Here is a 45035-nt window from a genome sequence, read left to right on the forward strand (position 1 = left end):
GTACGCCCCCGGGCGGGGCGGGCCGCGGCCGCCGTGCTGCTGGCCTGCGTGGCCGTCTCCGGCGCCGCCGCGCTCGACGCGACGAGCGATCTGCACAGCAGTATCGAGGCGGCCCAGATCAGCCACCGCTGAGCCGGGTCCGGCCTTCGTCCGCCGGACCCGGCCCGGCCCCGCCACCCCGGCACTCCCGGGTTCAGGACCGGGCCGGACGGTCCGCCAGATGCTCCCGCAGCCGGTCGAGGAAGACCCGCTGCCCGGCCACGAGCAGTCCGGCCGCCTCCTCGGGCGTGCACCAGGCGAACCGGTCGACCTCCGGGAACTCCCGCAACATCCCCGACCCCCTCGGCCACTCCATGGTGAACGTCCCCGGGACCGCCGAGGCGGCGTCGACGTCCGCCTCCAGCGCCCACACCGTCACGGTCTTGCCACCGGACTGACGGTTCTCGCCCAGCGCGATCCACGGTCCCTTCGGCGCCGGGTGCCCGAACTCCTCCCCGAACTCCCGGCGCGCGGCCGCCGCGGGCTCCTCGTCGGGGCCGTACTCCCCCTTGGGGACCGACCACGCCGCGTGTTCCCGGCGGGCCCAGAACGGGCCGCCCATGTGGCCGATCAGTACCTCGAATCCGGTCCCGCCCGTGCGGCGGAACAGCAGCAGGCCCGCGCTGCGTCCGGTGCGCTCCGGTGATGGCATGCCGTCAAGTCTGCGCCCCGGCAGCGGCGTACCGGCGCCGACGACACCCCCGAGACGTTGATCATTTCCGTCATCGGTCCGACGTCGCCTGTTCGCCGTGAGGTTCCCGACGCCCCCTGGTGCACCGCCCCGGGCCCGGCCATGCTGTCCGCCGGACATGCCCGCCGCCCGCACCGGGCCGCGCAACCATCGGGATCCCAGGAGGACTTGTGGGCCTTGGCACAGTCGGTACAGCGACCGGACCGCGCGGGAGGGCGGCGAGACGGCCCCGGCCGGCCGCCCGCCCGCTGGTCCTCCTCGCGACGGCGTCCGCCCTGACGCTCGGCATGATCACGCCCGCGCTCGCGGACCCGGGCACCGACCCGCGTCCCGCCACCACCGCCGAGATCCTGCGGCCCGTCGCCCCGCCACCGGCGAGCAACGCTGCGGACGCGACGCCCACGGCCGTCGCGGACGGCGACGGCATCGAGACCGCCCGGGCCTCCCGCCCCATCGCCCCCGGCGTCCGGCTCGACTCGTACGACCGGCTCGAATCCGACAAATGGCTGCGGGTCGACCACCTCTCGGTCGACCTCGCCGGCAGCGGCGTACGCGCCGACTACCTCTCCTCCGGCAAGGTCTCCGAACGGCACACCGTCTCCGAACTCGCCTCCCGCCACGACGCCGGTCCCGGCCGCCGGACCATCGCCGCGATCAACGCCGACTTCTTCGACATCAACCAGACCGGAGCCCCGGAAGGGATCGGCGTCAAGGACGGCGTCCCCGTCCAGTCGCCCGCGCCCGGGGTCAACCGTGCCGTCGGCATCGGCCCGGACAGCGCGGGCCGCATCCTCGACCTGTACTTCGAGGGAACGCTCACCCTGCCCTCCGGGCCGCGGCCGCTCGCCGCGTACAACGCCGCCAATGTGCCCTCCGGCTCCATCGGTGCGTACACCCCGGCCTGGGGGAGCGCCGACCGTGCCCTCACCGTGGACGCCGCGAAGCCGGTCGCCGAAGCGGTGGTACGGGACGGCAAGGTCGTCTCCGTGACGGACACGCCCGGATCGGGCGCCGTCCCCGACGGCACCACCGTCCTGGTCGGCCGGGAGGCCGGAGCCGTCGCGCTCAAGGCCCTCGAACCGGGCGACGCGGTGTCCCTGGCCTACCGGGCCCGCACCGACTCCGGGGCCGTACCGCGCACCGCCGTCGGCGGCCGGGAACTCCTGGTCGCCGACGGCGTCGCACAGAACCACGACGGCGAGGGCAACAACACCGCGGCGCCCCGGACCGCCGTCGGCTTCTCCAGGGACGGCCGGACGATGCAGATCCTCACCGTCGACGGGCGGCAGGCCGACAGCGGCGGCGTCACCCTCACCGAACTCGGCCTGATGATGCGCGAGGCCGGTTCCTACAGCGCGCTCAACCTGGACGGCGGCGGCTCCTCGACCCTGGTCGCCCGCGCCCCCGGCAGCGACGCGCTCCAGGTGGAGAACAGCCCCTCCGACGGCAGCGAGCGCACCGTCCCCAACGGCCTCGCCCTCACCGCCCCCGACGGCAGCGGACGCCTCAAGGGCTACTGGGTCCAGCCCCGCACCCCCGCCGCCACCGCCCCGGGCACCGACCCCGTCAAGGGCGGCCACCCCGACCGGGTCTTCCCCGGCCTCACCCGGCGCCTCACCGCGACCGGCCACGACGAGACGTACGGCCCCGCCCAGGGCGTCCCGCGCTGGAACACCACGCGCGGCTCCGTCGGCACGGTCGACGGTACCGGGCTCTTCACCGCACGCGGCAGCGGCACCACCGAGGTGCGCGCCCAGCACGGACCGGCGCGCGGCACCACCACGCTGACCGTCCTCGACAAGCTGGCCCGCCTCCGGCCCACCACCCAGCGGGTGGGCCTCGCCGACGCCGGGGCCACCGGCACCTTCGGCATCGTCGGGCTCGACGCCCACGGAACCAGCGCCCCCGTCGAGCCGCGCGACCTCACGCTCGACTACGACCACGCGCTCTTCGACATCCGCGACGACGGACAGGGCTCGTTCACCGTCGCCTCGCGCACCGGCTCCGGCGCCGGACTGATCAGGGCGACCGTCGCCGGGGCCACCACCACCCTCGCCGTCAGCGTCGGCCTCACCGAGCAGGCCGTCTCCTCCTTCGACGACGCCGGGTCCTGGAAGTTCAGCCAGGCACGGGCCGACGGCTCGCTGACCGCCACCCCCGACGGCCGCACCGGCACCGGACTGAAGCTCGACTACGACTTCACCCTCTCCACCGCCACCCGCGCCGCCTACGCCGCCCCGCCCCGGCCGGTCACCGTGCCCGGCCAGCCCCAGTCGTTCAAGCTGTGGATCAAGGGCGACGGCAACGGTGCCTGGCCGACCCTGCACCTCAAGGACGCGGCCGGCTCCGACCAGCTGCTGCGCGGCCCGTACGTGACCTGGACCGGCTGGCGGCAGGTCACCTTCGACGTGCCGCCGGGCGCCGCCATGCCCCTGTCCGTCTCCCGCTTCTATCTCGCGGAGACCGCGGCCACCAAGCAGTACACGGGCGGGATCGTGATCGACGAACTCACCGCCCAGGTGCCGCCCACCGTCGAACTGCCCGAACAGGCCGCTCCCGCCGACCCGCTGATCGACCCGGCGGCCGTGACCGGGCGCCGGGACTGGCGGTTCGCGGTGATGTCCGACGCCCAGTTCGTCGCCCGCGAACCGGACAGCGCCATCGTCGCCCAGGCCCGGCGCACCCTGCGCGAGATCAAGGCGGCCGCCCCGGACTTCCTGGTGATCGCCGGGGACCTCGTCGACGAAGGCTCGCCCGCCGACCTGGCCTTCGCCCGCCGCGTCCTCACCGAGGAACTCGGCGACGCGCTGCCCTGGTACTACGTACCGGGCAACCACGAGGTGATGGGCGGCCGGATCGACAACTTCGTCGAGGAGTTCGGGCCCGCCCAGCGGACCTTCGACCACAAGGGCACCCGTTTCGTCACGCTAGACACCTCCAGCCTCAGCCTGCGCGGCGGCGGCTTCGCCCAGATCCGGCAGCTGCGCGCCCAGCTGGACGCGGCAGCCGAGGACCGCGGCATCGACTCGCTGATGCTGATCGAGCACGTCCCGCCGCGAGACCCGACCGTGCAGAAGGGCAGCCAGCTCGGCGACCGCAAGGAGGCGGCCCTGGTCGAGCGGTGGCTCGCCGACTTCCGCCGCACGACGGGCAAGGGCGCCGCCTTCATCGGCGGCCACGTGGGCGTCTTCGACGCCTCGCACGTCGACTCGGTGCCCTACCTGATCAACGGGAACTCCGGCAAGGCCCCGGCCGGGCCCGCCGCCGACGGCGGATTCACCGGCTGGTCGATGGTGGGTGTCGACCGCGTCGGACCGGGCGAGCAGGCCGCCGCGCGGCAGCGGCCGTGGCAGGGCGGACCCGACTGGGTCTCCGTCCAGACCCGCGCACACACCGACGCGGTCCGGATCGACGCGCCGCCGGTGCTCCGCGCCGGGGGCCGTACGAAGGTCACCGCGACCGTCACCCAGGGCACCCGCGAGGTCCCGGTCGGCTTCCCGCTGTCCGCGGACTGGACCGGCTCCCCGAACGTCCTCATCGGTGACGCGAACGGGCCGGGGCGCCACCGCACCGCGGTCCTCGACCCGGCCACCGGCACCCTCACCGCCCTGCGCCCGGGCACCGTCACCCTCGCCGTGACGGTCAACGGCACGACCGAGCGGGTACGGATCAGGATCGTCGCGGCCGCCGCCGCGAACGCCGCCTGACGTCACGGACCGGCCGCCCGCACCACGGTGCGGGCGGCCTTTGTCCTACAGCTTGCGGTACGCGTACGCCTCCGACGCGGCGGCCGCCACCGCCTCGATGTCGCCGCCCGCCGAAGCGGTGACCACGGCGGCCACGGCGCCCTCCAGGAACGGTGCGTCCACCAGCCGGGAGCCGTCCGGCAGCTCGTCGCCCTCGGCCAGCATCGACTTCACCGTGAGCACCGCACTGCCCAGATCGACCAGCAGCGCCACACCCGCGCCGGAGTCGACCGAACGGGCCGCCGCGGCGATCAGCTCCGCACTCGTCCCCAGCCCGCCGCCGGGCAGCCCGCCCGCGGCGGCCACCGGGGCCGTGGCACCGCCCGCCGCCAGCCCCCCGGCCAGCTCCGCCACGGCCTCGGCCACCGGGCCGCTGTGCGAGACCAGCACGATCCCGACCACGCCACCGGCGCTCATGCCGCATCCCCGTCCGTGCCCCGGGCCGTCTCGGCCAGTGCGGTGACCAGCAGCGCCGCCGACGTCGCCCCGGGGTCCTGGTGCCCGATGCTGCGCTCACCCAGATAGCTCGCCCGCCCCTTGCGGGCCAGCATCGGAACCGTGGCCAGCGCCCCCGCGTCGGCCGCTTCCCGGGCCGCCCCGAACGACTTGCCGAGCGCCTCGGCGGCGGGCAGCAGCGCGTCGAGCATCGTCTTGTCCCCGGCCTGCGCCCCGCCGAGCTGCGCCACCGCCGCGACCCCCTCGCCCAGCGCCCGGGCCAGCTCCTGTTCCGTCACGGCAGGGGCATCGCCCAGGGCCTTGCCGGTACGCCGCAGCAGCGTCCCGTACAGCGGGCCGGAGGCGCCGCCGACGGTCGAGATCAGCTGCCGCCCGGCCAGCGCCAGTACCTCCCCGGGGGATTCCGGCGGCGCCTCGCCCAGCGCCTTGGCCACCGCGGTGAAGCCGCGCCGCATGTTGCTGCCGTGATCGGCGTCCCCGATCGCGGCGTCGAGATCGGTGAGACGGTCCGCCTCACGGTCCACCAGGGCCGCGGACGTGGTCATCCAACGGCGGAAGAAGTCGGCGTCGAGCACGTGATCTCCTTGTCGCTCCAGCAGAACGGGCAGAACGGGCGCGTACGGCGCATCAGCGGCCCCAGCGCAGCGCGGGTGTCTCCACCGGCGCGTCCCACAGCCGCAGCAGCTCCTCGTCCACCTGGCAGAGCGTCACCGAACAGCCCGCCATGTCGAGCGAGGTCACATAGTTCCCCACGAGCCTACGAGCCACCGCCACACCGCGCTCGGACAGCACCCGGTCCACCTCCGCGCCGAACCCGTACAGCTCCAGCAGCGGTGTCGCGCCCATGCCGTTGACCAGGACGAGCACCGGCCCGGTCGGCCGCAGGTCGTCCAGCACCGCGCCGACCGCGGCGTCCGCGATCTCCCGCGAGGCCATCATCGGCCGCCGCTCCCGCCCCGGCTCGCCGTGGATGCCGATGCCGAGCTCCAGTTCGTCCGGCGGCAGATCGAAGGTGGGGGAGCCCTTGGCCGGGGTGGTGACCGCGCCCAGTGCCACCCCGAAGCTCCGCGACGACTCGTTGACCTTCCGGGCCACGGCCGCCACTCGCTCCAGCGGGGCGCCCTCCTCGGCAGCCGCCCCGGCGATCTTCTCGACGAAGAGGGTGGCGCCGGTACCCCGCCGCCCCGCCGTGAAGAGGCTGTCCGTCACCGCCACGTCGTCATTGACCAGCACCTGCTCGACCCGTACGCCGTCCTCCCCGGCCAGCTCCGCGGCCATCTCGAAGTTCAGCACGTCGCCGGTGTAGTTCTTGACGACGAACAGCACCCCCGCGCCGCCGTCCACCATGGCGGCGGCCCGCACCATCTGGCCCGGAACGGGCGACGTGAAAACCTCCCCGGCGCAAGCGGCGGAGAGCATTCCGGGCCCGACGAACCCGGCGTGCAGGGGCTCGTGCCCGGAGCCGCCGCCGGAGACCAGCGCCACCTTCCCGGCCACGGGCGCGTCGCCGCGCACCACCACGCGGTTCTCGACGTCCACGGTCAGCTCGGGGTGGGCGGCCGCCATTCCGCGCAGCGCGTCCGCGACCACGGTTTCGGGGGTGTTGATCAGCATCTTCAACGCAATCTCCTGGGGGTGTCGGGCCGACCGGGCCGGCCGGTACGGCTTCGCGGACGGTGCTCAGACCCCGGCCGCGCGCGCCGCCCCGTACACCTCGGCGGCCACGTCGATCAGCTCGGAGGCGTCACGCGTGGTGCCCTGGAGGTCCAGCAGGATCTCCCCGACGCCCGTGGCGGCATGGGCCACCAGATCCTCCACGATCTGTGCCGCGCTGCCGTGGAACGGCGCGCGGTCCGCCCCCGTCACCGGCTCGGCGCGGTACCGGGCGTTGGCCCGCAGGCAGGCGCCGAGCGGCCGCTCCCGGCCGCGTTCGGCCGCCACCTCCTGGATCCGCTTCCACTGCTCGGCCAGCTGGGTGGCGCCCGTGGACACCGGCAGCCAGCCGTCCGCCCGGTCGACCAGGCGGCGGGTGGCCCGGGGGCTGTTCGCCGGCAGATAGACGGGGATGGGCCGCACCGGCTTGGGGCCGACCACGGACGGGGCGATGGTGGTCAGCTCGCCGGTGTACGAGACCGGGTCGGGTCCCCAGACCGCCGCACACACGTCGAGCAGCTCGTCCAGGACCGCGCCGCGCTTCTCGAAGGGGGCGACCGAGGCGGCCGCGTACTCGTCCAGCGACCAGCCCGTGCCGAGGCCCGCGACCACCCGGCCGCCGCTCGCGGCGTCGAGCGAGGCGAGCGAACGGGCCAGCTGGAAGGGCACGTGCAGCGGCGCGACCAGGACGCTGGTGCCGAGCCGGGCCCGGCCCGTCGCCCCGGCGGCCAGCGCCAGCGTGATCAGCGGGTCGGCGACACCGCGGTACTGGTCGGGCCAGGGCAACCCCGGAACGTTGTACAGACCCTGCGTGGCGGGCTCGGGGAAGAGGATCCGCTCGAAGACCCAGAGGCTCTCGTACCCGATGTCCTCCGCGGCGCGGGCCACGGCAGCCACGTCACTGCCGAGGTCGTACTGCTTCATCTGCGGAAGACCGAGGCCCAGCGAGACCGGCATGTGCGCACTCCTTCTGAAGGCAGTCGTGCAACCACCGTATGCCACTTGCCTGTTGACCGCCGTGCGGCCGGTCCGCAGCACCGCCGGGCGGTTTCGTCCACCCGGGCGGCGGCGCGCGGTGGGGCAGGAGCGGCGCGGTTCGCCGCGGGCGAAAGCAGGGCCCTGTCGAGACCGGGGCGCTCACGAGATATCTTGATGTCAAGCAATGTTGCAGACGTGGAGCGGAGCACAGGGTGACTGACTCGACCATCATCTATACACACACCGACGAGGCCCCGGCCCTGGCGACGTATTCGTTCCTGCCGGTCATCCAGGCCTACGCCTCGACGGCGGGGGTAAACGTCGAGAGCCGTGACATCTCGCTGGCCGGGCGCATCATCGCGGGCTTCCCGGAGCGGCTGGAGGAGGGCCAGCGTGTCGACGACGCGCTCGCCGAGCTCGGTGAGCTGGCCAAGCGCCCCGAGGCCAACATCATCAAGCTGCCCAACATCTCGGCCTCGATCCCGCAGCTGAAGGCGGCCATCGCCGAGCTCCAGGCCCAGGGCTACGCGCTCCCGGACTACCCGGACGACCCGCAGACCGACGAGGACAAGGACGTCCGCGCGCGCTACGACAAGGTCAAGGGCAGCGCGGTCAACCCCGTACTGCGCGAGGGCAACTCCGACCGCCGCGCCCCCGCCTCGGTCAAGAACTACGCCAAGGCGCACCCGCACCGCATGGGCAAGTGGTCCGCCGACTCGAAGACGAACGTCGCCACCATGGGCGTCGACGACTTCCGCTCCACCGAGAAGTCCGCCGTCATCGGTGAGGCCGGTTCGCTGCGCATCGAGCTCGCGGGCGACGACGGCAGCACCACCGTGCTGCGCGAGTCGGTCCCGGTGCTGGCGGGCGAGGTCGTCGACGCCGCGGTCCTGCGTGTCGCCGCGCTGCGCGAGTTCCTCACCGCGCAGGTCGCCCGCGCCAAGGCCGAGGGCGTGCTGTTCTCCGTCCACCTCAAGGCCACCATGATGAAGGTCTCCGACCCGATCATCTTCGGCCACGTGGTCCGCGCCTTCTTCCCGAACACCTTCGCGAAGTACGGAGACGTGCTCGTCGCGGCCGGTCTCTCCCCGAACGACGGCCTCGGCGCCATCCTCAAGGGCCTGGACGCGGTGCCGCACATCGGTGCCGAGATCAAGGCGGCCTTCGAGGCCGAGCTGGCCGAGGGCCCCGCGCTCGCCATGGTCGACTCGGACAAGGGCATCACCAACCTGCACGTCCCGAGCGACGTCATCGTCGACGCCTCCATGCCGGCCATGATCCGCACCTCCGGCCACATGTGGGGCCCGGACGGCCAGGAGGCCGACACTCTCGCGGTGCTGCCGGACAGCAGCTACGCGGGCGTCTACCAGGTCGTCCTCGACGACTGCCGCGCCCACGGCGCCTTCGACCCGTCGACCATGGGCTCGGTCCCGAACGTCGGCCTGATGGCGCAGAAGGCCGAGGAGTACGGCAGCCACGACAAGACCTTCGAGATCCCCGCCACCGGTACGGTGCGGGTCCTCGACGGCAACGGCGACGTCGTGCTGGAGCAGGCCGTGGGCGCCGGTGACATCTTCCGGATGTGCCAGGCCAAGGACCTGCCGATCCAGGACTGGGTCAAGCTCGCCGTCACCCGCGCCCGCGCCACCGGCGCCCCGGCCGTGTTCTGGCTCGACGAGGACCGCGCCCACGACGCGCAGCTGATCGCCAAGGTCAGGACGTACCTCGCCGACCACGACACCGACGGTCTGCAGATCGAGATCATGTCGCCGGAGAAGGCGACCGCCTTCTCGCTGGAGCGCATCCGCCGCGGCGAGGACACCATCTCGGTCACCGGCAACGTGCTCCGTGACTACCTGACCGACCTGTTCCCGATCCTGGAGCTGGGCACCAGCGCGAAGATGCTCTCGGTCGTCCCGCTCATGAACGGCGGCGGTCTGTTCGAGACGGGCGCCGGCGGCTCCGCGCCCAAGCACGTGCAGCAGCTGGTCAAGGAGAACTACCTGCGCTGGGACAGCCTGGGCGAGTTCTTCGCGCTCGCGGCCAGCTTCGAGCACCTCGCGACGACCACGGGCAACGCGCGTGCCAAGGTCCTCGCCGACACGCTCGACCGCGCGACCGGCACCTTCCTCAATGAGGACAAGTCGCCGAGCCGCAAGCTGGGCGGGATCGACAACCGCGGCAGCCACTTCTACCTGGCCCTGTACTGGGCCCAGGAGCTGGCGGCGCAGACCGAGGACCCGCAGCTCGCGGAGTCGTTCGCCGGGCTCGCCAAGACGCTGGGCGAGCAGGAGCAGACGATCATCGACGAGCTGATCGCGGTACAGGGCTCGCCCGCCGACATCGGCGGCTACTACCAGCCCGACCCGGCGAAGGCCGCCGCCGTCATGCGCCCGTCGGAGACCTTCGTCCGCGCCATCGCCTCCATCGGCTGACGGAACACGCGACAGCACACCCCGGAGCGGGGGCACGTCCAGGTGCCCCCGCCCCCACCGCCCCGGCCGGCATCGCGCCCGGCCGGGGCGGTTCCGTGTGCGCGGGCGGTACCGGTCCGTGTCACGCCCGTTCACGGCCCCGCACCACCCCCTGTCGGGTGAATGTCGCGCGGCGGCGGGCCGGAGGGACCCGCTCGACGGGGCCCCGGCTGATTTGCTGCACCTGCAATCCGGCGTGACGCGCGGGAGGAGCCCGCCTTCCGCCGCGGCGGCCGGCGCAAGCGCCCCACGGGTCACCCGCGAGCGACAACCGAAGGAGCGGCCCCGGTGACGACGACGGGCACAGCAGGTGCGGCCGAGGGAGAAGCGGAGTACGCCAACGAGCTGCCGGTCCGCGCCAAGGAACCCGGAAACGCCGTCGTCACCTGGCTGACCACCACCGACCACAAGACCATCGGCAGCCTCTACCTCGTCACCTCCTTCGCGTTCTTCCTCGTCGGAGGGGTACTGGCCCTGGTCATGCGGGCCGAGCTGGCCCGCCCGGGCCTGCAGTTCCTGTCGGCCGAACAGTTCAACCAGGCGTTCACGATCCACGGCACGATCATGCTGCTGATGTTCGCGACGCCGCTGTTCGCCGGATTCACCAACTGGATCATGCCGATCCAGCTCGGGGCCCCCGACGTGGCGTTCCCTCGGCTGAACGCCTTCGCGTACTGGCTCTACCTCTTCGGCTCGCTCATCGTCGTCGCGGGCTTCCTCACCCCGCAGGGCGCGGCCGACTTCGGCTGGTTCGCCTACTCCCCGCTCACCGACGCGGTCCGCTCGCCCGGCATCGGCAGCGACATGTGGATCATGGGGCTGGCCTTCTCCGGCTTCGGCACGATCCTCGGCTCGGTCAACTTCATCACCACGATCATCTGCCTGCGCGCCCCGGGCATGACGATGTTCCGCATGCCGATCTTCGTCTGGAACGTGCTGCTCACCGCGGTGCTGGTCCTGCTGGCCTTCCCGGTCCTCGCGGCGGCCCTGCTGGTGCTGGAGGCGGACCGCAAGTTCGGGGCGCACGTCTTCGACCCCGCCAACGGCGGAGCACTGCTGTGGCAGCACCTCTTCTGGTTCTTCGGCCATCCGGAGGTGTACATCATCGCCCTGCCGTTCTTCGGCATCGTCAGCGAGATCATCCCGGTCTTCAGCCGCAAACCGGTCTTCGGCTACATCGGCCTGGTCAGCGCGACGATCGCCATCGCCGGCCTCTCCGCGACCGTCTGGGCCCACCACATGTTCGTCACCGGAGCGGTACTCCTGCCGTTCTTCTCGTTCATGACCTTCCTCATCGCGGTGCCGACCGGGGTGAAGTTCTTCAACTGGATCGGCACGATGTGGGGCGGCTCGCTCTCCTTCGAGACCCCGATGCTCTGGTCGATCGGCTTCATGGTCACCTTCCTCTTCGGCGGCCTGACCGGCGTCATCCTGGCCTCGCCGCCGATGGACTTCCACGTCTCGGACTCGTACTTCGTCGTCGCCCACTTCCACTACGTCGTCTTCGGCACCGTGGTGTTCGCGATGTTCGCCGGATTCCACTTCTGGTGGCCGAAGTTCACCGGCAAGCTGCTCGACGAGCGGCTCGGGAAGATCACGTTCTGGACGCTGTTCACGGGCTTCCACGGCACCTTCCTGGTGCAGCACTGGCTCGGTGCCGAGGGCATGCCGCGTCGCTACGCCGACTACCTCGCCGCCGACGGCTTCACCGCGCTGAACACGGTCTCCACGATCTCCTCGTTCCTGCTCGGCCTGTCGGTCCTGCCGTTCCTCTACAACGTGTGGAAGACCGCCAGGTACGGCGAGAAGGTCGGGACCGACGACCCGTGGGGCTACGGCCGCTCCCTGGAATGGGCGACCTCCTGCCCGCCGCCCCGCCACAACTTCACCGCCCTGCCCCGCATCCGTTCCGAATCCCCGGCCTTCGACCTGCACCACCCCTCGATCCGCGCACTCGGCGAATCCCGCAACCGCGAGCACCCCGTAATCCCCGGCGTCACGGAGGACGGGCAGGCCTGAGCCGCCGGGCGCCGTCGTCCGTCCGCCGTCCCCAGCAGGCGAAGTCCGCCCCGCGTCGTCAGGATGGGTGACGACGGGCGCGTGCGACGGGAGGGGCAGGCGAACGGACGACCGTACAGGCCCGAGAAGGGACGAACACCGTGGCACGACCCAGGATCCTCGTTGTCGGCGCCGGATTCGCCGGAGTGGAATGCGTACGCCGCCTGGAGCGCGGGCTCGCCCCGGGCGAGGCGGACATCGCCCTCGTCGCCCCGTTCTCGTACCAGCTCTACCTGCCGCTGCTGCCGCAGGTCGCGGCGGGCGTGCTCACCCCGCAGTCGGTCGCCATCTCGCTGCGCCGAAGCCGCAAGCACCGCACCCGGATCATTCCCGGCGGGGCCATCGGAGTGGACCCCGCGGCGAAGGTCTGCATCATCCGCAAGATCACCGACGAGGTCGTCTACGAGCGCTACGACTACATCGTGCTCAGCGCCGGAAGCGTCACCCGCACCTTCGACATCCCCGGCCTGCTGGACCACGCACGAGGCATGAAGACCCTGGCCGAGGCCGCCTACGTACGCGACCACGTGATCTCCCAGCTCGACCTCGCGGACGCCAGCGACGACGAGGACGAACGGGCCTCCCGGCTCCAGTTCGTGGTGGTCGGCGGCGGCTACGCGGGCACCGAGACGGCCGCCTGCCTGCAACGGCTCACCACCAACGCGCTCCAGCAGTACCCCCGGCTCGACCCGAGGCTCATCAAGTGGCACCTCATCGACATCGCCCCGAAGCTGATGCCCGAACTCGGCGACAAGCTGGGACGGAGCGCCATGGAGATGCTGCGCGCCCGGGGCATCGAGATCTCGCTCGGTGTCTCGATCGCCGAGGCTGGGCCGGAACAGGTGACCTTCACCGACGGCCGGGTACTGCCCTGCCGCACCCTGATCTGGACGGCGGGCGTCGCCGCGAGCCCCCTGGTCAGCACGTTCGACGCGGAGACGGTACGCGGCCGGCTGGCCGTCACGTCCGAGATGAGCCTGCCCGGCTTCGACGGGGTCTTCGCCCTCGGCGACTGCGCGGCCGTCCCGGACCTGAGCAAGGGCGACGGAGCGGTCTGCCCGCCCACCGCGCAGCACGCCATGCGCCAGGGCCGCAGGCTCGCCGACAACCTCATCGCCACCCTGCGTCACCAGCCGATGAAGCCCTACGTCCACAAGGACCTCGGGCTCGTCGTCGACCTCGGCGGCAAGGACGCGGTCTCCAAGCCGCTCGGCGTCGAGATGCACGGCATCGTCGCCCAGGCCGTCGCGCGCGGCTACCACTGGTCGGCGCTGCGCACCAACGTCGCCAAGGCGCGGGTCATGACCAACTGGGTACTCAACGCGGTCGCGGGCGACGACTTCGTCCGCACCGGCTTCCAGTCCCGCAAGCCGGCCACGCTGCGCGACTTCGAGTACACCGACGCCTATCTCACCCCCGCGCAGGTCCGCGAGCACACCGCCGCACTGCACACCCGCGCCTGACCCGCGACGCCGTGCCCGTGCCCCATGCCCCGCGTCCCGTGGCGCGCGGGGCACGGCGCGTTCCGGATCAGCCCGTGTGCGCCGGGTCCCGCTCGACCACCGGGTCCAGGGCGGCGTCGATCTCCTTCAGCAGATCCGCGTCGAGCCTCACACCGGCCGCACCGACGTTCTCCTCCACCTGCTCGGGCCGGGAGGCGCCGATGATCGCGGCCGATACGTTCGGGTTCTGCAGCACCCAGGCGACCGCGAGCTGCGCCATGCCGAGCCCGGCGGCATCGGCGAGCGGCCGCAGCCGCTGCACCCGCTCCAGCACCTCGTCGCGCAGCCAGTCGGCCACCATGTCCGCGCCGCCCTTGTCGTCCGTGGCCCGCGTACCGGCGGGAAGCGGCGCACCTGGACGGTACTTGCCCGTCAGCACACCCTGGGCGATCGGTGACCACACGATCTGACCGATGCCCAGCTCCTCGGAGGCGGGCACCACCTCGCTCTCGATCACCCGCCACAGCGCCGAGTACTGCGGCTGGTTGGAGATCAGCGGCACCCGCAGCTCACGGGCCAGCGCGTGCCCGGCGCGGAGCTGGTCGGCGTTCCACTCCGACACCCCGATGTACAGCGCCTTGCCGGACCGGACGACATCGGCGAACGCCTCCATCGTCTCCTCCAGCGGCGTCGAGTGGTCGTAGCGGTGCGCCTGGTACAGGTCCACGTAGTCGGTCTGCAGCCGGCGCAGCGAGTTGTCGATGGACTCCATGATGTGCTTGCGGCCCAGCCCCCGGTCGTTGTGCCCGGTGCCGGTCGGGAAGTAGACCTTGGTGAACACCTCGAGACCTTCTCGGCGTTCACCCTTCAGCGCCCGCCCGAGTACGGCCTCGGCGCGGGTCCCGGCGTACACGTCCGCGGTGTCGAAGGTGGTGATCCCGGCGTCCAGCGCGGCCCGGATGCAGGCGGCGGCCGTCTCCTCCTCGACCTGGGAACCGTGCGTGAGCCAGTTCCCGTAGGCGATCTCGCTGATGGTCAGGCCGCTGCGCCCGAGTCGACGGAACTCCATGTGCTGATCTCCCTGTACGCGTGAGGTGCGGGTGATGCGATGGCCCGGCCATGCTATGGCGCCGGGGCTCTTCACGCCCCGGGGACGGTCCGGTGGACGGCGCGCAGGAAGGCCGCGTTGTCGGGGGTGTGGCGGAGCCGGTCCAGCAGGGTCTCCAGAGCGCCCTGCGGATCCCTGCCGTGGAGAGCGCGCCGCAGCGCCCGGACGGCCCGCAGTTCGCCCTCCTGGACGAGCAGTTCGTCGCGCCGGGTGCCGGACGCCGGGATGTTCACGGCCGGGTGGACGCGCCGGGCCGCGAGCTGTCGGTCGAGCCGCAGCTCCATGTTCCCGGTGCCCTTCAGTTCCTCGAAGAAGTAGTCGTCGGCGCGGGAGCCGGTCTCCACCAGAGCGGTGGCCAGCATGGTGAGGGAACCGCCCTGCTCGGTCAGCCGCGCTGCGCCGAAGAGCCGCTTGGGACCGAGCAGCGCGGACGCGTCGACGCCGCCGCTCAGGGTGCGGCCGCCCGCCGCGCAGGCGGTGTTGTGGGCGCGGCACAGCCGGGTGAGGGAGTCGAGCAGGACGACGACGTCCCGGCCCTGCTCGACCAGCCGCTCGGCGCGGGCCAACGCGAGTTCGGCGAGCGCGATGTGTTCCTGCGCGGGCCGGTCGAACGTCGAGGCGAACACCTCGCCCCGTACCGACCGGCGCATGTCGGTGACCTCCTCGGGGCGTTCGTCGACCAGTACCACCATCAGGTGGCACTCGGGGTGATTGGCGGCGACGGCGGCCGCGATCTGCTGGAGCAGCACCGTCTTGCCGGTCCTGGGCGGTGCGACGACGAGCCCGCGCTGCCCCTTGCCGATCGGCGCGACCAGATCGACCAGGCGCATCGCCGCGCCGCCGGACGGATTCTCCAGCCGCAGCCGCCGGTCCGGGTGCAGCGGGGTCAGGTCGCGGAAGTGCGGCCGGCCGCAAAGGGACTGCGGGGAAAGGCCGTTGACCCGCTCCACGGCCGACAGGGTGCGCGGCTGATCGCAGTGTCCCGTGACGGCGTCGCCCCGGCGCAGCCCGTGACGGTGGATCAGAGCCGCGGGCACGACCACGTCGCCGGGGGAGGGGAGGGCGTTTCGGACGCGCAGCGCGCCGTTGCCCCGGGAAGTGAGGTCGAGGAGGCCGGTGACCTCCTGGGGCGTCGGCTCGGGTGCCAGGAGGGGGAGTTCGAGAGTGCTGGTCATGGTGGGTGGTCCTTTCGCGGACAGGGCGAACGAGGAGGCCGGACGGCGTGGGCGGAAGGGATCACGCCCCGCGCGACGGGCGGGAGAAGCCCGGACGGGAAAACCGGTCCGAACTGTGAGAGGTGGTGCGGAGAGCCGGATCACCGGCCGGAAGAGAGCGGCGTGGCGGCCTCGGAGAAACACATCGCACCGGCGCCTTCGAAAGAGGCGTACACAGGTGCTGTTGGCACCGTACCACGGACCTTGGGCATCGGGAGCGGGAGCGGCCTGCGGTATCCGGTCCCCGCGGTGTCCGGCGGGTGATGGGGTCCTCCGGGTCACCCGCCCGCGCCCTGGCCGTGCCACCCGCGCAGGGGAGTCGCCTCGTCGCTACGCGTCACCGCGCTGACCGGCCCGGACCGGTCCCCGGGGGAGCCGCCGCCCGGCCTGGCTCGCCGCCGATTCCTCCGGAGTCCCGCTCGGCTCGGCGTTCCAGCGCGTCTTCACCCGCGAAGGTCAGGACCATCTCGCCGAGTTGGAGATCCGGGTCCACCCGGCGGAACGCCGCGCGGGCATCGGCGCACGGCTCTTCGGCGCCGCCGTCGCCGCCGCCCGCGAGGCGGGACGGCGCAGCGTCCTCGCGCAGGTCCGCGCCGGGTCCCCGGGCGACCGCTTCCTGCGGGCCGAGGGGATGCGCATGCTGCTGTACGTGCGGCCGGCGCCGAGAAGCTGCGCCGGGCCGTCGGGCAGCCGCACCCCGGCTGCCGGCTCATCTCCTGGGACGGCACCGTCCCCGACGAGCTCGCGGAGGCCTTCGCCCGCTCCCGCCGGGCCATGGACGACATGCCCGTGGACGACAGCGACCTCGGCACGGTCGTCCGGGACGTGGACTGGGTCCGCTCGGCCGTCGCGGCCCGCGGCGACCTGCTCCACACGGTCGCGGGCGGCCGACGAAGCGGACGGCACGATCGTGGGCTTCACGGAACCGGCCGTGCCGGGCGACGGAACGGGCGACGCCCGGCACTACGGCACCGGGGTCCTCCCCGGGCTCCGGGGGTGCGGCCCCGAAACGTGGATGAAGGCCCGCTCCATCCTCCGGGCCCGGGAGAACCACCCCGCCCTCGAAGGACTGCTGGCGGACACCGCCGAGAGCGACGCCCCCATGCGGCGCATCAACGAAGCGCTCGGCTACGAGCCGACCCACCCGGTCGTTCGAGTACCAGCTGGACCTCTGAGGTCCCCCCGTAGGCCCCGGCGGGCGCACAGCGAAGGCCACGGCGCCCCGCCGCGCTCCCGGGACGTCCGGATACGCCCAGTACCCGGACGTCCCTCCGCCCCGCGATGCGCCGCATCACACGCCGTGCGCCGATCCACCAGGGATTTCGGGACAGCCTCGGTGCCTGGGGCTTCGAACCACCGAACCGGTTCGGCCTTTCGGTACATCGTTCGACGGGTGGGCACCGACGGAACTGTTGGCCGATCGATTCGCGCGCGGGCCACCGTGCCCACGAGGGGGCGACGGCCGGTCGCGTGGCGATTTCGCGCTGCCCGGCGGCGGCCGCCGGGCAGTGGCTCACGGCGCGGCAACACCCTCCGCGCCCCGCCGACCCGCTTTCCTGGCCGGCGCGACCCCCAACACCTTTGCCGGTCTCCGTACCCGATCCGGCCAACCTGGAAGTTGACCCGATCGCTCTCGAACAAATTTCAGAGTTGACAGCAAATCGGACCGTGAATCAATCTTGCGGCGGAAGATCGGAAATTCTGACAGGGGAGTGGAGAATGGCGGACGAGAACAGGAATTCCAGCAACGCGCCCTACGTGATTCGCGGCCGAGGCAAGGACAAGGCCCCCGCAGGCGCCTTTGCGCTTTTTGTCGACATCAACTACAACGAGGACGGGCCGCGGGACAAGATTCTCGTTATTCCGGCCAAGGGGACAGCGAACAACTTCAGTGATTACGGATTCGATCAGAGCGACGACGGAGTGAGCTCCGTCGTCAACAACACCGAAGACGACAACGTCCTCTTCACGCGTACCGATCAGGGCGGCGGTCAGCTGCCCGTCAAGGCCGGTACGTCGATCGACGACATGACGGGGATCGCGCTGGCGAACAGCCCGACCCGGACGTGGAACGACCAGGCGCAGTCCGCCCTCGCCTTCGCCCGGCCGGTGCCGCTCCCAGTCTTCACCGCCCCTGCGGCCGACGCCCAGACCCAGAACCGCCGCCGGCCCGTCCAGGGTTCGGCCGCCCCCGACGTCCAGCAGGTGCTGCTCTACGACGAGGACGCCAAGCACCTGGGCACCCTCCCGGTCAAGGACGGCGCATGGGAGTACGTCCCGGACGCCGACTGGCCGCTCGGGCAGCACGACCTCGCCGCGGTGGCCGTGCGCGACGACGTGACCTCGGGCAAGGCCTACCTGCATTTCTACGTCACGCTCCCGAGCCCCGTCGTGGACATCAGGTCGCCCCGCAGCGGTGTGGAGATCGACACCGATGCCGCGGTCGACGGCGTCGCGTTCAACGCCGAGTCGGTGAGCTTCACCGAGGGCGGCACCAAGCTCGGCAGTGCCAGGATCAACGGTCGGAACTGGTCATTCCGCCGAGCGGGCGGATGGAGCCCGGGCAGTCACACGGTGACGGTGAAGGCCGTACGGGGCGGCGAGGAATCGGCCCCGGAAACGGTCGCTTTCACCGCGGTGAAGAACAATCTCACCGTCGATCAAAAATTCAACTCCAGCTGGCAGGACTGGGAGTCCCAGAAGTTTGTCCACTCCTATGACGTCACCCTGTATGCCGGTGAAACCGACGTCACGCACTGGAATGTCGGATTCGGTCAGCTTCCGGCCGGGGCGATTCTCCACAAGGAATTCACCAACACGTTCTGGGGAATGATCGTCGAAGACGGCTCCAATGGAAGGATCGTCCTCGGGTCGCCCCCCGAAGGAATCCACGTCGTCCCGAAGGGCGGAAAGCTGGAAATCCGCGTCCTCGTTCTCTACCCGAATCAGGAAGAGGCGAACAAACACCTCTACTCCCTCTTCGCCAAGTCCCTGTCCCAGTAACGGCAGCCGCCGCACGGCCCGGCGACGTCCTGCGGACGCCGCCAGGCCCCGGGCCGTCCCTCCATGCCGTCCACCGGTGGCCGGGGAAACGCCCCGGCCACCGGTACGGCTCATGGATCAGGCGATGCCCCGGAACGCGGCCAGGATGTGATCCGCCGCCGCCGTCGGCGTCAACTCCCCGTCACGCACCCGCTGTTCGAGCCCAGGGGTGAGGGAGCGTACCTGGGGGTGGGCGCGCAGGCTCTCCAGCAGCTCGTCGCGCACCATCGTCCAGGTCCAGTCGACCTGCTGGTCCCGGCGCTTCGCGGCGAGCCGCCCGCTCGCGTCCAGCTGCGCGCGGTGCTGCTCGAGCCGCTCCCACAGGGTGTCCAGGCCGGTCGACTCGCGGGCGCTGCACGTGAGGACCGGCGGGCTCCACGCCGCGTCCACCGGGTGCATCAGCCGCAGGGCGCCCGCCAGTTCACGCGCGGCGGCGCGGGCGTCGCGCTCGTGCGGTCCGTCCGCCTTGTTCACCGCGATCGCGTCCGCCAGCTCCAGGACGCCCTTCTTGATGCCCTGGAGCTGATCGCCGGTCCGCGCCAGCGTCAGCAGCAGAAACGTGTCGACCATGTTGGCCACCGCCGTCTCCGACTGCCCGACACCGACCGTCTCCACCAGCACCACGTCGTACCCCGCGGCCTCCATCACCACGATGGACTCCCGGGTCGCCTTCGCCACCCCGCCGAGCGTTCCGGCGGTCGGGGACGGGCGGACGAACGCCGCCGGGTCCACCGCGAGCCGCTCCATCCTGGTCTTGTCGCCCAGGATGGAGCCGCCGGTACGGCTGGAGGACGGGTCGACGGCCAGCACCGCGACCCGGTGCCCGAGACCGGTGAGCATCGTGCCCAGCGCGTCGATGAAGGTGGACTTCCCCACCCCCGGCACCCCGCTGATCCCGATCCGCCGGGCCTTGCCGGAGTGCGGCAGCAGCTCGCGCAGCAGCCGCTGGGCCAGCTCCCGGTGATCGGGGCGGAGGGACTCGACGAGCGTGATGGCGCGCGCGATGTACGCCCGCTTCCCGCCGAGCACCCCTTTCGCGTAGCTGTCGATGTCGATCTTCACTGGCATCCGATCAGCCGCTCACAACTCGTGGCCGAGCTCGGTACCGAGCCGCGTCACCAGGTCGTACGCGGCATCCGGGATGACCGTGCCCGGCGGGAACACGGCCGTCGCACCCGCCTCGTGCAGCGCCTCGACGTCCTGCGGCGGGATCACCCCGCCCACCACGATCATGATGTCCTCGCGCCCCTCGGCCGCCAGTTCCTCACGGAGTGCCGGGACCAGCGTGAGGTGTCCGGCGGCCAGCGAGGAGACGCCCACGATGTGCACGTCCGCCTCCACCGCCTGCCGCGCCACCTCGGCCGGGGTCTGGAACAGCGGGCCGACGTCGACGTCGAAGCCCAGGTCGGCGAAGGCGGTCGAGATCACCTTCTGGCCGCGGTCGTGGCCGTCCTGGCCCATCTTGGCGACCAGGATGCGCGGACGGCGCCCCTCGGCCTCCTCGAACCTGTCCACCAGCGCCCGGGTCCGGTCCACGGAAGGGGATTCACCTGCCTCGTTGCGGTACACACCGGAGATCGTACGGATCTGGCCGGCGTGCCGTCCGTACACCTTCTCCAGGGCGTCGGAGATCTCGCCCACGGTCGCCTTCGCGCGTGCCGCGTCGACCGCGAGCGCCAGCAGGTTGCCCTCCAGGCCCTGTCCCGGCCCCCGCTCCGCCGCCGCGGTGAGCGCCCCGAGCGCGGCCCGGCAGGCCTGCTCGTCGCGCTCCGCGCGCAGTCGGCGCAGCTTCTCGATCTGCTGGGCGCGCACCGAGGAGTTGTCGACCTTGAGCACCTCGATCTGCTCGTCGCTCTCCACCCGGTACTTGTTCACCCCGATCACCGGCTGGCGCCCGGAGTCGATCCGCGCCTGGGTCCGGGCCGCGGCCTCCTCCACCCGGAGCTTCGGAATGCCCGCGTCGATGGCCTGCGCCATGCCGCCGGCCGCCTCGACCTCCTCGATGTGCTGCCAGGCCCGGCGCGCCAGGTCGTACGTCAGCTTCTCCACGTATGCGCTGCCGCCCCACGGGTCGATCGTCCGGCAGGTGCCCGACTCCTGCTGGATGAGCAGCTGGGTGTTGCGGGCGATCCGGGCGGAGAAGTCGGTCGGCAGGGCGAGCGCCTCGTCCAGCGCGTTGGTGTGCAGCGACTGGGTGTGCCCCTGGGTGGCGGCCATCGCCTCCACACAGGTCCGGGTGACGTTGTTGAACACGTCCTGCGCCGTCAGCGACCAGCCCGAGGTCTGCGAATGGGTGCGCAGCGAGAGCGACTTGGCGTTCTTCGGCCCGAACTCCTTGACCAGCTTGGCCCAGAGCAGCCGGGCCGCCCGCAGCTTCGCGATCTCCATGAAGAAGTTCATGCCGATCGCCCAGAAGAACGACAGCCGGGGCGCGAAGGCGTCCACGTCGAGCCCCGCGTCCCGCCCGGCCCGCAGATACTCCACCCCGTCGGCCAGGGTGTACGCCAGCTCCAGATCGGCCGTCGCACCGGCCTCCTGGATGTGATAGCCGGAGATGGAGATCGAGTTGTAGCGCGGCATCTTCTGCGAGGTGAACGCGAAGATGTCCGAGATGATCCGCATCGACGGCTTCGGCGGATAGATGTAGGTGTTGCGGACCATGAACTCCTTCAGAATGTCGTTCTGAATGGTCCCGGCCAGCTTCTCGGGCCCGACGCCCTGCTCCTCCGCCGCCACGATGTACAGCGCCAGTACGGGAAGGACCGCGCCGTTCATCGTCATCGACACCGACATCCGGTCCAGCGGGATGCCGTCGAAGAGCTGCCGCATGTCGTAGATCGAGTCGATCGCCACGCCCGCCATGCCGACGTCGCCGGTCACCCGCGGGTGGTCGCTGTCGTAGCCGCGGTGGGTGGGCAGGTCGAAGGCGACGGAGAGACCCTTCTGACCGGCCGCCAAATTGCGACGGTAGAAGGCGTTGGACTCCTCGGCCGTGGAGAACCCGGCGTACTGCCGGATCGTCCAGGGCTGGTTGACGTACATCGTCGGGTACGGGCCCCGCAGGTACGGGGCGATGCCCGGGTACGTGCCGAGGAAGTCGAGCCCTTCCAGATCGCGCCCGGTGTACAGCGGCTTGACCGCGATGCCCTCCGGGGTCTCCCACAGCAGATCGCTGTCGGAACCACCGGTGGACTCCTTCACCGAAGTGCGCCACCGGTCCTCGGAGACCTCGGCGGCGGCGCCCGGGCCGAGCTCGATGCCGGAGAAGTCGGGGATACGCATTACGCCACATCCATACGGTCGAGAAGGGAGGAGAGCACGGTCACCACATCGGAGCCCGCGAAGACGTACTCGTCGACACCGGCGTACTCGCCGGGTCTGCCGGCCAGGAACACCCGGCGGGCGCCCGCAGCGCCCAGCGCTCCGGCGACCTCCGCGGCCTGCTCGGCGTAGAGCGTGTCACTGGAGCAGAGGCACGCCACCGTGGCCCCGCTGGCCCGGAAGGCGTCGGCGGCCGTCGCCGCGTCGACCGTGACCGGGTCGTGCACCGGCTCGATGCCGCCCGCCTGGAAGAGGTTGGCGGCGAAGGAGGCCCGCGCGGTGTGCGCCGCGGCGGGGCCCAGCGCGGCGAGGAACACCTTCGGGCGCTGTCCGGTCGCCGCGAGATGTGCGTCCGACCGGGCGCGCAGCGCCTCGAACGCCTCGTCCCGCCGGACCCGGGGCAGGCCGCCCGGCCCGTCCGTCTCCAGGGGCGCGGGCTCGCGCTCCACCGGGCGCTCCGCCAGCTGCGGGAACTCACTGACCCCGGTGACCGGTTCCTTGCGGCGCGCCAGATCCCTGCTGCGGGCCGCCCAGGTCGCCGCGAGACGTTCCTCGATCATCCCGGAGCGCAGGGCCGCTGCCTGGCCGCCGGACCGCTCGATCTCCTGGAAGAACGCCCACGCGGCCCCGGCCAGTTCGGCGGTCAGCCGTTCCACGTACCAGGAACCGCCCGCCGGGTCGATGACCCGGGCCAGCTGCGACTCCTCCAGCAGGATCGTCGAGGTGTTGCGGGCGATGCGGCGGGCGAACGCGTCCGGCAGGCCCAGGGCGTGATCGAACGGCAGCACGGTCACGGAGTCGGCGCCGCCGACCCCCGCGCCGAGGCAGGCCAGCGTCGTACGCAGCATGTTCACCCAGGGATCGCGCCGCGTCATCATCACCGACGACGTCACCGCGTGCTGGCGCTGGGCACCGGCCCCCGGCGCCCCGCAGACCTCCGCCACCCGCGACCAGAGCCGCCGGGCGGCCCGCAGCTTCGCGATGGTCAGGAACTGGTCGGCGGTCGCCGCGTACCGGAACTCCAGCTGCCCGCAGGCATCCTCGACCGGCATCCCGGCGTCCGTCAGCGTCCGCAGCAGCGCCACACCGCTCGCCAGTGAGGCACCCAGCTCCTCGGCGGCCGATCCGCCCGCCTCGTGGTACGGCAGCGCGTCGACGGCCAGCGCGCGCAGACCGGGGAACTCCCGCGCGCACCGCCGCGCCCAGTGGACCGCGGCCGTGTGGTCGGGCTCGGCGCCGGTGCGGGCGGCCCGCCCCAGCGGGTCGGCGCCCAGATTGCCGCGCACGTCAGGTGCGCCGACACCGCGCTCCGCGCAGATCCGCAGCAGCTCCGTGGCCGCCGCGTCGGTCTCGGCACCGGCGTCGAGCACCACGGGCGCCAGATCGAGGTACACGCCGTCCAGTGCCGTCGCCAGCGCGGACACCGGGACGCCGGTACGGCCGCCGACGGTGAGCCACAGCGAGGTGGCGCCGTTCTCCAGATCGGCGAGGACCGCCTCGTTGAGGCGGGCGGCATCCGTGAGTGCGTGCCGTTGCCGTACGTCCCAGCCGCCCGTCGCGTTGCCCGCGGCCTTGCTGCCTCGGGTGAAGGGGGCGAAGCCTGGGTATCCGGCATCGGGCGCGCTGTCGCGCGAGGTGTAGAGCGGGCGGGTGATGAGCCCGTCCTCCACTGTGGTGGACAGCGCTTCCTCGGCGGCCGGACCCTCGGCTTCCTTGCCCGATTTACGCAGTACGCCTTCGACGAGGCGTTGCCAGTGCTCATGGGCGGGAGCAGGGAATTCGGCGGCCAACGAAAGCCCGTCGGCAGGCAGGACCGTCATGCCCAGATGCTAGGTCAGGGCGCTCCGGGGCAGCTCGCGTTCCTCTTGTGACTTTGCCCTCTCCGGAGTGCGCTTGATCCTTCACCCACCGTGGCATACGGGCGCCGAGCTCGACGGAGGACGGGGTGCGGGTCACCGCCCGGACCGGCGAGGGGCGGCGCGGTGCCCGGGGCGGCCGGCGGCGGTGGCGCGAATCCCCGGAGCGGGAATTCGCCGAGTCCCGCTCATGGTCCGCCCACCGGGGGTGATTCCCTTCCTGATGAATTGCGGAAAACACACCGCTATTGGCGTGGTAACCCAACCGACCGGCGTGCGAACTCCCGTGAGTGTCACTGCTTTTCTCGTTGCTCCGCCTTTCGTATGTGCTCCCGATGGGCGCAGACCGGCGTTTTACTTTGTCGATCCTCCGGCCACGTGCGACGTTTGTGAAGATCGGGCCGAATGAATTCGGGAACCCGTCGGGAATCAAAAGGGGAAGTGCAACGTGCAGACCGCCAGGGCCGTCCCGGCATCCACTGTCCTCAATCTGCGTGACCTGGGCGGCATCGCCCTCGGTGCGGACCTCCGGTTCCGGGCGGGTGCCGTCCTGCGGTCCGGCCAGCTCAGCGGGCTCGACGCGGAGCAGGACTCGGAGGTGGCCGCGCTGGGCATCCGCACCGTCGTAGACCTGCGGACCGCCGACGAGCGGGCGGCGGCCCCCGACCGGCTGCCGCCCGGGGCGAGACTCTTCGTCGCCGATGTGCTCGGGGGAAATCCGGGCGTGCCGCCCGCCCGGCTGCGCGCGCTGCTCGCCGACCCGGTGGAGGCCGAGCAACTGCTGGGCGGCGGACGGGCGGAAGGGATGTTCGCCGACACCTACCGGCAGATGGTGCTGTCGCCCGGGGCGTCCGCCGCGTACCGGGCCTTCATCGAGACGGTCGCCGACGAACATGCCCGCCCGGTGCTGTTCCACTGCACGGCGGGCAAGGACCGCACCGGCTGGGGGGCCGCCGTACTGCTGATGATGCTCGGCGCGTCCCGCGAGGTGGTGCGGGCGGAATTCCTCGCGGTCAATCCGGTGGTGCGCGACGTTTTCGCGGACCGGGTCCGCCGCTTCCTCGACGCCGGCGGCGACCCGCGGATCGCGTCCGCCATCACCGAGGTGCGGCCCCGCTACCTGGACACGGCGCTGGATGCGGTGGACGAGCGCTGGGGCGGTTTCGACGGGTACGTACGCGACGGCCTGCGCATCCCGGACGCCGTGCTGGAACGGCTGCGGGACGCCCTGGTGGTGCCGGACCGGGCACCCGCACCGAGTGCCCCGATCGAGAGGGGGGAGGAGACCCCGGGGTTGACTTGATACCCCCAGGGGGTATCTTGTGGTGCGTCGGGAAGCGCCGCCTCCCGGTCCACCGCTGGAGGGAACCGTCATGAACAACGCACTGAGGATCACCGCCTTCGCCGCAGCGCTCGCCGCGACCTTCGGAACCGCTTACGGCGTGGGCCGGGGAGTCGACCCGCTGGTCGGCGCCGAGGACCGCCCCGCGGGGCAGCACGGCGGCCACGGCGGGGGAGAGGGCGGCGGTGCGAAGCAGGTGGCGGACGAGCTGCCGGGCGGGCTCCAGGTTTCCGAGGGCGGCTACACCCTTGCCCTGGAGACGCCGACGGTCGAGGCCGGGGAGAAGGGTGAGATCCGCTTCGCGGTCAAGGACGACAGCGGGCGCAAGGTCACCGCGTACAAGCGCGAGCACGGCAAGGAACTGCACTTCATCCTCGCCTCGACCGACCTCACCCAGTACCGCCACCTGCACCCCGTCCGCGCGGCCGACGGCACCTGGTCGACCCCTGTCGACCTGCCCAGGGCCGGCGGCTACCGGGTGTTCGCGGACTTCACCCCGGCGGGGGCGGGTGCCGAGAACCTCACGCTGGGAGCCGACCTCGCCGTCTCCGGCGCCTACCGCCCGGGCGCCCTTCCGGCCCCCCGGGCGGTCGCCGAGGTCGACGGATACCGGGTCACGCTCGACGGCGAGCTCCGCGCCGGGCGGCCGGGTGAACTGAAGCCCTCGATCAGCCGTGACGGCCGCCCCGTCACCGACCTGGAGCCCTATCTCGGCGCGTACGGGCATCTGGTCGCGCTGCGCTCGGGCGACCTCGCCTACCTGCACGTCCACCCGAACGAGGGCGGTCCCGGCCCGGTGGTCTCCTTCACCGCCACGGCGCCGACCGCGGGCGCGTACCGGCTCTTCCTCGACTTCAAGCACGAGGGCAAGGTGCGCACGGCGGCCTTCACCGTCCGGGTGGCGGACGCTTCCCGGGGCGGTGCGGAGCGCGAGGGGAGCGGTGCCGGGGCGCCCGCGGAGCACGCCCACTGACCCGGCCCCGGGCGGCCCGTGGGTAGGGTGAAAGGGTCGGGTCCGATCTCCGAGAGGGGTGCATCTTGACCGAGCGCAAACCTGCGGGCATGAGCTTCGAATCGTGGGTGGACAAACAGGTGCGGGAGTCCGAACAGCGTGGCGAATTCGCCAAGTTGGAGGGGTTCGGCAAGCCGCTCCCCAGTCTTGAGGCCCCCTACGACGAGAATTGGTGGATCAAGCAGAAGCTCCAGCGCGAGGGGGTGTCGGTGCTGCCGCCGACCCTGGCCCTGCGCAAGGAGGCGGAGGACCTCGTCGCGGCGCTGCCCGGGGTGCGGACGGAGCGCGAGGTGCGGAGTCTGCTGGCCGACGTCAACGAGAGGATCCGGGCGAACCTCCAAACACCGCCGCCCGGGCCACCGCTCAACCGGAAGCCGTTCGACGTGGAGGCCGTGGTCGCCGAGTGGCGCGAGGCCCGCACATCGGAGTAGACGCCGGTCGCGCCGCCCCGCCGAGCCGCCCGACGTTCGGGTGCGTAATACTCACCTCATGAAATCGGGCGTTACTCGACGGGGCGGCGGAGTGCGAGCGGAGACCGTGCGCATCAGGCGGGCCACCGCACGTGACGCGAAAGCGCTCACCCGGCTGGTCAGGTCGTCGCGCGCCTACGAAGGCCGGTACGCCGCCATGGTCGCCGGATACCGGATGGGCCCCGACTACATCGAGGCGCACCGGGTCTTCGTGGCCGAGCAGCCCGGTACCGCCAGGTTGCTCGGCTTCTACGCTCTGGTGCTGGCTCCGCCGGAGCTCGACCTGATGTTCGTCGCCAACGATGCGCAGGGACTCGGCATCGGGCGGCTGCTCATCGGCCATCTGCGCGACGAGGCCGGGCGCGCGGGCCTCACCGGTGTCCGGGTCGTCTCGCACCCGCCCGCCGAGGGCTTCTACCGGAGCGTGGGGGCCCGGCGGACCGGGACCCTGCGGGCCGACCCGCCCGCGGTGATGTGGGACCGGCCCGAACTGCTGCTGCCGGTCGGCCGGCCCCGCGCGGAGAACACCGGGAACGCCGATGACACGGAACGGGGCGGGCCGGAACCCTCGTGAGTCCCGGCCCGCCCCGTTCAGCGGATGGTGTCCGGGTCAGGCGGGAAAGCCCCCGTACGGACGCGTGATGATCTCCATGGCGTGCCCGGCGGGATCGAGGAAGTACACGCCCCGGCCGCCGTCGTTGTGGTTGATCTCGCCCGGATGCTTTTGGTGCGGATCCGCGTAGTACGTGATCCCGAGCTCCTTGATCCTGGCGTACGCCGTGTCGAACTCGTCCTCCGAGACGAGGAAGGCGTAGTGCTGCATGACGATCGAGGACTCGGGGATGCTCGCGAAGTCCAGAGTGACGCCGTTCGCGGTATCGACGGGGACGAAGGGGCCCCATTCCTCGCCGACTTCCAGGCCCAGAATGCTTGCCAGGAACTCGGCGGACTCCCGGTTGTCCCGGGCATGAATGATGGTGTGATTCAACGAAACTGACACGGTGGAATGCCTCCATCAGGCACTCACGGGCACCTCCACGCCTCACCCAGCCGGTGACCGACGCGCGATGCCGTACTCAGAACCCTAGATCAATTCGAACTTACCGTCGAGAACGTCCGAAAGGATCCAGTCAGTCGGAATCACTCGCTCCGGACCCTTGGGCGTCGATGACCGTGAAGAGGCCGCCGTCCGGATCGAGAAGCGTCGCCTCGCCGTCCCGCGCCGTCGCGGGCCGTTCCGCGAGCCTGCCGCCGTTGGCCTGCGCCGACGCCACCGTGGCCGCCACGTTGCCGACGGGGAAATGCACCTGCCAGTGCGGGCGGACCAGCGGATCGGGTGCGGCCTCCACGGCGCCGGAGCTGATCCGGGCGAGACGGTGGCCGTCGCAGTCGACGACGACCTCGTCCTTCTCGTAGGACACCTCGCAGCAACCCGGACGGCCGCTCTCCCAGCCGAGCACCTCGCCGTAGAAGATCGCCGCGTCGAAGGCGTTGCGGGTGTGCAGCCGCAGCCGGGCGTGCGAGTGGTCGTCCGGCGCGGGCGGCGACGTGGTGGGCCCGGGCCGCTGCCAGATGCCGAACATCGCGCCGTCCCGGTCCGCCACCAGCGCCCCGCGTCCCCTGCCGAGCGCCATCGGCCCCACGGCGACGGTGCCGCTGCGCTCGCGGATGCGGGCGGCCGTCGCATCCGCGTCGGCCACCGCGAAATAGGGCGTCCATGCCACCGCCACCCGGTACGCGGCCGCCATCGCGCCGATCCCCGCGACCGGCACACCTCCCCGGAGCGCGATCGCGAACCCCGGCCCCAGCCCGCCCCGGCGGAAGGTCCACCCCAGCACCCTGCCATAGAAGGCCTGTGCCGAGTCGAGGTCGAGGGTCGTGAGGTTGACCCAGCAGGGCGCGGCGGATCCGGTCAGCGGCGCCGGTGCGGGCGCCTTGCCCGAGGGGCTTGCGGTCATGGTGCTACTGCCTTCGTCGGTCGTGGGCCGGCCTGATCCGGACGACAGCCGTCAGTCGCGCCGCTCGTCGGGCTCGCGGGGAATGGGCTCGTTGCCGTGGTCGCCGAGTTCGTAGGGGGACAGGCCCCGGCCGTTGGGCGGGAAGTGGTCGTCTCCGTGCACGTCGCGTTCCTCCACGTGGGTGCGGTGGTCCGGCCGCAGCGGCTGCTCGTCGGGTCTGGGAGGCGGCAGCTCCTGGGCGCGGCGCCGCCGCCCCAGCCAGACCGCGCCGATGAGCACGGCGACCAGCACCACGCCGACGATGCCCATCACCGACCCGGTCGCGCCGCGGTCGTCGGCGAGCACGAAGGCCAGCGAACTCAGGTCCGCGTTCGAAATGTCCATATGTGCCGGATACCCCGAGCTGACGCTCGCACTCAAAAATTCACATGAATTCATGTTTTAAGTTGATATGTCCTGTGGCGTGTTTCGTTCGGTGAAGGGCGCGCGTGCCGGTATCCGGAGCCGTGGCCGTGGCCTCCTGTCGCCGTCGCCCGGCCCAGGGGTGAGGCTGGAGGCATCCCCGAATCGCCGCGGGCGGCGGCGCAGTGAGCGGAAGGAACCGCCGTGAACACCATCAGGGAACAGGAAGCGGCGCGCAGCGGGTACGGCCAGGAGGTGTCCGTCGTCGTCAGCGGCTGCGGGACGGCCGACGCGCGGATGGTCTTCGACGTGCTGCGGGCGGCGTTCACCACCGACCGGGCCTCGGTGGACGTGCCCCAGGATCTCGAGGGGCGGCGCCCGACCGCGTGGGTGGTGACCGTGGACGTCACCGAGGAGCGGGTGGTCTCCGGGTCCGTCGTGCTCGGCGCGCCGGTGAGCGTCGACGTGCAGGGCGGCTACTGGGCGGTGGAGCGGCTGCGCCGGAGCCTGGCGCACGCCTTCGACGTGACGGTCGTCGGCACGGTCTCCGGCGACCAGGAGGAAGAGGTGCGGCTCCGCCTGGCGAACCGCGCGGCCGGGGCCTGAGCGACGGCCCGGGGCCCTGAAGGGCCGGTAGTGGGGGCCGGTACGGGCCGACCCGTGCGAGCGGTCACCGCCCGGCGGCGGAGCAATGACGGGGAGGAGAGCGGGCCGTCTGGTAGAAAACGGGCAAAAGGCTGCCTCTGGAAGGTGTGAGCGCGTGGACCCCTCTTGCGGACGGCACGACGGCGCGCGACAGCCGGGAGCGACGGATGACGGCCCGGGGCGGACCGGCGCGGGCCCCGGTACGCCCGCCGCCACGACCGGGGGCGTGACGCGGTGAAGCCCTTCGCCTATCTCCGCGCCCGCTCCGCCGAGGAGGCCGTCCGGGAGAGTGCCGCCCGCCCCGGCGCGGTCTTCCTCGGCGGCGGCACCAATCTCGTCGACCTCATGAAGCTCGGGGTCGCCTCCCCCGAACTGCTCATCGACATCACCCGGCTGCCGCTGGACCACGTGGCCGACACCCCGGACGGCGGCCTGCGGATCGGCGCGACCGTACGCAACAGCGACCTGGCCGCCCACCCCGCCGTGCGCACCCGCTACCCCGCCCTGTCCCGGGCGCTGCTGGCCGGAGCGGGGGGCCAGCTCCGCAACACCGCCACCACCGGCGGCAACCTGCTCCAGCGCACCCGCTGCCCGTACTTCCAGGACGCCTCCAAGCCGTGCAACAAACGGGAGCCCGGCAGCGGCTGCCCCGCCCGCGACAGCACGCTGCGCGACCTCGCCGTACTCGGTCACTCCGCGCACTGCGTCGCCACCCACCCCTCCGACCTGGCCGTGGCGCTCTGCGCCCTCGACGCCACCGTCCACCTGAGCGGACCGGACGGGGACCGGGCCGTGCCCGTCACCGGATTCCACCGGCTGCCCGGTGACACCCCGGACCGGGACACCGGGATCCGGCCCGGCGAGCTGATCACCGAGGTGGTGCTCGGGCCGCCCCCCGGCGGCGCCGCCTCCCTCTACCGCAAGGCCCGCGACCGCGCCGCCTTCGCCTTCGCCCTCGCGTCCGTCGCCGCCGTGCTGAGCGTCCGCGACGGCCGGATCGAGCACGCCGCCCTCGCCTTCGGCGGGCTCGCCCACCGGCCCTGGCGGGCGCACACCGCGGAGAACCTGCTCCGCGGCGCACCCGCCACCGCCGGGACCTTCGCCCGCGCCGTGGACGCCGAGCTCGCCGCGGCCCGGCCACTGCGGGGCAACGCGTTCAAAGTGACCCTCGCCCACAACCTGGCCGTCGACGCGCTCACCGAACTCGCCGCCGCCCGCTGACCGCCACGCCGCCGACCCCGCCGTGAGGACCCCGTCATGAGCCAGGCCACGTCACCCCTGGGCACCCCCGCAGTCCGCCGCGAGGGCCGGGACAAGGTCACCGGCACCGCCCGCTACGCAGCCGAGCACACCCCGCCGGGCTGCCTCCACGGCAGCCTCGTCCCCGCCACCGTCGCCCGCGGCCGGGTCCTGGCCGTCGACACGGACGACGCCCTGGCGCTGCCCGGCGTGCGCGCCGTCCTCACCCACCACGACGCGCCCCGGCTGAAGGAACCCGACGACCCGATCCTCGCCGTCCTCCAGGACGACCTGGTCCCGCACCGGGGCTGGCCCGTCGCGCTGGTGGTGGCCGACACCCCGGAGGCCGCCGAAGCCGGGGCCGCGGCGCTGCGGATCGCGTACGGGACCGAGCGGCACGACGTCCGGCTGACCGCGGACCACCCCGGCCTGTACACCCCCGACACGGTCAACGGCGGCTACCCCGCCGTCCGCGAACGCGGTGACACCGCCCGCGCCCTCGCCGTCGCCCCCGTACAGATCGACTCCACCTACACCCTCGGCGCCCTGCACAACCACCCCATGGAGCCGCACGCCACCACGGCGTGGTGGGACGGCGACGGACACCTCACCGTCCACGACTCCAGCCAGGGTGCCACCCAGGTCCGCGACAGTCTGGCCACGGCGCTCGGCATCCCGCCCGAGCGCATCACCGTCCGCTCCGAGCACGTCGGCGGCGGCTTCGGCTGCAAGGGCACCACGCGCCCGCAGTGCGTCCTCGCCGTCATGGCCGCCCGGCACACCGGGTGCCCCGTCAAGGTCGTGCTGCCCCGCCGCCGGATGGCCGGCCTGATCGGCCACCGCGCCCCCACCGTCCAGCGCGTCCGGCTCGGGGCCGAACTCGACGGCACGCTCACCGCCGTCGACCACGAGATCGTCACCCACACCTCCACTGTGAAGGAGTTCGTGGAACAGGCGGCCGTCCCCGCCCGGATCATGTACGGCTCCGCCGCCGCCCGCACCGCCCACCGGGTCGTCGCCCTGGACGTACCCAGCCCCTCCTGGATGCGCGCACCGGGCGAGACCCCCGGCATGTACGCCCTCGAATCCGCCATGGACGAACTCGCCTCGGCCCTCGGCCTGGACCCGGTCGAACTGCGCATCCGCAACGAGCCGGCACACGAACCGGACTCGGGCCGCCCGTTCAGCAGCCGCGGCCTGACCGCCTGCCTGGAGACGGGCGCGGCCCGCTTCGGCTGGTACGGCCGCGACCCGAGCCCCGCGGCCCGCGAGGAGGGGGAGTGGCTCACGGGCACCGGTGTCGCCGCCGCCACCTACCCCGTCTACATCACCGCCTCCGGCGCCTTCGCCCACGCGGCCCCCGACGGCTCGTACCGTGTCGCGGTCAACGCCACCGACATCGGCACCGGCGCCCGCACCGTGCTCGCGCAGATCGCCGCCGACGCCCTGGCCACCGCCCTGGACCGGGTCGGGATCGAGATCGGCAGCAGCGAACTGCCCGACGCCCCGGTGGCGGGCGGCTCGACCGGCACCGCCTCCTGGGGCTGGGCCGTGCACAAGGCCTGCGTACTGCTGCGCCGACGACTGCGCGAGCACACCGGCCCACTCCCCGCCGAGGGCCTCTCCGTCACCACCGACACCCGGGCGGAGACCGGACGGGAATCCCCGTACGCACGCCACGCGTTCGGCGCGCACTTCGCCGAAGTCGCCGTGCACGGCCGCACCGGAGAGGTGCGGCTGCGCCGGATGCTCGGAGTCTTCGCCGCCGGACGCATCCTCAACTCCCGTACCGCACGCTCCCAGTTCATCGGCGGCATGACCATGGGCGTCGGCATGGCACTGACCGAGGCGAGCACCATGGACCCCGTCTTCGGTGACTTCACCGAACGCGACCTCGCCGCCTACCACCTGCCGACCTTCGCCGATGTGCCCCGGATCGAGGCGCACTGGATCGAGGAGGAGGACCCGCACCTCAATCCGATGGGTAGCAAGGGCATCGGGGAGATCGGCATCGTCGGCGCCGCGGCGGCGGTCGGCAACGCCGTGCGGCACGCCACCGGCGTACGGGTGCGCGCCCTGCCGATCACACCGGACACCCTGCTGCCGTACCTGCTCTGACCCGGGCGGCGGCCCCCTGTTGCGGGACCCGGTGCGCCGGGCCACGCTGTGAAGTGACCCAGAAGAGACATCTGCTCACTCTTCGTGTTCGGGGGGTCGTTGTTCAACGGGGCGAAAGCCAGTGGGCCTCGATGTGAGGAGCCTCGACGATGACCGTTCCACTCGACCGGCACTTCCTGGTCGAACTCCAGATCTCGGCGGAGCGTGTGTCCCAGCTGCAGCGGATAGTCGCCGCACACCTCCGCCACTGGAATCTTGAACTCCACGTCCGGCCGGTGTGCCGGGGCGTGGCAGAACTGCTGACCAACGTCCACCGCCACGTCGGCGACGGCAACAAGTGCACCGTCGAGCTCCGCTGGTCCGGGCGGCACCTCACGGTCTCCGTCGCCGACGAGGGGGAAGGGATGCCGCGCCTGCTGGGCACCGGCGGCGGCGGCCTCAGCCGGGTGATGGCGCTCAGCGACAGCTGGGGCACCTGCCGCACCGACGAGGGGAAGGTCGTCTGGTTCACCCGGTACGCCGAGGAGCCGCTCAGCCTCGACCGGGTGCCGCTGCGTCCGCTGCCCGACGGACGCGAGTTCCGTCACTCGCCCGCGGCTGCCCCCGCCCCCGCCGAACCCGCGGCGGCGTTCGACCCCGCTCTCGTCTGATCCGGGACGGGCCGACGGGACCGCCGGCCGGGTGTCCGCCCGGCGGACCCGCGTGCGCGGCACGGCGCACGGCGGCACGGGGCCGAAGAACCGAGTCAAGGAGGACACGGCCATGCCCATCGCGACGGTCAACCCCGCGAACGGCGAAACCCTCAGGACGTTCGAGCCGCTGGACGCGGCGGGCATCGAGCAACGGCTCGCCACCGCCCGCACCGCGTTCGGCGCGTACCGGACCACCGGCTTCGCCGAACGGGCCCGTCTGCTGAACCAGGCCGCCGTGCTGCTCGACGAGGACCAGCGGGACATCGCCCGCACCATGACCACCGAGATGGGCAAACCCGTCAAGGCGGCCCGCGCGGAGGCCGCCAAGTGTGCCAAGGCCATGCGCTGGTACGCGGCCCACGCGGAGGAACTCCTCGCCGACGAGCAGCCGTCCGCCGAGGACGTACGGGACTCCGGCGCCTCCCGGGCCCACGTCCACTACCGGCCGCTCGGCCCCGTGCTCGCCGTGATGCCGTGGAACTTCCCGCTCTGGCAGGTCGTACGCTTCGCCGCCCCCGCGCTCATGGCCGGCAACGTCGGCCTGCTCAAACACGCCTCCAACGTGCCGCAGACCGCGATGTACCTGGAGGGGCTGTTCCGCCGGGCGGGCTACCCGGCCGGCTGCTTCCAGTCCCTGCTGGTCGGTTCGGGGGCGGTCGAGGCGATCCTGCGCGACCCCAGGATCGCCGCGGCCACCCTCACCGGCAGCGAACCGGCCGGCCGCTCGGTCGCGTCGATCGCCGGTGACGAGGTGAAGCCCACCGTCCTGGAGCTGGGCGGCAGCGACCCGTACCTCGTCATGCCCTCGGCGGACGTCGCCAGGGCCGCCCGTACCGCCGTGACCGCACGGGTGCAGAACAACGGACAGTCCTGCATCGCCGCCAAACGGTTCATCGTGCACACCGACGTGTACGACGAGTTCGCCGAGCGGTTCACCGTCGGCATGAACGACCTGTCGGTCGGCGATCCGATGCTGGAGTCCACCGATGTCGGCCCGCTCGCCAGCGAGCAGGGCCGCACGGACCTGACGGAGCTGGTGGACGACGCGGTGCGACAGGGCGCGAACGTGCTGTGCGGCGGCGGCGTTCCCGAAGGGCTGGCCCCGGAGCTGGAGGACGGATGGTTCTACGCCCCCACCGTCCTCGCCGGGATCACCCCCGCCATGCGCATCCACCACGAGGAGACCTTCGGCCCCGTCGCCTCGCTCTACCGGGTCGACGGATTCGCCGAAGCCGTCGCCCTCGCCAACGACAGCCCCTTCGGCCTCAGCTCCAACGTATGGACCCGGGACCCGGAGGAGGCCCGCCGCTGCGTACGCGACCTGCAGGCGGGCGGCATCTTCTTCAACGGAATGACCGCCTCCCACCCCGCGCTGCCCTTCGGTGGCGTCAAACGCTCCGGCTACGGACGCGAACTCGCCGGCCAGGGCATCCGCGCCTTCTGCAACACGACCACGGTCTGGTACGGCCCATAGGGGCGTCCGGCAGATGCCCGGGGCGTCGCCGAACCGCCCGCACGGCTCCGCCACGCGCACGCACCGGAACCCGCTCCTCGTCCCGCACCAAAGTGCCGGACACCCCCTGGCTTTCGCCCGAACAACAGGCCCTGGGAGCCCCCATGAGCAACGCCCCCGGTCCGCCGGCCCCGTCCGGCCCGACCGACGCGGAGATCGCGGCGCTCGACGCGCACTGGCGAGCCGCCAACTATCTCTCCGTCGGCCAGATCTACCTGATGGCCAACCCGCTGCTGACCCGGCCGCTGGTACGCACCGACATCAAGCCGCGGCTGCTGGGTCACTGGGGCACCTCACCGGGGCTCAACCTCGTCCACACGCACCTCAACCGCGTCATCAGGTCCCGCGGTGTGCGAGGCCTCGCCGTGTGGGGACCCGGCCACGGCGGACCCGCCGTCCTCGCCAACTCCTGGCTGGAGGGCAGCTACTCGCGGGCCTACCCCGACGTGCCCCGCGACGCCGACGGCATGGGGCGGCTGTTCAAGCAGTTCTCGTTCCCCGGCGGAGTGCCCAGCCACGTCGCCCCGGAGACCCCCGGCTCCATCCACGAGGGCGGCGAACTCGGCTACGCCCTGACCCACGCCTACGGGGCCGCCTTCGACCATCCCGAACTGATCGTCACCTGCGTGATCGGCGACGGCGAGGCCGAGACCGGTCCGCTCGCCGCCTCCTGGCACTCCAACAAGTTCCTCGACCCGGTCCACGACGGGGCCGTCCTCCCCGTCCTCCACCTCAACGGCTACAAGATCGCCAACCCGACCGTGCTCGCCCGCCTCCCCGAGACGGAGCTGGACGCCCTGCTGCGCGGCTACGGGCACGACCCGCTGTACGTCGGCGGCGACGACCCCATCAGCGTCCACCGGGCGATGGCCGCCGCGATGGACCGCGCCGTCGACCGGATCCGCGAGATCCAGGGAGCCGCCCGCGCCGACAGCGGCACCGGCCGGCCGCACTGGCCGATGATCGTCCTGCGCACCCCCAAGGGCTGGACCGGCCCGGCCGAGGTCGACGGGGTGCCCGTCGAGGGCACCTGGCGCGCCCACCAGGTCCCGCTGCCCGGGGTCCGGGAGAATCCGGACCACCTGCGCCTGCTGGAGGAGTGGATGCGCTCCTACCGCCCGGAGGAACTCTTCGACTCCTCGGGGCGGCCCGGCCCCCAGGTGCTCGCCTGTGTGCCCGAGGGCGACGCCCGGCTCGGCTCGACACCGTACGCCAACGGCGGTCTGCTCCTGCGCGAACTGCCCGTCCCGCCGCTCGACGCGTACGCGGTCGAGGTCGGCAGGCCCGGCGCCACGCTGCACGAGCCGACCCGGGTGCTGGGCGGGCTGCTGGAAGCCGTCATGGCCGCCACCGCCGAGCGCCGCGACTTCCGTGTCGTCGGCCCCGACGAAACCGCCTCCAACCGGCTCGACGCCCTCTACGGCGCCACCGCCAAGGCCTGGCAGGAACGCCTCCTGCCCACCGACGAACACCTCGCCCGCGACGGCCGTGTCATGGAAGTGCTCTCCGAGCACCTGTGCCAGGGCTGGCTGGAGGGCTACCTGCTCACCGGCCGGCACGGACTCTTCTCCTGCTACGAGGCGTTCGCCCACATCGTCGACTCGATGGTCAACCAGCACATCAAGTGGCTGCGGACCTCCCGCCGACTGGCCTGGCGCCGCCCGGTCGCCTCACTGAACTACCTGCTCACCTCGCACGTCTGGCGCCAGGACCACAACGGCTTCTCCCACCAGGACCCCGGGTTCGTCGACCACATCCTCAACAAGAGCCCCGAGGTCGTCCGCGTCTACCTGCCGCCGGACGCCAACACCCTGCTCTCCGTCGCCGACCACGCGCTGCGCAGCCGCGACTACGTCAATGTGATCGTGGCCGGAAAGCAGCCCTCCTTCGACTGGCTCACCCTCGACCAGGCCCGCGCGCACTGCGCCCGCGGCGCCGGGGTGTGGTCCTGGGCGGGCACGGAGGACGGCGGCCGGAAGCCGGACGTGGTGCTCGCCTGCGCCGGGGACGTACCCACGCTGGAGACGCTGGCCGCCGCCGACCTGCTCCGCAGGCATCTGCCGGACCTGGCGGTACGGGTGGTCAACGTCGTCGACATGGCCCGGCTGCTGCCCCGCGAGGAGCACCCGCACGGCATGCCGGACTCCGAGTACGACGCGCTGTTCACCCGGGACGTCCCCGTGATCTTCGCCTATCACGGCTACCCCTGGCTGATCCACCGGCTCGCCTACCGGCGCGCGGGCCATGCCCAGCTCCATGTGCGCGGCTACAAGGAGGAGGGCACCACGACGACGCCCTTCGACATGGTGGTCCGCAACGACCTGGACCGCTTCCGGCTGGTCATGGACGTGACCGACCGGGTGCCCGGCCTCGGCGTCCGGGCGGTGGCCGTGCGCCAGGCCATGGCGGACGCCCGCGCCCGCCACCACGCCTGGATCCGGGAGCACGGCACGGACCTGCCCGAGGTGGCCGACTGGACGTGGAGCGGCTGATCCCCGGGGCCCGGGACGCGGCTCAGCGGCCCAGCGCCCGGGCCAGCTCGGCCTTGGTCATGCCCGAACGGCCGTGCACGTTCTTCCTCTTCGCTTCTTCGTAGAGCTGGTCCCGGGTCGGTCCGGCCGCCCCGCTGTGCGAGCGCAGACCGCCGCGCCGCGCGGACGACATGTCCTCCAGAGAGGTACGGCTCGCGGTCCTGGACTCCCCGGCGCGGGCACGTTCCTTGTTGACCGTGCGGGCCGCGATCTCCTCCGCCCGTTCCTCGCTGACACCGCGCTCCTGCGCGCTCTCCTTGATGTGCTCGTACTGCCGGGTCCGCCCGGCACCGAATCCGCGGGGCATGGTCCGCTCACTCCTCTCCCGGAGATCCTGGAACGCTTTTCCCACCAGTGTCGCGCCGCGCACCGGGGCCCGCACGCGGCGGGCGTGCGGGCCCCGGGGGAGGGGAGGCGGCTCAGTAGCGCAGGGCCGCCGCGATCCTCCCGTGATCCGTGAGCGAGCCGTCCGCGAGGAAGACCACCTCGGCGCCGCTGTCCAGGGCCCGCTCCACGAGTTCGTCCACGATGTCCTCGCGGACCGTGGTGTCCGCCGGGTCCGCACCCGCGTCCACCGGTTCGAGGTGTTCGTCGGTCACCCGGACGGTCCGCTGGAAGCCCTCCTCCACGGCGACCAGCCCGGCGCGGCCCTCGCGCACCGCGGCCCACACCTCGTCGAGCCCGCCGGCGAACGCGCGCCGGCCGCGCGCCTCGTCGAGTCTGCCGTCGACCGCCGCGGCGAACCGCTTCCGCCGCTCCTCCAGCACCGGGCGCAGCTCCTCCAGCAGGGCGCTCGGCGTGGTCCCGGCCGGTACGCCCTTGGTCAGCCGCCCCACGGCCGAGCGGGGGCTCTCGCCGACCTCGTCCAGCACCGCGAGCGCCTGGGCGGAACCGGCCAGGTACAGCGGGCGCGGATCGGCGGCCAGGACCGCCCGCAGCGTCTCGTCGGCCGACCGGAGGAACGCACGGGTCTCCTGACTGCTGAAGATGCTCGGCGTGTCCCCGATCCGCTCCTCGCGCTGCGGATCGGGCTCCAGCGGGGGAGCCGTCATCGGGAACCCGCCGGTGCGCGCCTCGCGCAGGGCGTCGCCCGTGCCGCCCCACAGCCCGGCGCGGTCGGCCGAGACGCCGAGCACCCAGAACGGCTGGGCCTGGGCCTTCGCCGCCACCAGGTTCCGGGTCAGATAACTGTCGCTCAGCACCACCCGCTCGGGCGCGGTACGGGGGAGCTGCCAGATCTGGTGCTCGTCGGGAGTGGCGAGCACCACCAGGGCGTCGAGGGCCCGCCTCGGGTCCACCTCGGCGGCCGCCCGGTCGAGCTGCTCCTTGATCGCGGTCCGTGTCTCGCGGCCGACCGCCGGGTCGGCCTCCAGCCTGTCCACCGCCTCGTTCACCAGGTTGCGCAGCCGTACGGCGTCCTGGGTGTTGTCCGGGGTGCGCCGGTGCGTCGGCATGGTCAGGGACACGGCCGGATAGGGCTTGGCCGCCCGCAGTTCCCGCAACAGGCCGGCGGTCAGGTCGTCCGTATCCATCGTTGTCTCCCAGGGCTTCGGGTGGTGTCCGCTCCCGAGCGAAGCGGCTGAAGTCGGCGAGTCAATTCATACCTTTTGAACCTAATATGAGCGAGATGAGCGCCGCCGAAGCCGTCACCGAGGCCCTGCGTGAACTGCACGCGCGGTTCGTCCCGCTGCGGGAGGGCAGCCTCGCCGAGTACATCCCGCAGCTCGCGCGGAGCGATCCGGACGCCTTCGGCCTGGCCCTGATCAGCATGGACGGCCACTGCTACGGGGTGGGTGACACCAGGGCCCCGTTCACCCTGCAGTCCGTGTCGAAGCCGTTCGTCTACGCGCTCGCCCTGTCGCTCCTCGGGCTGGACGAGGTGTGCCGCTGGGTCAACGCCGAGCCCAGCGGGGAGGCGTACAACGCGGTCAGCCTGGAGCCGGACACCGGACGGCCCGACAACGCCATGGTCAACGCGGGGGCGATCATCACCACCGCGCTGATCCCGGACACCCCCGACGCCCCGCGGTTCGACCGGGTCCTCGGCTGCCTGAGCCGGTTCGCCGGACGCGAGCTGGACGTGGACGAGCAGGTCTACGCCTCCGAGGCCGCCACCGGGGACCGCAACCGTGCCCTCGCCTACCTGATCCGGAGCACCGGCCCGCTGCCCGTCGACCCGGTGGCCGCCGTGGACACGTACTTCCGGCAGTGCGCGGTTCGGGCCACCGCGATGGATCTCGCCGCGATGACCGCGACCCTGGCGCACGGGGGAGTGAACCCGCTCACCGGCGACGTGGTGGTCTCCGGACCGGTGGCCGCGCAGGTGCTGACGGTGATGGCGACCTGCGGGATGTACGACGCGTCGGGCGACTGGCTGCTGCGGGTCGGGCTGCCCGCGAAGAGCGGCGTCTCCGGCGGGCTGATCGCCGCGGGTCCGGCCCGCTTCGGGCTGGCGACCTACAGCCCGCGGCTGGATTCGACGGGCACCTCGGTGCGCGGGCGGGCCGCGCTCGGCGCCCTGTCGGAACGGCTCGGGCTCCATCTGATGCACAACCCGGCGCTGGCCGGCAGCACCGTCACGCTGATCGCCACCGCCGACGAGCTGCCCACGGCCGGTGCCGCGCCGCGGGCCCGCGCGCCGCGCGAGCGGGTCGCCGTGGTGGCCGCCCAGGGCGCCCTCGACTTCACGGCGGCCGAACGCGTGCTGTACGCCCTGGACGAGGCGCGCCCCAGGGGCACGGAGCCGGTCGTGCTGGACCTGGTGGAGGTGACCGGGGTGGACAGGGTGGCCCGCGTGATGCTGGGCGGCGGGCTCGGCCGGATCGCGGCGGCCGGGGCGCGGACCGCGGTCGCGGACCCGTCGCGGTGGCTGGACCTGCCCGGCCCCGGCGGACGGGAGGGACCGGGGGTGCCGCGGGGCTTCGCCACCCGTGCGCGGGCGGTGGCCTGGTGCACGGGTGACGGGCCGGGCTGAGCCCGGACGGTGGCGGCCGCCCGGGCCCTTCGGCCGGTCCGGCCTACCAGATCGACGCGACCCACTCGGGGTGGTCGATGAACGGGTTCCGGTTGTGCTGGTACTGGTTGTATATGACGTCGTTGCGGCGCTTCTCGAAGGCGTCCGGCGGGTCCTGCTGGCTCCACGTCTTCAGTACCGAGAGCCGTCCCATGTTCGGGGCGGAGCCGTTGTTGACCTTGTCGTTGGGCTCCAGGTCGGGGAAGGAGTCGCCGCCCTCGTAGCGCACGGCCATGTAGAGGAGCATCCGGGCCACATCGCCCTTGACCGCGTCGCGCGGCTCGAAGGAGTCGCTGTCGGTGTAGTTGCCGGGGGCGCCGCTCACCGCGCTGCCGCCGTTGTCGAAGTCCTTGTTGCCACGGATCGAGTTGACGGTGACGTCCTCCGGGCGCAGGTGGTGGAGGTCGGTGCCGGGGCCGGTGGCGGTGCCGAAGTCGCCGTGGGACTTGGCCCAGACGTGCTCGCGGTTCCAGTTCCCGACCGAGCCGCCGTTGGCGTTCTTCGACAGGGAGCGGCCGGTGTAGAGCTCGATCACGTTCGAGCTGTTGGCCGGGTCCTGGTCGGTGTCCTTCAGGGCGGTCCAGACCTGGCTGTAGGACACCTTGGTCTGGCTGCTGATGATCGTGTGCAGGGCGCTCTTGAGCTGTGCGCCGCTCTTTCCGAGCGCGTTCTGGTAATAGGTGTCGTCGAGCACCTGCAACGACGACGCGGTGGCGGCGGCGGGCGCGGCCGGGTGGGTGGCGGCCGGTGCGGCGGCGGCCGTGGAGCCGAGCACGGCGAAGGCGGCGAGGGTCGCCAGCAGCGGGCGCCGGTAACGAGGATGACGACGGGACATGTGGGGTGTCCTCTCCTGTCCTGGAAGGGCCTGCGCCATGACACCGTCGAGAGGTGGGGGCGGCGCTGCGGCGCAGTTGTGCGGTACGTGGTAGGCGGGAGCCTTCCACACGCACCGTGACCATGGTGTGAACGCTGCGTACCTATCATGTGCAGGTCAAGTGAGGGCCCGGGGGTGTCGCCCGGGGGGCTCACGGGCCTCGGATGCGGCGGGCGGGACGCGGGGCGAGAATGACCGAAAGGACGAGGAGGCGGCATGAGTGAAGAGTCCGAATCCGTATCCCGGGGCGTGACCCCCGACAGCCTCTTGCACACGGGCGGCAGCGACCATCCCTCGGCGGAGGATCTGGTGCTCGCCTCGGGGCGGGACCTGACCCCGAAGAACCTCCGGTGGGCCGAGCGCAGGCTCGCCCGTGAGGGCCGGTCCGCGATCGACAAGACACTGCCCTGAACCACGGGCCGACGGGCCCCCGTGGTCCCGGGGCCGAGCCGCGGGGAGCGTGTGGGTGCTTCCCGCGGCTCGGCTAGCCTGGGTGCACAATGAATCGTTTGACGACGTCAGGGGCCGGCTTCGACCTCGCCCGCTACCCCGAGGACCCGCGCGACCCCTTCCGTGCCTGGGATGCCGCCGACGAGTACCTGCTCCGGCGGCTGGAAGGGGACGACGGCGCGGAGCCGGTGGACCTGTCGGGCGCCGTGACCGTGGTGGGCGACCGCTGGGGCGCCCTGAGCACGGCGCTGGCCGCGCACCGCCCCGTACAGATCACCGACTCCTACCTGGCGCAGCGCGCCACCCTGGCGAACCTGGAGCGCAACGGCGTGGCACCGGACGCGGTGCGCCTGCTGTCGGCCCGGGACGCTCCGCCCGAGCGTGTGGACGTCCTGCTGGTACGGGTGCCGAAGAGCCTCGCGCTCCTGGAGGACCAGCTGCACCGGCTGGCGCCCGCCGTCCACGCGGGCACCGTCGTCATCGGCACCGGCATGGTCAAGGAGATCCACACCTCCACCCTCCGGCTCTTCGAGCGGATCATCGGCCCGACCCGCACCTCCCTGGCCGTGAAGAAGGCCCGGCTCATCTTCAGCACCCCCGCCCCGGGGGCGGCCCGAACGCCCAGCCCCTGGCCGCACCGCTACGAGCTGCCCGGGGGAATCGGCCCGGTCTCCGGCCGGACCGTGATCAACCACGCCGGGATCTTCTGCGCCGAGCGCCTCGACATCGGCACCCGCTTCTTCCTCGGCCACCTCCCCGAGCGCCGCGGCCCCGAAAGGGTCGTCGACCTCGGCTGCGGGAACGGCGTCGTCGGCCTCTCCGCCGCGCTCGCCAACCCCGAGGCCACGGTCACCTTCGTCGACGAGTCGTACCAGGCGGTCGCCTCCGCCGAGGAGACCTTCCGGGCCAACACCGGCCCGGACGCCAGGGCCGAGTTCCTGGTCGGCGACGGGCTGTCCGGGGTGGCGCCCGCCAGCGTGGACCTGGTCCTCAACAACCCGCCCTTCCACTCCCACCAGGCCGTCACCGACGCCGCGGCCCGCACCATGTTCCACGGTGCCCGCGCCGCGCTGCGGCCCGGCGGCGAACTCTGGGTCGTCGGCAACCGGCACCTCGGCTACCACACCCGTCTCCGCCGCATCTTCGGCAACTGCGAGACCGTCGCCGGGGACCCGAAGTTCGTCGTCCTGCGGGCCGTCAGGCGCTGACCCCGACGGACCCCGTCCCGGCCCTTCCGGATTCTTGCAACACGTTCTACTGTGTGCGCCGCCGCACACGGACGACGCCACCGCGAGACTCCCGGAGGGGCCGTGCACCTCGAATACACGCCCGAACAGCAGCAGTTGCGTACCGAGCTGCGCGACTACTTCGCCGCGCTGGTCCCCGACGACGCCCATACGCGCTACGCCGCCCCCGAGGCACAGAAGCGCTTCTACCGGGAGACGATCCGCCGCCTGGGAACGGACGGCTGGCTCGGCGTCGGCTGGCCCACGCAGTACGGCGGACGCGGACTCTCCCCGATGGAGCAGTTCATCTTCTTCGACGAAGCGGCGCAGGCCGGTGTCCCGCTGCCGCTGATGGCCCTCAACACCGTCGGCCCGACGATCATGCGGTACGGCACCGACGAGCAGAAGGCGTACTTCCTGCCGAGGATCCTCAGCGGCGAGATCGACTTCGCGATCGGCTACAGCGAACCCGACGCGGGCACCGACCTCGCCGCCCTCAGGACCCGGGCCGTGCGCGAGGGCGACGAGACCACCGGCCACTACACGGTCAACGGGCAGAAGATCTGGACGACCAACGGCGACACCGCGGACTGGGTCTGGCTCGCCGTCCGCACCGACCCGGACGCGGCGCCGCACAAGGGCATCACCATGCTGCTCGTCCCGACCTCGGACCCCGGCTACTCCTGCACCGTGATCAACACCCTCGCCTCGCACGACACCACCGCCAGCTACTACGAGAACATCCGTGTCCCCGCGTCCCGCCGCGTCGGCGAGGAGAACAAGGGCTGGCGGCTCATCACCAACCAGCTCAACCACGAACGCGTCACCCTCGCCGCCCACGGCACCATGGCGATCCGCGCCCTGCACGACGTCCAGCGCTGGGCGGCCGGCACCCGGCTCGACGACGGCCGCCGCGTGACCGACCTCGGCTGGGTCCGTACCTTGTTGGCCCGTACCCACACCCGGCTCGACGCCATGAAGCTCCTCAACTGGCAGATGGTGTCCGCCGTCCAGAACGGCACCCTCACCCCCCAGGACGCCTCCGCCGTCAAGGTCTACGGCTCCGAGGCACGGCGCGACGCCTACGCCTGGCTGATGGAGATCGTCGGCGCGGCCGGCCCGCTCAAGGAGGGCTCCGCGGGCGCCGTGCTCCACGGCGAGCTGGAACGCGGCTACCGCTCCGCCGTCATCTTCACCTTCGGCGGCGGCAACAACGAGATCCAGCGCGAGATCATCTCCTGGATCGGCCTGGGCATGCCACGCGTACGCCGCTGAGCCCGGGTGCCGGGGAATACCGGCCGGCGCGGAAGAGGGACGGCCGGATCCGGGAAGGCCGCCGGCCCAGGAGAACACCCGGGCAGGGAGAAGGCGACGGTTTCCCGGTCATCCGGCTTTCGGGCCGGACGCGGTCCGGGAGGCCGCCGGCTCCCGCTCCGGCACACGGGCACCGGCCCCGGCCCTCGGGCCGGGGC

The 45035-nt window shown here is 72.3% G+C and carries 35 protein-coding genes and 1 pseudogene; 20 read left to right on the plus strand and 16 right to left on the minus strand.

The features are described from left to right. Nucleotides 1-193: 193 nt before the first annotated feature. The gene (locus ACFCV8_RS14450) at nucleotides 194-691 is read right to left on the minus strand and encodes an NUDIX domain-containing protein (RefSeq protein WP_376685654.1); all 498 of its coding nucleotides are present in this window, start codon (nucleotides 689-691) and stop codon (nucleotides 194-196) included. A 326-nt stretch (nucleotides 692-1017) separates the two neighbouring features. Between ACFCV8_RS14450 and ACFCV8_RS14455 the strand changes: the two genes are divergently transcribed. Further along, a complete protein-coding gene (locus ACFCV8_RS14455; protein WP_376685655.1) occupies nucleotides 1018-4437 on the plus strand; it encodes a phosphodiester glycosidase family protein in 3420 nt (1139 codons plus the stop codon). Between the two features lie 45 nt (nucleotides 4438-4482). Here the strand turns inward: ACFCV8_RS14455 and ACFCV8_RS14460 are convergent, their stop codons facing one another. From ACFCV8_RS14460 to ACFCV8_RS14475, 4 genes are read right to left on the minus strand one after another with little or no spacing between them, the layout of a single operon-like run. Beyond that, complete coding sequence (locus ACFCV8_RS14460) at nucleotides 4483-4893, minus strand: PTS-dependent dihydroxyacetone kinase phosphotransferase subunit DhaM (RefSeq protein WP_376685656.1); 411 nt, start codon at nucleotides 4891-4893, stop codon at nucleotides 4483-4485. After that, nucleotides 4890-5507, minus strand: a complete 618-nt coding sequence (gene dhaL, locus ACFCV8_RS14465; protein ID WP_376685657.1) for a dihydroxyacetone kinase subunit DhaL — start codon at nucleotides 5505-5507, stop codon at nucleotides 4890-4892. Before dhaL ends, ACFCV8_RS14460 begins: the two co-directional genes overlap by 4 nt. A gap of 52 nt (nucleotides 5508-5559) precedes the next feature. After that, nucleotides 5560-6552, minus strand: coding sequence for a dihydroxyacetone kinase subunit DhaK (dhaK, locus tag ACFCV8_RS14470; protein ID WP_376685658.1), 993 nt, complete (start codon nucleotides 6550-6552; stop codon nucleotides 5560-5562). A 60-nt stretch (nucleotides 6553-6612) separates the two neighbouring features. Then, entirely contained in the window at nucleotides 6613-7542 is a 930-nt protein-coding gene (locus tag ACFCV8_RS14475) for an LLM class F420-dependent oxidoreductase (RefSeq protein ID WP_376685659.1), read from the minus strand. Between the two features lie 233 nt (nucleotides 7543-7775). Here ACFCV8_RS14475 and ACFCV8_RS14480 point away from each other — a divergent pair, with 233 nt between their 5' ends. The 3 genes from ACFCV8_RS14480 (at nucleotide 7776) to ACFCV8_RS14490 (ending at nucleotide 13558) form a co-directional block, all read left to right on the plus strand. Further along, a complete protein-coding gene (locus ACFCV8_RS14480; RefSeq protein ID WP_376685660.1) occupies nucleotides 7776-9998 on the plus strand; it encodes an NADP-dependent isocitrate dehydrogenase in 2223 nt (740 codons plus the stop codon). 327 nt (nucleotides 9999-10325) lie between these two features. Beyond that, on the plus strand, nucleotides 10326-12056 hold the full coding sequence (ctaD, locus tag ACFCV8_RS14485; protein ID WP_376685661.1) for a cytochrome c oxidase subunit I: 1731 nt from the start codon (nucleotides 10326-10328) through the stop codon (nucleotides 12054-12056). A gap of 140 nt (nucleotides 12057-12196) precedes the next feature. Next, nucleotides 12197-13558, plus strand: a complete 1362-nt coding sequence (locus ACFCV8_RS14490; protein ID WP_376685662.1) for an NAD(P)/FAD-dependent oxidoreductase — start codon at nucleotides 12197-12199, stop codon at nucleotides 13556-13558. A 67-nt stretch (nucleotides 13559-13625) separates the two neighbouring features. Here ACFCV8_RS14490 and ACFCV8_RS14495 read toward each other — a convergent pair whose 3' ends face one another. Further along, a complete protein-coding gene (locus tag ACFCV8_RS14495; protein WP_376685663.1) occupies nucleotides 13626-14606 on the minus strand; it encodes an aldo/keto reductase family protein in 981 nt (326 codons plus the stop codon). Nucleotides 14607-14677: 71 nt separating this feature from the next. Continuing rightward, nucleotides 14678-15820, minus strand: a complete 1143-nt coding sequence (gene rho, locus ACFCV8_RS14500; RefSeq protein ID WP_376685664.1) for a transcription termination factor Rho — start codon at nucleotides 15818-15820, stop codon at nucleotides 14678-14680. A gap of 384 nt (nucleotides 15821-16204) precedes the next feature. Here rho and ACFCV8_RS14505 point away from each other — a divergent pair. Both ACFCV8_RS14505 and ACFCV8_RS14510 read left to right on the plus strand, forming a co-directional pair. Then, nucleotides 16205-17034 (plus strand): annotated as a pseudogene (locus ACFCV8_RS14505) (GNAT family N-acetyltransferase). Between the two features lie 295 nt (nucleotides 17035-17329). Next, the gene (locus ACFCV8_RS14510; RefSeq protein WP_376685665.1) at nucleotides 17330-18862 is read left to right on the plus strand and encodes a hypothetical protein; all 1533 of its coding nucleotides are present in this window, start codon (nucleotides 17330-17332) and stop codon (nucleotides 18860-18862) included. Between the two features lie 117 nt (nucleotides 18863-18979). Here ACFCV8_RS14510 and meaB read toward each other — a convergent pair whose 3' ends face one another. Genes meaB through mutA form a run of 3 tightly spaced genes read right to left on the minus strand, consistent with a single transcriptional unit; the run spans nucleotide 18980 to nucleotide 24042 of the window. Then, complete coding sequence (gene meaB, locus ACFCV8_RS14515; protein ID WP_376685666.1) at nucleotides 18980-19969, minus strand: methylmalonyl Co-A mutase-associated GTPase MeaB; 990 nt, start codon at nucleotides 19967-19969, stop codon at nucleotides 18980-18982. Between the two features lie 12 nt (nucleotides 19970-19981). Beyond that, entirely contained in the window at nucleotides 19982-22183 is a 2202-nt protein-coding gene (gene scpA, locus ACFCV8_RS14520; RefSeq protein ID WP_376685667.1) for a methylmalonyl-CoA mutase, read from the minus strand. Continuing rightward, nucleotides 22183-24042 carry a methylmalonyl-CoA mutase small subunit gene (gene mutA / locus ACFCV8_RS14525; RefSeq protein ID WP_376685668.1) on the minus strand — a complete coding sequence of 620 codons (1860 nt, stop codon included), beginning with the start codon at nucleotides 24040-24042 and terminating at the stop codon, nucleotides 22183-22185. The genes scpA and mutA overlap by 1 nt, the downstream gene beginning before the upstream one ends. Nucleotides 24043-24526: 484 nt before the next feature. Here mutA and ACFCV8_RS14530 point away from each other — a divergent pair, with 484 nt between their 5' ends. The 4 genes from ACFCV8_RS14530 to ACFCV8_RS14545 all read left to right on the plus strand — a co-directional run bounded on the left by ACFCV8_RS14530 (nucleotide 24527) and on the right by ACFCV8_RS14545 (nucleotide 27476). After that, on the plus strand, nucleotides 24527-25381 hold the full coding sequence (locus ACFCV8_RS14530) for a tyrosine-protein phosphatase (protein ID WP_376685669.1): 855 nt from the start codon (nucleotides 24527-24529) through the stop codon (nucleotides 25379-25381). Nucleotides 25382-25451: 70 nt separating this feature from the next. Continuing rightward, complete coding sequence (locus ACFCV8_RS14535; protein ID WP_376685670.1) at nucleotides 25452-26393, plus strand: hypothetical protein; 942 nt, start codon at nucleotides 25452-25454, stop codon at nucleotides 26391-26393. 65 nt (nucleotides 26394-26458) lie between these two features. Continuing rightward, nucleotides 26459-26863: a DUF1992 domain-containing protein gene (locus ACFCV8_RS14540; RefSeq protein ID WP_376685671.1), complete on the plus strand. Its 405-nt coding sequence runs from the start codon at nucleotides 26459-26461 to the stop codon at nucleotides 26861-26863. A gap of 58 nt (nucleotides 26864-26921) precedes the next feature. Next, nucleotides 26922-27476: a GNAT family N-acetyltransferase gene (locus tag ACFCV8_RS14545; RefSeq protein WP_376685672.1), complete on the plus strand. Its 555-nt coding sequence runs from the start codon at nucleotides 26922-26924 to the stop codon at nucleotides 27474-27476. A gap of 36 nt (nucleotides 27477-27512) precedes the next feature. Here the strand turns inward: ACFCV8_RS14545 and ACFCV8_RS14550 are convergent, their stop codons facing one another. The 3 genes from ACFCV8_RS14550 to ACFCV8_RS14560 form a co-directional block, all read right to left on the minus strand. After that, nucleotides 27513-27902 carry a VOC family protein gene (locus ACFCV8_RS14550; RefSeq protein ID WP_376685673.1) on the minus strand — a complete coding sequence of 130 codons (390 nt, stop codon included), beginning with the start codon at nucleotides 27900-27902 and terminating at the stop codon, nucleotides 27513-27515. A 130-nt stretch (nucleotides 27903-28032) separates the two neighbouring features. Then, nucleotides 28033-28860 (minus strand): VOC family protein, encoded by an 828-nt coding sequence (locus ACFCV8_RS14555; RefSeq protein WP_376685674.1) that lies wholly within the window; start codon nucleotides 28858-28860, stop codon nucleotides 28033-28035. A gap of 51 nt (nucleotides 28861-28911) precedes the next feature. Further along, a complete protein-coding gene (locus tag ACFCV8_RS14560) occupies nucleotides 28912-29244 on the minus strand; it encodes a DUF6479 family protein (protein ID WP_376685675.1) in 333 nt (110 codons plus the stop codon). A 222-nt stretch (nucleotides 29245-29466) separates the two neighbouring features. Between ACFCV8_RS14560 and ACFCV8_RS14565 the strand changes: the two genes are divergently transcribed. From ACFCV8_RS14565 to ACFCV8_RS14590, 6 genes are all read left to right on the plus strand, one after another. After that, on the plus strand, nucleotides 29467-29868 hold the full coding sequence (locus ACFCV8_RS14565; protein WP_376685676.1) for a hypothetical protein: 402 nt from the start codon (nucleotides 29467-29469) through the stop codon (nucleotides 29866-29868). A gap of 273 nt (nucleotides 29869-30141) precedes the next feature. Next, nucleotides 30142-31128 (plus strand): FAD binding domain-containing protein, encoded by a 987-nt coding sequence (locus ACFCV8_RS14570; protein WP_376685677.1) that lies wholly within the window; start codon nucleotides 30142-30144, stop codon nucleotides 31126-31128. A gap of 36 nt (nucleotides 31129-31164) precedes the next feature. Next, nucleotides 31165-33264, plus strand: a complete 2100-nt coding sequence (locus tag ACFCV8_RS14575) for a xanthine dehydrogenase family protein molybdopterin-binding subunit (protein WP_376685678.1) — start codon at nucleotides 31165-31167, stop codon at nucleotides 33262-33264. A 149-nt stretch (nucleotides 33265-33413) separates the two neighbouring features. Continuing rightward, nucleotides 33414-33914, plus strand: coding sequence for an ATP-binding protein (locus ACFCV8_RS14580; RefSeq protein WP_376685679.1), 501 nt, complete (start codon nucleotides 33414-33416; stop codon nucleotides 33912-33914). Between the two features lie 112 nt (nucleotides 33915-34026). Beyond that, a complete protein-coding gene (locus ACFCV8_RS14585; RefSeq protein WP_376685680.1) occupies nucleotides 34027-35430 on the plus strand; it encodes an NADP-dependent succinic semialdehyde dehydrogenase in 1404 nt (467 codons plus the stop codon). A gap of 143 nt (nucleotides 35431-35573) precedes the next feature. Then, nucleotides 35574-37961, plus strand: coding sequence for a phosphoketolase (locus ACFCV8_RS14590; RefSeq protein ID WP_376685681.1), 2388 nt, complete (start codon nucleotides 35574-35576; stop codon nucleotides 37959-37961). 22 nt (nucleotides 37962-37983) lie between these two features. Here the strand turns inward: ACFCV8_RS14590 and ACFCV8_RS14595 are convergent, their stop codons facing one another. Both ACFCV8_RS14595 and ACFCV8_RS14600 read right to left on the minus strand, forming a co-directional pair. Further along, nucleotides 37984-38307 (minus strand): plasmid stabilization protein, encoded by a 324-nt coding sequence (locus tag ACFCV8_RS14595; protein ID WP_376685682.1) that lies wholly within the window; start codon nucleotides 38305-38307, stop codon nucleotides 37984-37986. 112 nt (nucleotides 38308-38419) lie between these two features. Continuing rightward, the gene (locus ACFCV8_RS14600; RefSeq protein ID WP_376685683.1) at nucleotides 38420-39532 is read right to left on the minus strand and encodes a chemotaxis protein; all 1113 of its coding nucleotides are present in this window, start codon (nucleotides 39530-39532) and stop codon (nucleotides 38420-38422) included. A 95-nt stretch (nucleotides 39533-39627) separates the two neighbouring features. Between ACFCV8_RS14600 and glsA the strand changes: the two genes are divergently transcribed. Further along, nucleotides 39628-40974: a glutaminase A gene (glsA, locus tag ACFCV8_RS14605; RefSeq protein WP_376685684.1), complete on the plus strand. Its 1347-nt coding sequence runs from the start codon at nucleotides 39628-39630 to the stop codon at nucleotides 40972-40974. 43 nt (nucleotides 40975-41017) lie between these two features. Here glsA and ACFCV8_RS14610 read toward each other — a convergent pair whose 3' ends face one another. After that, complete coding sequence (locus ACFCV8_RS14610; protein WP_376685685.1) at nucleotides 41018-41848, minus strand: endonuclease I family protein; 831 nt, start codon at nucleotides 41846-41848, stop codon at nucleotides 41018-41020. 255 nt (nucleotides 41849-42103) lie between these two features. On the opposite strand from ACFCV8_RS14610, the gene ACFCV8_RS14615 reads away from it, so the two are divergent. From ACFCV8_RS14615 to ACFCV8_RS14625, 3 genes are all read left to right on the plus strand, one after another. Continuing rightward, entirely contained in the window at nucleotides 42104-42298 is a 195-nt protein-coding gene (locus ACFCV8_RS14615; protein WP_376685686.1) for a hypothetical protein, read from the plus strand. Between the two features lie 89 nt (nucleotides 42299-42387). Further along, entirely contained in the window at nucleotides 42388-43545 is a 1158-nt protein-coding gene (locus ACFCV8_RS14620) for a methyltransferase (protein WP_376685687.1), read from the plus strand. A 102-nt stretch (nucleotides 43546-43647) separates the two neighbouring features. Next, nucleotides 43648-44838, plus strand: coding sequence for an acyl-CoA dehydrogenase family protein (locus tag ACFCV8_RS14625; protein ID WP_376685688.1), 1191 nt, complete (start codon nucleotides 43648-43650; stop codon nucleotides 44836-44838). Nucleotides 44839-45035 lie beyond the last annotated feature (197 nt).

Origin of the sequence: Streptomyces sp. NPDC056347 (genome assembly GCF_042262625.1) — a bacterium.
Lineage (GTDB): Bacteria > Actinomycetota > Actinomycetes > Streptomycetales > Streptomycetaceae > Streptomyces.

Bases quoted from the DNA above. Each gene is read 5' to 3' on its own strand.
- ACFCV8_RS14450 (WP_376685654.1), bottom strand. From the start codon at position 691: ATGCCATCACCGGAGCGCACCGGACGCAGCGCGGGCCTGCTGCTGTTC.
- ACFCV8_RS14455 (WP_376685655.1), top strand. From the start codon at position 1,018: ATGATCACGCCCGCGCTCGCGGACCCGGGCACCGACCCGCGTCCCGCC.
- ACFCV8_RS14460 (WP_376685656.1), bottom strand. From the start codon at position 4,893: ATGAGCGCCGGTGGCGTGGTCGGGATCGTGCTGGTCTCGCACAGCGGC.
- ACFCV8_RS14475 (WP_376685659.1), bottom strand. From the start codon at position 7,542: ATGCCGGTCTCGCTGGGCCTCGGTCTTCCGCAGATGAAGCAGTACGAC.
- ACFCV8_RS14495 (WP_376685663.1), bottom strand. From the start codon at position 14,606: ATGGAGTTCCGTCGACTCGGGCGCAGCGGCCTGACCATCAGCGAGATC.
- rho (WP_376685664.1), bottom strand. From the start codon at position 15,820: ATGACCAGCACTCTCGAACTCCCCCTCCTGGCACCCGAGCCGACGCCC.
- meaB (WP_376685666.1), bottom strand. From the start codon at position 19,969: ATGCCAGTGAAGATCGACATCGACAGCTACGCGAAAGGGGTGCTCGGC.
- scpA (WP_376685667.1), bottom strand. From the start codon at position 22,183: ATGCGTATCCCCGACTTCTCCGGCATCGAGCTCGGCCCGGGCGCCGCC.
- mutA (WP_376685668.1), bottom strand. From the start codon at position 24,042: ATGACGGTCCTGCCTGCCGACGGGCTTTCGTTGGCCGCCGAATTCCCT.
- ACFCV8_RS14535 (WP_376685670.1), top strand. From the start codon at position 25,452: ATGAACAACGCACTGAGGATCACCGCCTTCGCCGCAGCGCTCGCCGCG.
- ACFCV8_RS14545 (WP_376685672.1), top strand. From the start codon at position 26,922: ATGAAATCGGGCGTTACTCGACGGGGCGGCGGAGTGCGAGCGGAGACC.
- ACFCV8_RS14555 (WP_376685674.1), bottom strand. From the start codon at position 28,860: ATGACCGCAAGCCCCTCGGGCAAGGCGCCCGCACCGGCGCCGCTGACC.
- ACFCV8_RS14560 (WP_376685675.1), bottom strand. From the start codon at position 29,244: ATGGACATTTCGAACGCGGACCTGAGTTCGCTGGCCTTCGTGCTCGCC.
- ACFCV8_RS14575 (WP_376685678.1), top strand. From the start codon at position 31,165: ATGAGCCAGGCCACGTCACCCCTGGGCACCCCCGCAGTCCGCCGCGAG.
- ACFCV8_RS14580 (WP_376685679.1), top strand. From the start codon at position 33,414: ATGACCGTTCCACTCGACCGGCACTTCCTGGTCGAACTCCAGATCTCG.
- ACFCV8_RS14585 (WP_376685680.1), top strand. From the start codon at position 34,027: ATGCCCATCGCGACGGTCAACCCCGCGAACGGCGAAACCCTCAGGACG.
- ACFCV8_RS14590 (WP_376685681.1), top strand. From the start codon at position 35,574: ATGAGCAACGCCCCCGGTCCGCCGGCCCCGTCCGGCCCGACCGACGCG.
- ACFCV8_RS14595 (WP_376685682.1), bottom strand. From the start codon at position 38,307: ATGCCCCGCGGATTCGGTGCCGGGCGGACCCGGCAGTACGAGCACATC.
- ACFCV8_RS14600 (WP_376685683.1), bottom strand. From the start codon at position 39,532: ATGGATACGGACGACCTGACCGCCGGCCTGTTGCGGGAACTGCGGGCG.
- glsA (WP_376685684.1), top strand. From the start codon at position 39,628: ATGAGCGCCGCCGAAGCCGTCACCGAGGCCCTGCGTGAACTGCACGCG.
- ACFCV8_RS14610 (WP_376685685.1), bottom strand. From the start codon at position 41,848: ATGTCCCGTCGTCATCCTCGTTACCGGCGCCCGCTGCTGGCGACCCTC.
- ACFCV8_RS14615 (WP_376685686.1), top strand. From the start codon at position 42,104: ATGAGTGAAGAGTCCGAATCCGTATCCCGGGGCGTGACCCCCGACAGC.
- ACFCV8_RS14620 (WP_376685687.1), top strand. From the start codon at position 42,388: ATGAATCGTTTGACGACGTCAGGGGCCGGCTTCGACCTCGCCCGCTAC.